The sequence below is a fragment of the uncultured Eubacterium sp. genome (assembly GCF_934525195.1).
In the GTDB taxonomy this organism is placed as follows: domain Bacteria; phylum Bacillota; class Clostridia; order Oscillospirales; family Acutalibacteraceae; genus Eubacterium_R.
Genome location: NZ_CAKSZA010000007.1, coordinates 57,672 through 115,342 on the forward strand (window position 1 = coordinate 57,672; position 57,671 = coordinate 115,342).

Here is a 57,671-nt window from a genome sequence, read left to right on the forward strand (position 1 = left end):
CCCTGTGCATCCTTGAAGCCCTTTTGTTCCAAAGCGGCAAGAATTGCGCTTGCATTTGAAGCATTTGAAATGCCTGTGTAGCTTATGCCGAGCTTTGCTCTGCCCTCAACATAGCCGTTTTTGATAAGGCTGTTTGCAGTCTTTACAGCTGTGTTACTTGGAACTGCAAAGCCCATACCCTCATAATCGGTTGAAGCAATCTTTGATGAGTTAATACCGATAACCTGACCGCTCATATTGAAAAGAGCACCGCCGGAGTTACCCGGATTGATAGCCGCATCTGTTTGGATACATTCGTTATCATAACCGATTGATGAAGAAACAGGACGGTCAAGAGCAGATACAATACCTGTTGTAACGCTGTTCATAAACTTGCTGCCGCCCGGGCAACCGATAACAACTGCCTGCTCGCCGACAACGATATTTGAGCTGTCCGCAAACTCTGCAACCTGAAGTCCGCTTGCCTTGATTGAAAGCACGCCGATATCTGTTTGAGCGTCATATCCGACAAGAGTTGCATCATAGGTTTTGCCGTCATTTGTTGTTACCTTAAATTTTGAGGCATCGGAAATTACATGGGCAGCGGTCATAATATATGTTGTGCCGTTGCTTTCGCTCATAATAACGCCTGAGCCCTCGCCCGAAAGAGTCGGGTCACTTGAATCGCTGCTCTGTCCCGAACCGAAGCTGTAAAAATCATAATATGAATTTTGCTCGCTGTACACGGAAATCAAAACACAGGAATTTATAGTCTTTTTTGCAACGCCGGCAACAGTCAATGTGCCATCGCTGTTTTTGGTTGCAACATCGCCTTTGTTATCGCTGATTGAAGCTCCGCCCTTTGTGCTGTCGGATGATTCGCTTTGAGTTGTACTTTCTTTAAAATTTTCATATGATTTGTTGCCGACAACAGAAGCGACAATGCCAAAGATTGACACCGCAACAACAACTATTGCAACAATGATGACAACCTTGAGCGATTTGTTTTTCGGCTTCTTCGGTGGCTTTGGTGCGTTAGGCTGATTGAACATATTTTGATTGTTCGGATTATAATATGTGCCTGTGTTGGAACGATTGGTATTTTGATAATACTGCTGTCCGCCGTTTCTCGGCTGAGCATATCTGTTCTGCTGTGCACCGTAGTTTGCATTGTTTGGATTTTGCGGTTGTTGATTTTGTCTTGGCGGAACAAAATGATATTCACCATTTGGCGTTTCGTTGCCGCCGTTTACACCGTTACTTTGATCTTTGTTATATTCGTCCATAACGATTCTCCTTTTATTTTGATTTTGGCAAAGTAAACACAAATTCTGCCTCGGACTTGCTGTCCGACCTTGCAAAAATTCTGCCGCCGTGCATCTCTACCATTGTTTTTACTATATAAAGTCCGAGTCCTGCACCCTTTGCATCAAGTGAGCGTGATTTGTCCACCTTATAAAATCTTTCAAACACACGAGAAAGTTCTGAGGCGTCAATGCCCTCACCGCTGTTTTTGATGCTTACCTGAACACTATCGCCGACATCGGCAACATTAATCTCAATATATCCGCCGTCATTTGTAAACTTAACAGCGTTGTCAAAGAGATTGTAGATAACCTGATAAATCATATCCGTATCAGCCGTGATATGATGTGGTTCTAAGTTTTCAAGTCCTCGAATTTCTATATTCTTCTTTTCTATTTTTTGTTCAAAGGTCAAAAGAATATGTATGATTTGGTCAGACAAATTATACGGTTTCGGCTTCATTTCAAAGTCGCCCGATTCAATTTTGCTCATATTGAGCATTGCCACAACAAGCCGTGATAATCGTCTTACCTCATCCGAAACTATCTTTAGATAATAATCTTCTTTTTCCTTTGGAATTGTTCCGTCAAGTATTCCGTCAATGAAGCCTGCAATCGAGGTCATCGGGGTTTTCAACTCGTGCGAAACATTTGCAACAAACGACCGCCTTGAACTTTCGAGTTTGTCAAGAGCATCTGCCATTTCGTTGAAAGCATAGCCCAAATCCGCAAGTTCATCGTTTGTGTTGATGTTAACTCTGTATGAAAAGTCGCCTACCGCAAATCGCTTTGCCGCCGCACTCATTTGCTGAAGCGGAGTGACCATGCGCTTTGTGAGTTGCCACAAAACGATGCACGCAAAGCCGAGACAAACCAAAGCAATAATCAAAAACGACCTAAGCACAAGCGAAACAACGCCCTGCGTGCCTGTCGGAGTGACCGCAAACACCGTGCCGATGATTTGATTGTTGTCGCTCAAATTATTGGCATCAAAAGATGTTTTTATTGCAGAACCCACAACATAATAAGTTTCTCCGTTGATAATAGCTTTTCCTACCGAAGCGCCCTCATACACACGCTGAAGCTGTTTGTCGCCGATTATAAAATTCTTATGATTTTCGCACACCGTTTCGCCCGAAACAAAGCCTTTAAGTCCTGTTTGGTCCTTGCACATAATTATGCTTCCGCCTGCATCACAAACAAAAACATCCGCATCGATACAACCCGAAACCATCGCAAGATTTTCGCAAACGCTCTCTTTGTATGCAGAATAGTCGCTGTTCATATTGTTGACTATCATATTTTGAGAAATAGTGTTTGCAAGTTTTTTTGTGTTTTCGGTCAAAAGATCTGTTTTTTGGCTAAGGGAATATGCGTTTACTATGGTGGTGAGCACAATACCCATCACCACAAGCATAAACAAAAACACGGTGACAAAAAGCAAAAAGTATTTGGTAAACAGGTTTTGTCTTTTACCCTTTCGTAACGCCATAATTCAATTTAGTCCTTTGTTTCAAATTTATATCCAACGCCCCAAACGGTCTTTAAGCACCATTTGTCGGATACACCCTCAAGTTTTTCACGGAGTCTTTTTACATGAACGTCAACTGTACGTGAGTCGCCGTAATAGTCAAAGCCCCACACTTCATCAAGAAGTTGGTCACGAGTGTAAACTCTGTTTGGATTTGAAGCAAAATGATAGATGAGTTCAAGTTCTTTAGGAGGTGTGTCAACCGGCACTCCCTTTACTTTCATCTCATAATTTTGAATGTTGATTTCAAGATTGTCATAAACAACAATCTTTTTCTCGTTCTCTGTCGACTCGCTCTCGCCTGTTGTTCTGCGGAGAACTGCCTTTACTCTTGCCATAACCTCTTTTGCGTCAAACGGTTTTACAACATAGTCGTCTGCGCCAAGTTCCAATCCAAGCACCTTGTCAAAAGTTTCGCCCTTAGCGGTGAGCATAATAATAGGAGCAGATGATGTCTTTCTGATTTCACGGCAAACCTGCCAGCCGTCCTTTTTAGGAAGCATGATATCAAGAAGCACCAAATCAGGGGTTTTGCTTTGGAACATCTCAACAGCCTCCTGACCGTCATTTGCCGTAAACACAACATATCCGTCATTTTCAAGATAAAGTTTGAGAAGTTCGCAGATGTTTAAATCATCGTCAACTACAAGAATTTTGTTAGCCATAATCGTTTTTCCTTTCTTTCTTCTCTTTGCACACATAATATCAAATGATTTTGTTCACAATTTGTATTTTGAGTAAACAAAGAGTTAATATTTTTAACAATTAATTAATTCATATTTATGAAATTTTTACCATTCGATATTTCGCTTTTCACAGCTTTCAACATAATCGATAAACTGACGGGCACATCTCGGAGAACGACCTCCCCTGCGCCTTGCCCATTGTTCCGCGGTGAAAAGTATCTTTTCCATATCAGAGGTAAGTCCTCTGTCGGTTGCAATTTTTTGAACGATATCTTCAAAATCTTTTTTATCGGGATTGATGAATGTGATTGAAAGACCGAATCTGTCGGAAAGTGAGAGTTCCTCCTGCAAAGTATCGGAACGGTTGACATCATTCTCTCGGTCGGAGAAATTCTCCTTGATGAGATGCCGTCTGTTTGACGTTGCATATATCAAGGTATTGTTTTGTCTGCCGGAGAGTGAACCCTCAAGCGCCGCCTTGAGTTCGCCGAACGAATCATCGTGATTGTCAAAACTCAAATCGTCAATAAAGATGATGAATTTCATAGGGCTGTCGGAAATCTTTTCCCTAATCATAGTTAAATCGTTTATGTCGCCCTTTGAAATTTCAATCATTCGCAAGCCTCTGTCCTTATATTCATTGAGGATTGCGTGAACGGTTGAACTTTTGCCCGTGCCTCTGTCGCCATAAAGTAAAACATTATTTGCCGGCAAATCGGAAATGAAAGCAAGTGTGTTGTCAACAACCTTGCCGCGCTGAACTTCATAATTTTTGAGGTCGGTCAATCGGATTGAATCAATCGCAGTTATCGGAACAAATTGCTCATTTCTCCAAGTAAACGCAACAAACTTTGCAAACATACCGTAGCCGTTCGTTCTGTGAAACGACTTCAAATCCTCTATATGTTCTGCCCAATTGTCGGTGAGCGGAAGCATTGCTCTGCCGTTCGGGTTCCACTTTGGCATAGTTTTGAGGACATCAGCAATATCACTGTCCTCCTCTGCCTTGTAAATATCTTCTGCCGAAATTGAGGCAATAACCTCCAGTTTTTGCAAATCAGCTTTTACACCGTCAAGAATAGATGGGTCAAGTTCATCACACAAGCCTCCCGCAGCCGCCTTGGTGAACACATTGTCATCTGTCAAAATAAGTTTTGACACATAGTGCCTGAGCGAATGATGTGACGACAAGAGATTGAAAAATCTGCTCTGCTTTGTCAAAACGGTTTCATCCTCAAGAGAATTAAGCAAATCGTACAATGCATTTATAATCTCATCTTGCTTGAAATCGTAAATACAAAGGGATTCGATATAGTATCTAACCTTTACCGCTTTATTCATTTTTACACCTTCTAATCTCACATATAGTTTATAATTAATTACATTCTATATCATTTGTTCACAATTTACAATAGCTATTGCAAAAATAATTTAAAAATATGATGTCTGACAACCTGTTGACTTGTCCGTTGTTTTGTGGTATTATCATACATAAAGGAGATGATGCTATGTCAAATACAAGCAAATTATCTGATGTCACAGCAAGCAGAATTAAATCTATGATAGAGGACGAGGGACGTTTTTCGGTCGGCGACAAATTGCCAAACGAAAACGATTTTGCCTCTGAACTCGGCGTCAGCCGTTCCACCCTGCGTGAAGCTGTCAGAATTTTAACCCTTGGCGGCATACTCGAAATCAAGCGTGGCAAGGGCACATTCGTCACTTCAAACACAACGATTGAAAGCAACGACCTCGGTGAAATCAGCAGCGGACTTGATGATCTGTTTGAAATGAGGCTTATGTTTGAGCCGGATTGCGCTTATTATGCGGCTCAGCGTGCAACGGACGAGGAAATCGCCATTATTTGTAAGTACGGCGAAGCTGTTGAGCAGAAGATAAAATCAGGCGAGGACAGAACATACGAGGAGCAAAAATTCCACGAAAGTATTGCGAACGCAACACACAACGCCTTTGTAAAACAGTTTATGCCGATTATCTTCAACGCAATCAAAAACGGCGTAATTGTTATGCAAAAGGATGAGAATGTAAACCGTGACAACCTCAATGACGACAGGCTGATTATGGACTTCTTAAAGGCACGCAACGCAGAGGGTGCAAGGACCGCAATGAGGCTTCACATTTTGCACGCAATAGAAGGTCTTTGAAAAAAATAAAAATTTCCTATTGACATAGGACATCATACGATATATAATGTGAATTAAGAAATAAATCAATCGGTTGTCGAACAACTTGTCCGACCGCTGAACAAATCAAAAATAACATTTCTTTGGAGGAAATAAAAATGGCAGAAGCTAGAATGTTTTATGAATCAGATTGTAATTTGAGCGTACTTGACGGCAAAACTGTTGCTATCATCGGCTTTGGTTCTCAGGGTCACGCTCACGCACTTAACCTTCACGAAAGCGGCGTAAACGTAATCGTTGGTCTTTACGAAGGTTCAAAGTCATGGAAGCATGTTGAGGATCTTGGCCTTAAGGTTATGACAACAGCAGAGGCAGTAAAGGCTGCTGATGTAATTATGGTTCTCACCCCTGATGAGAAGCAAGCATCAATCTACAAGAACGATATCGCTCCATACCTCACAGAGGGCAAGGCACTTGCATTTGCACACGGTTTCAACATCCACTTCAAGCAAATCGTTCCACCTGCAAATGTTGATGTATTTATGATTGCTCCAAAAGCACCTGGTCACACAGTAAGATCAGAATACAAAGAGGGCAAAGGTACTCCTTGCCTCGTAGCAGTATATCAAGACGCATCAGGTCATTGCCTCGACACAGCACTTGCTTACGGTGCAGGCATCGGCGGTGCAAGAGCTGCACTCCTTGAAACAACATTTAAGTGCGAAACAGAAACTGACCTCTTTGGTGAGCAGGCTGTACTTTGCGGTGGTGTTACAGCACTTATGAAAGCAGGCTTTGAAACACTCGTTGAAGCAGGCTACGACCCAAGAAACGCTTACTTTGAATGTATCCACGAAATGAAGCTTATCGTTGACCTTATTTATTCAGGTGGTTTCTCAAAGATGAGATACTCAATTTCAAATACTGCCGAGTTCGGTGACTACGAAACAGGTAAGCGTCTTGTAACAGACGAAACTAAGAAGGAAATGAAGCAAATTCTTCGTGAAATCCAAGACGGTACATTCGCTTCTAAGTTCATCACAGAAGCAAACAACGGTTGGGCTCACTTCAAGGCTACAAGAGAGCTTGAAGCTTCTCACCAACTTGAAGAAGTAGGTAAGGGCATCAGAGCTATGTACAGCTGGAACGGTGACGACAAATACGCAGAGAAATAATTAATAAACCCCTTCCTAAAATAAATCAAATCGGTACTGAATTATCAGTACCGATTTTTATTTAGACTAATTAAAGCAAAATGTAGGCTGTTGAGAAAGGTTCTGAATTTCGTTTTCTTGCGAAGGAAGATGTATATAAATACCTCGACTGAGCAAAAAACGAAAAACGCCAAAAGTGCCGTAGGTTCGATACCTACGGCATTTTTAAAACCCCACCGTCAACACTTCGTGTTGCCACCTCCCCTTATAAATAAGAGGAGGCAAATCGGTTAAATATTTTGGCGTGTTTCAGGGGCTTTATCAACAGTCTATAAAAGGCTTCCAAAACGGAAGCCTTTTATATATTATCTTATTCTGAACGAAGTGCGTCAATAGGACTGAGCTGTGCGGCTTTCTTTGCAGGATAAATGCCAAAGAACAAGCCAACGCCCGATGAGAACAGAAGTGCCAAGAGAATAAGCCAAAGGCTTATCTTCGGCGTTATATCTATAATCGAGCAGGCAGCAAACGCACCCGCAACGCCCAAGACGACGCCTATAAATCCACCGATAAGGCACAGAATAACCGATTCTGTCAAGAACTGCATTGTAATCACTCGGGTTTTAGCGCCAAGCGATTTTCTGATACCGATTTCTCTCGTTCGCTCCGTTACCGACACAAGCATAATGTTCATTACGCCGATACCGCCAACAATAAGAGAAATTGCACCTACACCGGCAATGAAAATTGTGAGAACTTTCATAATGATGTCAACAATCTCGATATATGTTGCCATATTTTGAGCCGTATACATACCGTTTGAATAATTGCCGTGAACGGCTTTCAAATAGTTTACTGTTGCATTGCCGACAGCATCGTAGTCCGTGCCCTCCTTTGCAATTACAAAAACATTGGAGAGGTTGGCGCTTGCACCTGTAATCTGTGTAAGCGTTGTACAAGGCATAAACAATGCAATAATCGGTTTGTCGGAATTGGTCTGGAACATTGAACCGATGCTTGTTCCGCCACCGAGCGAGTTAACCATAGAGTCGATATTTGCAACGCCGCAAATCTTGATTTTCATTGATTTACCTGATGAAGAAACGGTCAAACTCTGACCTGTTACATCCTCATATCCAAAACCTGTCTTTGCGGATTCAACACCCATAACGGCAATCGGAGCGTTTGCGGAATATTCCTCATCGGTAAAAAATCGACCGTATTCGCAAGGCTTTGGCATTGCAAACTGAACATCGCTGTTTACACCAACCATCATAACGGTTGCTTCGGTTGCTGTTGCGTCAATAGTTGCATTACCAAAACCCATAAGCATTGGCGAGCAACGCTCAACGCCCGAAACCTTTGTTTTTATGTTGTCTACATCGTCAAGTGTAATATAGTCATTATCGGTTGCCTGAGTTGTATCAACCGACACAAGCACAGCATTTGAACCCATATCCTCGATAAGTCCGACGATATAGTCACGCACGCCTGTACCTGCACCGACAATCATAATTACAGAGGTGATACCGATAATAATTCCAAGCATAGTAAGAACGGAACGCATCCAGTTTGCTTTTATACACTTTACAGCGATTTTTAAGCTTTCTGTTATATTCACCTATATTACCTCTTATTTAGTTTTATTAGTTTTAACTTTTACCTTGAATGAATCTTCCTCATAATCTGTTTGAGGAGTTGCAACGATTTGGTCACCAATTGAGAGTCCTGACTTTATCTCATATGAAGTATCAGAAGTTGCACCTGTTTCAATCTTTGTCTTTGTTACGGTTTCTTCCTCAGGGTCATAAAGATAAACATATGTACCCTCTTTTTCAAGAACAATAGATTCAATAGGAACGCAAGGAACATTTGAATATGTGCCTGTTACGATTTCAACATCGGCGTCAAAACCAACAATGATGTTTTCATCCGGATGGTCAACAACAACCTTGCATTCAACACCCGCACCTGAATTTGTAAGTGATGAAAGGCCGCTGATGCCTGCCATTGAACCTACGCTGTCAAGCATTGAGCCTTGCGAACCGCCTGTTGCAGTCGGAGCGATTGAAGCAACCACACCGTCATACTTGCCGTATGCTGTTTTTACGGTTGCTGTCATTCCCTCTTTAACCTTGTGAACATCATATTCGCCGAGAGAAATTGTGACAACTCTCTTTTTCATATTTTCAAGAGTAAGACCGGTTGAAAGTGCTGTCGTTTGCGCACCTTCTTCAATATCACAAGTTGTGATTACGCCTGAGAACTCTGCTTTCCAACCCTTTGCAAGGTCATCTCTTACAGATTTTGTTACATCATAAGCATTCTTTGCAGCTGATGCAGCCTGCTTTTGAGCATTGACTGTTGATGCAGCGGCAGTAACTGTGTAGACCTCTTTTTGTGCATAAAGAGCTGCAAGTTGAACCTGAGCAGATGCCAAGCCGAAGTTGTCAGTTTCTGCGATTCCTCTGCCGATTGCTTTCCAATTAACAGATTTAACCGCTGTTTCAATCATTTGAACAGCCGCACCGCTGTCAATAAATTCAATCATACCCTGCTTGATAGCGGCAGTTACAGCCTTGCCGACAGCATCGGCAATTTTTTCAGCACTCCAATTGCCTGAAGAAATTTGATACATAATTGCATTTGCTACTATTGTGATTGATCTAGTTAACGAATCAACATCTTTTGCAATGTTGCTGAGGTCTTTTACAAGACTTTGAAGAAGCTCGACAATCTGCTTTGAAGCGTCACCGAGTTGCTTCAATGAATCAAATACAGGCTGAAGTTGCTCAAGAGCAAGTTCAATCATAGCCGAAGTTTCGTTAAAGCCTGAAGTCTTTGTTTCTCCGCACTTACATTTAGTGCCTACTCCGCTTGGAAAATCGTGAACTTCTTTCTTTTCAAAACCACATTTTGTGCACTTATAATAGTGATAGTTTTCTTTATCCTTACCGCTTGCATAAGTCTTTACACCGCCAAATGTATGCTCTTCAAACACCTTTGCACCGCATTTTCTGCACACCTTGTAGTGACCCGAATAATTTGCATCGGCATATCTGCCGTCTGAAAAATCGTGAGCACATGAAGTTGTTGCGGCTGTTGTGGTTGTGTTTGAACCGCCCCAATGATAAGTTGTTGTGGTAGTTGTGGTTGTGGTAGTTGTGGTTGCAGGCTTTTTGGTTGTTGCTTTAGTAGTCTTTTTAGCCTCTTCTTTTTCAAGCTTCTTGAGCTTCTTTTCAGCCTTTGCAATGCTCTTGTTCACGGCAGACAACGATTTTGCAGCCTCTGCCTGATGCTGAACAGCCTCGTGATAAGCTGCGTTTGTGCTTGCATAAGCCGAATTAAGGCTTGCAACCTGAGTGTCAAGATTGCTTGTATCAAAAGTGGCGAGTTGGTCACCCTTTTTAACCTTGTCGCCAACCTTAACATACACCTTTTTTACAGTTGCAACGGAACCGGCTTTGTATTCCTTTTTCACGCCTGAGCTTACAGTACCCGTTGACGAAACTGTTTGTGTGATTGTGTCGGTTGCGATGGTGTTAAGAGTTACCTCTGTTTTTTTGCCGTTTTTGCCAATGATTACCGATGTTACGATAATTGCAACGGCAAGAATAACGGCAATAACCGACCATACAATCTTTTTTGTATTATTCTTTTTGACAGTTGCCATAATCAAACCCCCAAAATATATATTATTTCTCTTTATAATATACCTTAATATATCAAATTTTGCGTACAAGTGACGCACTTATGGCATATCGATATCACGGAATTAGTATAATTCCGTTTTGTATAATTGTCAATAACATTTTGTATTTTATGACAAAATTGACAATTTGTTCATATTTACTGCAAAGCTTTGAGAGCCTTTGCGCCGATATCTTTTCTGTAATGAGCGCCTTCAAACTTGATTTTTTCAACAGCCTCATAAGATTTGTTGAGTGCATCCTGCAAGTCGTTGCCGAGAGCGGTAACGCCGAGAACTCTGCCTCCTGCGGTTACAAGTTTGCCGTCTTGAAGCTTTGTGCCTGCGTGGTAAACGGTTACGCCGTCAAGCTGACCGTCGGTAAGTCCCTCAATTTCAATTCCCTTTGGATAAGATTTCGGATAACCGCCCGAAGCCATAATTACACAAGTGCAAGCTCTTTCGTCCCACTCGATGTCCAAATCTGCAAGAGTGCCGTTGTTGATAGCCTCAAAAATGTCGATAATATCAGTTTTAAGTCTTGGCAAAACAACCTGAGTTTCAGGGTCGCCGAAACGACAGTTATATTCAATAACCTTTGCTCCCTTTGGAGTGAGCATCAAGCCGAAGTAAAGGCAACCCTTAAAGGTTCTGCCCTCGCTGTTCATAGCTTCAATGGTCGGAATAAAGATTTTTTCCATACATTCCTCGGCAATTTCCTCTGTATAATAAGGATTTGGAGAAACAGTGCCCATACCACCTGTGTTAAGACCCTTATCGCCGTCAAGTGCACGCTTGTGATCCATAGAAGTTACCATAGGCTTTACGCACTTGCCGTCTGTAAATGCAAGAACCGAAACTTCAGGACCTGTGAGGAATTCCTCAACAACAACATTGTTGCCCGAATCACCGAAAATCTTATCTTCCATAATTTCCTTTACGCCTGCAACTGCTTCATCAAGTGTTTCAGGAATGATTACGCCCTTGCCGAGTGCAAGACCGTCAGCCTTGATAACGGTAGGAAATTCGTTCTTTTCCTTTATATAGTCGATTACATCCGCAGGGTCGTTGAACACTTTGTATTCAGCAGTAGGAATATTGTACTTTTCCATAAGGTCCTTTGAGAAAACCTTTGAACCTTCGATGATTGCGGCATTTGCCTTTGGACCAAAGGTTGCAAAGCCTGCCTCGTTGAGTGCGTCAACCATACCGAGCACAAGCGGGTCATCGGGAGCAACAACCACAAAATCTGCATTTATTTTCTTTGCAAGTTCAACAACGCCGTCAATATCTGTTGCGCCGACATCAAAACATTCCGCATCATACGAAATACCGCCGTTGCCCGGACAGCAAGCAATATAATCAACTCTGCTTGACTCCTTAATTTTTCTGATAAGAGCGTGTTCTCTACCGCCCGAACCTACTACCAAAACTCTCATAACATCCTCCGAATTTGTAATCACAAATTATATTTACAAGTCATCATATTTGACCTGTGCAGTGCCTCAAAAGGCTTAATCTTATTTATTCTTGTTGATAATTCTTGTTTCCTCTGCGCCTGTTTCAAGGTCGATATAACGAGTGAAAAGAGAAACCTTGTTGTCCTCGTTGAGGTTATCCCAAACCATCTTGGTGAAATCGTCAATATTTTCATCACCGATTTCAACAGGGGTCGGCTCACCCTCAAATGATGGGATTGGGTCACCGTCACACTTATATGTGTGGATAAAGTGACCAAGACCTGCTGTTGCCGGATATTCAAAGAAACATCTTACGCATTGTGGCTCGCCGTTATTTGACTTGAGGATTGACAAATTATAGTCGCCGTTTGACTTAACCACACCTGAAATTCTCGGAGTATAGTTTGGTGCGTCCGGCTCAAACTCACGGGTGCGAAGTGCGTGAATGTAGCACTTGCCATTTGCAAAGCAATCATAAATCGTGTCTGTTTGGTCGCCGTTTGTAACGATTGTTTTGTCCTCAAACTTAAGAACAGGATTGTAGATGATAAGGCTTGGGTCTTCCATCTTGCTTTCGTCAAACGCTTTTGTACGAATACCGCCTCTGTCGTTTTCTTCAAAAATTCTGTTGCGTGAATTCACCGAACGACCCATAATGAAATAAGCAATTACAGCCTTTTTGCCGTCCTTTGATTTGCCGAGAACAATTCCGCGTCCCGGATATGTATTTGTGTTAAGTTCCTTTGCAAGTGATTCTATATTCATATCTAACCTCAAATAATCTCTGTTTTATTTCCGTTGATTTTTATTCTGCCTTCGCAGAAAAGTGATACTGCCTTTGGCAAAATCTCCCATTCAGCCTGACGCATAACACGATACTGAAGAATGTCCTCATTGTCGCCCTGTTCAACAGGAACAGCCTTTTGCAAAATGATTGCACCGCCGTCAGTGATTTCGTTCACAAAATGAGCAGTTGCACCTGTCACCTTTACACCGCTGTTGAGAACCGCCGTGTGAACCTTTTTGCCGTAAAAACCGTCACCGCAGAAAAGCGGAATAAGGCTCGGATGAATGTTAATAATTCTGTTTTTATATTCGTTGACCAAATCTTCGCCGAGGATTGACAAAAATCCCGCAAGAACGATAAGGTCAATATTTTTGCCGTCAAGTGCTTCAAGCACCGCCTTGTCATAATCAGCCTTTGTATCATATGCTTTTCGATTAACAACCGTGCTTTCAATACCCGCTTTTTTTGCACGCTCAAGTGCATAGGCATTTTCATTTGAAGCAAGAACAAAAGTGATTTTTCCGTTTTTGATTTCGCCTCTGTCCTGTGCGTCAATAAGAGCCTGAAGATTTGTTCCGCCTCCCGAAACAAAAACTGCTATGTTTAGCATATTTCTACTCCCTTTTCACCGTCCTTGATTTCGCCGATGATTTTTGCCTGCTCGCCGTTTTCGTTAAGAATTCTTACAGCCTCGTCAGCCTTGTCCGAATCAACTGCAAGCATAAGACCTGTACCCATATTGAATGTGTTGTACATATCGTGCTCAGGAATGTTGCCTGTTTTTTGGATAAGGTCAAAGATAGGAAGCTTGAAGCACTTATCCTTTTCAATAACGGCAAGAGTGTTATCGTTGAGCATTCTCGGAACATTCTCATAAAATCCGCCGCCTGTGATGTGAGAAATAGCGTTTACTCTCACATTGTCCATAAGAGTAAGGAGAGGCTTTACATAAATTCTTGTAGGAGTGAGGAGTGTTTCACCGAGAGTTGTGCCGAGTTCGTCATACTTAACGGCAATAGTTTCGCTGTTGATGTTGAACACCTTGCGAACAAGTGAAAAACCGTTTGAGTGAATACCCGATGAAGCAACACCGATGATAGCGTCGCCTGCCTTGAGGTGTTCGCCTGAAACAAGTTTGTCTTTTTCGCCGATACCAACGGTGAAACCTGCAAGGTCGTATTCCTCATCAGGCATCATACCCGGATGTTCTGCTGTTTCGCCGCCGACAAGCGCACAGCCCGACTGCACACAGCCGTCTGCAACGCCCTTAACGATTTGCTCAATCTTTTCAGGATAGTTCTTGCCACAAGCAATGTAATCGAGGAAGAAAAGCGGCTTTGCACCCGAACAAGCAACGTCGTTTACGCACATTGCAACACAGTCGATACCGATTGTGTCGTGCTTATCCATAAGGAATGCAAGCTTAATTTTTGTTCCTACACCGTCTGTACCTGAAACAAGAACAGGATTTTTGTATTCATTAGCCGCAAGTTCAAACATACCGCCGAAACCGCCGATACCGCCGATTACACCCGGAATGTTTGTTCTTTTAACATGTGATTTGATGAGTTCTACCGATTTGTAACCTGCTGTTACGTCTACGCCTGCTGCTGCATAGCTATCGCTAAAGCTTTTTTCCATAATGTATTCTCCTTATACCCTACTGTAATAATTTATATTTCTTTGATTTTTTCTTGAAGTGCCTTGTCTTTTTCAACAACCTGCTTTGCCATATCCTTACGCATAGCAATAAGTTTTTGCATAAGGTCATCATCGCCGACAGCCAAAATTTCTGCTGCAAGCAATGCCGCATTCTTTGCCGCATTTACGCCGACTGTTGCAACAGGAATTCCCGGAGGCATCATAACAGTTGCAAGCATTGCGTCCATACCGTCAAGAACCTTTGCCGAGCACGGAATTCCGATTACAGGAAGGGTTGTTGAAGCAGCCAATACTCCGCCCAAATGTGCAGCCATACCTGCCGCAGCAATGATTACACCAAAGCCGTTTGCAATGGCATTCTTTGAGAAGTCGTGTGCAGCCTCGGGAGTGCGGTGAGCAGACATAACTCTTACCTCTGACTCGATACCCAAATCTTTAAGTTGTTTGATTGCCGGAGTAACGATTGGCAAATCGCTGTCCGAACCCATAATAATTGCAACCTTTTTCATATACATTCTGTCCTTTCCGTATGCCGAAAACACAAACGACATAATTTTCCATTTTAATACTAACATTATACCTTGTAAACAATTCTTTTTCAATAGTTATATATTATAATATAAAAGAATTATAAAGAGCATAAGTGTGTATTATGCACTAATGCTCTTTATAACTTATCAAAAACTCGTTGCCAAACTGCCAATAGTCATTGCCGAGTTCTTCTTTTCTTTCTTTGTAGAAAATCGCATAGTCTTTTGCATTTACTCTTCCGTCGCCGTTGAGGTCATATCCCACAAGTGCAACCGTGCCAAAATCATAGTTTCCGTTTTTTGAAACCTCAATTTTTTTGACTATGTTTCTGCCATAATAATTTTCAAATGTAATAAAACAATCTTTAAAAGTTTTCACAGCCCAAGTGCCATCCGGATTGACATTATATCTTCTGCCGTCAGCATTGATATAAACATAAGAATATGACACATTATGAGGATGACTGCCAAGAACATCCTCTGCCATAACACATTTTCCGGTGACGATATACGGATTTGTTGCGACAAAATTATCCTTAAAGCTCTCACCACACAAAACGCAGGTATGAAGTGTATATCCGTCATCATCAGGTGTCGGTTCAATATATTTTTCATCATAGCTATGGTCTATGTGAACGGTATAAGCGGCAGTAATTTTTCCAAGCGACAGTTTTGCCTCATTGTCGCCGCAGGCAAAAGGTTCTTCCTCTTGATTATCAAGTGTTTTCAAACGCTCACCCGCAACATATTCGGCATAATAAAGTGTATCCGTCGTGCCGTCTGCAAAGCTCACATCAATCATAAAGTCGGAAATCATATCCTTGGTGATTTTAAAAATTCTGCCGTCGCCGTATTTTTCTCCATCGGATGCCAAAAAACTGATTTTACCGTTATAAATATTTAAGCCGTTAACCTCGGTAGGATAAACACGAACGGAATAATCACCCGTCATCTTAACAGACATAACATACAAATCGTATGTTTTGCCCGCCTCAAGTTTTTGTTTAATTCCAAATCCGTTTATGCTAACATCTATATCATCATTTTCCGCAATAAGTTCCCCGTTACAATAAAGTTTTGCGTAAGTATCGCATTCGCCGAGAGAATAAACAGCATATACCTGAGTTTTATCAGGCGTGAAAGTATAGTGAAAACTGCTGTTGATGTTATCCTTGGTAAAAGTGTTTTTATATTCAACACCGCATTTTATCGGAATACTGTCAAGAAGCACATAATCAAACCCATTGCCTATTGCGTAATTTTGAGCAAGGGTATCCTCATAAACACCCAATGTAAAGCCTTCTGCTTTGTCATTCTTCCCATTATATCCAAGCGATCTCATATTGCATTTTATATTCATAGGGAGGTCAACTCGCTTTAAACTTGTGCAATTCATAAAAGCGCCCTGCAACAAATTCACGCTTTGTGTCATTGATGAAAAATAAACTTCACTGAGGGCAATACAATTATAAAAAGCATTCGTACCCACATAAGTAACAGAGGACGGAATAGTTAAACTTTTAATTCTTTTGCACTGATAAAAAGCCTCTGTTTCTATCCTTTTGAGAGTTGACGGCAATCGGACACTTTCCATAAACATACAGTAATAAAACGCACGATAATCGATTTGCTCAACACCATAAGGAATATCCAAATTTTTAATTGCTGTGTACGAAAAAGTATATGAACCTATTCTTTTAAGAGTTCTCGGCAACGAAAACGAGCTTGCCGCCACTCCGTAAAAAAGATAATTTCCAAGAGAAGTTATACCCTCGCTGACAACAACATTTTTTATACTGTCGTCATCCCAATTACTCCACGGAATGCTCACAGAATCGTTTGACAAATTAGGAACGTCGCCGGTTCCGTTTATATAAAGCGTTTTGGTTGCTCCGTCATATTTGTAATAAGTATCGCTTGTTTCGAGCCTTGTTCCAAGATCGTTTTTTTCATCGGAAGCAAAAACAACAGACTCAAACGAAAAAACAGCAGTAATAATCAAAGCCATTGCAAACATCAAACAAAAAAACTTTTTCATATTACCACCTCACTTAAAATTCTTAAATTAATCGTTTTCTTCAATATGTTCAAGACCCATTGCGATAATCGTACGCACGTGGTCGTCGGCAAGAGAATAAAAAATCGACTTGCCATCTCGTCTGTTTTTGACAAGCTTGTTTTGCTTCAAAATCCTCAACTGATGAGATATTGCGGATTGTGTCATATTGAGTTGTTCAGCCAAATCGCAAACACAAACTTCTTCTTCAAACAAAACAAAAAGTATTCTTATTCTTGTTGAATCGCCAAAGACCTTAAAAAGTTCCGACAAATCATACAATTCTGTTTCGTCAGGCATTTTTGCGCTGACTTTTTCAAGCAATTTTTGATGAACACAAACCGAGTCACAGCACTCAGCCGTGCATTCTTTTTTATCAAGCATTTTATCACTTCCGCAAATTAATCTATTATATATTATACATAAAATACGTTTTGCAGTCAACAACGCACAACAATAAAACTGCGGATTGGGGTGTTCCAATCCGCAGTTTTGATTATACATTTTGTTTGCATTGACAAAATCAATGTCTTGTGTCATCCTCAAAACATTCACAAAATCGAGCGGCAAAAGCAGGTTCTTCTCCGCCTGCATAAAGATGGCTGATATCGCCAAACTGTTGCGTTCTGAAAACCGCCACGCCCTGCTCTCTTTCCTCGGTTATCAAAGTTGTAACCGACGTTGGAAGTGCAACAAAATTGTGCCACAAAACCATAGGTGAGCAACCAAAAATATGCGATAAAATTACACATTCCACACCAAAATGGCAGAACAAAACGATTGTGTCGTGATTTGAATTTTGCACATCAAACACGTTGCCGTTGTGCACATATCCGTGCTCTGCAAGAAGCTTGTCAATGCCCTTGCAAACCTTTTTGTATTTTCGTTCAACATTTCCGCTTTGCATAAGCGGTGTTTTTATCCAATCCTGCGGATTGTAAAATGCGGGATTGTCTGTCCATTCTCTCGGCAGTCTGTCCCAAGCGCCTTTGGTTTCTCCGTTTATTTTTACCTTACCCTCAAACTCCCTTGCCCAATCAAGGGTTTTAGCTTTGCGGTTAAATTTTTTGAGTGTCGACTTGGCAGTGTCCTTTGCTCTGCCGAGCGGTGAACAATAAAAATCTTTCACATCGAGTTTTATAAGTCTTTCGGACAAAAGTTCCGCTTCTTTCCATCCCTTTGAAGTCAGCGAATCTATTGAATAATCAGGGTCGCCGTGACGCACTATAATAAATCTCATAATACCACCTCTGTACAAGGTGATTATATAACATTTTTCATATTATGTAAACATCAAATTGCCTGTGTTTTGTGCATTGAAAGCTTAATTCTGTCGGCAATCATAGCAATGAATTCGCTGTTTGTAGGCTTGCCTCTGTTCGACTGAATTGTATAGCCGAAATATGACGAAAGCACTTCTACATCGCCTCTGTCCCAAGCAACCTCAATGGCGTGTCGGATTGCTCGTTCAACTCTTGAAGAAGTTGTTGAATACATCTTTGCTATTGTCGGATAAAGAAGCTTTGTAACCGATTCGAGCATTTCTTCATCATTGATGCTCAAATCAATCGCAGTGCGCAAATATTGATAGCCCTTGATATGCGCAGGGACGCCGATTTGACGCATAATATCCGAAATTACAACCTCAATATCTCGTTCTACAATTCCGTTTTTCTTCGACTTACTACGCTTCCAATTCGATAGGCTTTGCACCCTCTTTGCAACCGATGACGGATTTACGGGCTTGATGAAATAATAGTCAGCACCGGCATTAATAATCTGCTGTTCAAACTCGGTGCTGTCAACCACAGAGAACACCATCACAAGAGGTGGATTACTAATATTTTCGCGGATATAATCCAAAACGTCCATTCCGTCAAGTCCGCTCAAAAACACATCCATCATCACGGCATCAAAAGTTTGGCTTTGCAAAAGTTCAATAACCTTTCTTCCGTCTTTCTTTGTCAGTGTTGCCTCGAATCCCAATTTTTTCAATTCCATTTGACATTCTTTGCCGAAAGTTTCCGAATCGTCGGCTATGAGGATTTTCGTTGTTTCATTCATTACCATTTACTCCCATTTGAAATATTTTTACAACATTATGTGAATATTATTCACATTTTGTTGCTTCCACATATTACCATAAGAATTAGTAAAATGCAATACTTTTTTGGTTTTTATTGTGAATATTTTTCACAGTCAACATATTCCAATTTAATTCTGTCAAAGTCGACAATATTTGCACAAACAAAAAAACAAACAGCCCAATTCACCGACAAAACCATTCCGTCGCCGACAAATCGAGCCGTCTGAAAGCTCAGTATTTATTTTATTTTATTTTTTAATACCCTCTACGATTTCTCTTTCGGTATTAATATCCTTTGTTTTGTGTTTATAATACTTATAATTTCTGACAACTATCAACACACCTGCAATCAAAACAAGCACTCCGACCGCCATAATAATCTTCAATATATCGTTAAGGGTGTCGGCAAGAGCAAGGTTATACACGGTAACATCCGTAAAATGCAATTCATTTGCATATTTCATTATTATTGCGAAGAAAGGCAAAACCGTCAAAACCTCGCCGGCTGTAATGAAACTGACGCCGATGTATTCGTACTTTTTATGCCTACGCCTTGAAATAAAATCAATCGCAACAACACACAAAACAAACACAATCGCAGAAATAAGCATTGCAATCATCGGACGATTTGTATAAGTGAGCGCAATGATAATAATATTGTTTGTACTCTCGTCACCGAGGGCATTGTTAAACGCATCCACGGCATTGCAAACAAAACGGTTAAGCTGTTCATCGGTAACTGAAATGTCGTTATTTTCACAATATTCCGAAACCGAGTTTTTCAAATAATTATACAAAAACTTTGAATTTGAATAATCGGTTTTATAGCCTTTTACAATATTATTTGACGCAATGTGCAAAACGCTTTCGATATGTTTGCTTGTAATCGCCGAGCTGTATGCTTTTTTGGGAATTCCCGTTTGCTCAGCGACCTTGCCGAATTCATCATAGACGGTTTTCAGAGTTTGGCTGTTGTATTTTTCATATCTGTGTTGAACAAAGGTATTTGTTCGCAAAAGCGAAGCGGCAATACCGACAGAAATGAAAAGTGTGACCGAAGCTGCCATAACAAGAGCAAGAAAATAGCAAACAAACTTTCTGAAACCTGCCGAAGATTTATGAGATTTATTCATTTTCAGCACCTCGCTCTCCAATCAAATCAGCAACATACACGGTATAATAAAAGCTGCCGTTTTCTGCAAAATTCACATAAGGCAAGCACATCACAAGCGAATTTTTCTTCTTAAAATTCTTGATTTCATCGCGCGAAATCATATAATCCACACTGCTGATTTTATATGTATAGGTGCTGTTTTCATAAAATTCAACATCAATCTTATTGCCTATCTTTGACTTGTGAAGATTTCTAAACACTGCGTCGGAATTCTTGCCAACAATCATTACGCAGCCGTCATTCCACGGCTCGGTTGAACCTTTTATAAGCGAAGCAACCTCTGTGCTCTCATCCTCAGAATCATAAGTAATCGCACAGCCGAGAGCCGCATCTTCTGAGCTTAGCCAACCCACAAAGCGATTATGTTTCAACTCGGAAAAGCTGTTATATTTTGTCGGGAACATATCATAGTCCTCAACGTTATACTGCGTAACCGCATGCACCTTATCGGTTGCAACAGGCAACGAAGCAATAAATTTCGGCACAACAATAGTGGCTGTTATTATCAAACCCGCAAGAACAAACAACGGATAAACAACCGCTCTTTTGATATATGACGATTTTAATTTGTTCATTTCATACTCCTAAAAAATATATTTATTTAATTATATATTAAAACCCGACAAAACACAAGAAAAAAGTACCCTCTCCTAAGAAAGGGCACTTTTGTTAATTATTATCGATTATTCTGCGTCAGGAGCATAGTAATCAACAAGCTTTGCAAGCTTATTGTACTTTTCGATAGAATTATCGGCAGCGATAGCAAAGAGTTGTTCTGCCTTGCCAGGGAACGATCTCTTAAGAGCAGAATATCTTGTTTCACCCTCGATGAATTCTACATAGTCAGCTGATGGAGCCTTCGAATCAAGGCTAAATGGATTCTTGCCTTCAGCGATGAGAGCAGGATTGTAACGGAAGAGGTTCCAATAACCTGCTGCAACAGCCTTCTTTTGTTCCATCTGGTTGAATGGCATCTTGATACCGTGGTTGATACAAGGTGCGTAGCAGATAACGATTGATGGACCGTTGTAAGCAGCTGCTTCTTGGAATGCCTTCAAGCACTGGTTAGCATTTGCACCCATAGCAACCTGTGCAACATATACATAACCATAAGACATAGCGATTTGAGCCAAGTCTTTCTTCTTAACAACCTTACCTGATGCTGCGAATTTAGCAACAGCACCTGTCGGAGTTGCCTTTGAAGCCTGTCCGCCTGTGTTTGAGTAAACCTCTGTATCGAATACAACGATATTTACATTTTCGTTTGAAGCGATAACATGGTCAAGACCGCCGAAGCCGATATCGTATGCCCAGCCGTCACCGCCAAAGATGAACTGATACTTCTTAGCTGCATAGTCTGCATCCTTGAGGAAATCTGCTGCTGCGTCTGCTGCTTCGCCTGTAAGGCTTGCTGACTTAAGAGCCGAGATAAGAGCTGCTGCGTCTGCTTCGTTCTTTTCAGCGTCTTCATATGTTGAAAGCCAAGAATCAGCCTCCTTAACGCCTGCCTTTGAAAGAACTTCCGCATCTGCTGCAAGTCTTTCTCTGATTTGCTTTTGAGCAAGGTACATACCGTAACCGAACTCTGCGTTATCCTCAAAGAGTGAGTTTGACCAAGCAGGACCGTGACCGTTCTTGTCAACTGTGTATGGTGTTGATGGAGCAGAACCACCCCAGATTGATGAACAACCTGTTGCGTTTGCAATGTACATCTTGTCACCGTAAAGCTGTGTAACAAGCTTTGCGTAAGGTGTTTCACCACAGCCTGCGCAAGCACCTGAGAACTCAAGATATGGCTTTCTGAACTGAACACCGATTGTATTTGGAGTAAGTACTTCAGGCTTTGCAGGAGTATCTACAAGAGCGTCGAAAGACTTTTGTACATGGAGCTGTGAAGCGATTGGCTTCATTGTGAGTGACTTTGTTGGGCAAACATTTGCACAAGAGCCACATCCTGTACAGTCGAGAGCAGAAATGATGAGTGCATACTGATAATCTGTTCTCTTATGTTTAATCATTGTTGTGCCTTCAGGAGCTGCCTTTGCCTCATCTTCATTCATAACGATTGGTCTGATAACAGCGTGAGGACAAACCATTGAACAAAGGTTACATTGAGCACACTTTGTCGGATCCCATTCAGGAACAGAGATAGCGATACCTCTCTTTTCGAATGCAGCAGAACCCTGAGGATATACACCGTCTGCGCTGTCAACAAATGCTGATACAGGGAGGTCGTCACCGTGGAGTCTGCCGACAGGGTCAAGAATGTTCTTAACAAACTTCTTCATTTCAGGTCTGTCTGTTGCAACATGCATTTCTGCCTTTTCGTCAACAGCATCCTTCCAAGAAGCAGGAACGTCAATCTTAACAACTTCCTTGGAACCTCTGTCGATACCGTTGCAGTTAGCGTTTACAACAGCTTCGCCCTTCTTTGAGAACTTTGCAACAACCTTTTCTTTCATATAGCCGATTGCTTCATCAACAGGAAGAATTCCGCTGATTGTAAAGAATGCCGACTGAAGAATTGTTGAAGCTCTGCCCGGAAGTCCGACTTCCTCTGCAATCTTGATACCGTTGATTGTGTAGAGGTTGATGTCATTCTCTGCAATATATCTCTTCATAGAAGCAGGGAGTTCCTTGTCGAGTTCTTCAGGAGTCCAGATACAGTTGAGGAGGAATGTACCGCCCGGTACGAGGTCCTGAACCATATCATACTTTGTTACGTATGAAGGATTGTGGCAAGCAACGAAGTTTGCCTTATTAATCAAATAAGTTGATGTAATTGGTGATGAACCAAAACGAAGGTGAGATACAGTGATACCGCCTGACTTCTTTGAGTCATAGAAGAAATAACCCTGTGCGTACATATCTGTGTGGTCACCGATAATCTTGATAGAGTCCTTATTAGCACCTACTGTACCGTCTGAACCAAGACCCCAGAACTTACAAGAAGTTGTGCCTGCAGGAGTTGTGTCAGGTGTTTCTGTGATAGGCAATGAAAGATTTGTAACGTCATCGTCGATTGAAAGTACGAACTGCTTCTTTGGTTCAGGAGCGTTCATATTTGCAAATACAGCGATAATGTGAGCAGGAAGAGTATCCTTTGAGCCCAAGCCGTAACGACCGCCGTATACAGGAACTGAATCAAACTTTGAATCCTTGAGTGCTGCCACAACATCAAGATAAAGTGGTTCGCCGAGTGAACCCGGCTCTTTAGTTCTGTCGATAACAGAAATGTGCTTTACAGTTTCAGGCAATGCGCCGATGAGGTGCTTTGCAGAGAACGGTCTGTAAAGGTGAACACATACCATACCAACCTTTTCGCCTCTTGCGTTGAGGAAGTCAACTGTTTCTTTGATAGTGTCACAAACTGAACCCATAGCGATGATTACACGCTCTGCGTCAGGTGCACCGTAGTAGTTAAAGAGTTGATAGTTTGTGCCGATTTTCTCATTAACCTTTGCCATATATGCTTCTGTTGCAGAAACAGCATCAGCATAGTACTTGTTACAAGCTTCTCTGTGCTGGAAGAAGATATCTGAGTTTTCTGCAGAACCACGAAGAACAGGGCGTTCCGGATTCAATGCTCTTGCTCTGAAATCTGCAACATCCTGTGGGTCAAGCATATCTCTTAGATCTTCATAATCCCAAGTTTCAATCTTCTGAACTTCGTGAGAAGTACGGAAACCGTCAAAGAAATGAAGATATGGAACACGGCTCTTGAGAGTTGCAAGGTGAGCAACCGCACCAAGGTCCATAACCTCTTGAACATTTGCCGAGCAAAGCATAGCATAGCCTGTTTGACGGCATGCCATAACGTCTGAGTGGTCACCGAAAATGTTGAGTGCGTGAGTTGATACGCAACGAGCAGAAACGTGAATTACGCTTGGAATAAGCTCGCCGGCAATCTTGTACATATTTGGGATCATCAAAAGAAGACCCTGTGATGCTGTGTAAGTAGTTGTCAATGCACCTGCTGAAAGTGAGCCGTGAACAGCACCTGCCGCACCTGCTTCAGATTCAAGCTCGGCAACCTTTACGGTTTGACCGAATAAATTTTTTACACCCTTTGCTGCCATAGCATCTGTTTCTTCTGCCATTGGTGAAGAAGGTGTAATAGGATAGATAGCCGCAACTTCAGTAAACGCATAGCTTACATGAGCAGCTGCGCTGTTACCATCCATGGTTTTTTTAGCTCTTGCCATTGGAAATTCCCTCCATATAAAAAATTCAAAATAGCAATTGGGCATAATTTGCCCAAGTTATCAATGTAATTATAGCACTCTGTGTAGTCAAATTCAACATAATAAAATAAAAATTTTATTATATTGATTATTTTTTTGTAAAAAATTAACAAATGCAAAAAAGTTCTCCTGAAATCAAGGAGAACTTCGACAAATTATATTCACTTAATTCGAGCCTTGAATTCGTCATCAATGGCTTTGAGCGTGTGCTTTGTGGTCAGTCCAAGCTCAACAGTCACCACGCTGTCGTCATCAAGAAAAATAATGATGTGCGAATAGCGGTCAACAAAATTCTTTTTTAAGCTCGCCTTAGTATCTCTGGCGGTTTGCACCTTGACAATATGAGAATATTCAAACACATTGTTTTCATCAACGCCTGTAAATTCCACCTTGTCGGATGTAAAACGTACACCTGTTTTCAGCACTTCTTTAGCCATAAGCACAACGATTACGGCTGCAACGATTTCCACAAGAACATAGACTCCGACTTTCCAATCGAAACCCTCGGCAACCTTTTCACCGCAAAAATACGCATTGACCGCAACTGCAACAGCCATAGCAAGCGTCACCGCCGCCGTAATCGGCGACAAGCACATAACAAATCTGTCTTTCATCAATAAACCCTTTTCCTGAATTTTTCCAAAATCGGACAATCGGACGATTCAAATTCTCTGCCGTTGAGATATTCCAAAATCCCCGAATCGGTAGTGAAATTAAACCTCAACTTATACGAATAAAGTTCCTGCTTAAATCTGCCGTGATGAGAACCGTACTTGCCGTCATTGAGGAGCGGATGACCGATTGAAGCAAGGTGCGCCCTGATTTGGTGTGTTCTGCCAGTGAGGAGTTCAACCTCAACAAGCGACAAATCATTGTAACTGTCAAGCACCGTGTATTTCGTTCTGCACAGCTTACTGTCAGGCACTTCTTTCGTTGTGATTTTCACCATATTTTTCTTGGTGTCTTTGGTAAGATATCCAACCAAAACATCGCTTTTTTTATCGAAAACACCCTCTGTAACGGTCAAATAAAGCTTGTCAATTTCTCTGTCCTTAATCTTTTGATTGAGGATTTTGAGCGATTGATAGTTCTTTGCGCCGATAACAATACCGCCCGTGTTTCGGTCAATTCTGTTGGCAAGTGACGGAGTGAAACTATTTTCTTCTTCAGGCTTATACTCGCCCTTGTCGTACAAATAGCGTTTCATAGACGCAACAAGGGTGTTGACATATTCCTTGCCGTCGGGATGACAAAGTTCGCCCTGCTTTTTATCCATAAGAATGATATTTTCATCTTCGTAGATAATCGACAACTCCTTTGGAGCAGAAAGAAAATCATAATGTTTTTTCTTTTCCGCAAGCATATCGTCGGGCAAATAAAGGTCAATCACATCACCGTCACACAACACCTGTTCGGGCGTGCAACGCTTACGATTAACCTTGATATTCTTTTTTCTGATTTGCTTGAACATCATAGATTTGGGAAGTGAAGCAAAATGTTTTTGCAAAAACTTGTCCACTCTCTGTCCCGCATCATTTGAATTTATAGTTACACTTTTCATAGGTGTATTATATTCTATTTACAAACTATAGTCAAATACGAATTTAGATTTGATTTACTCCAACTCTATTTTGAAGCAAAGGGGCATTGAATAATCCGCATTGCCTTTTGCTTTGAATTCCATATACCGTTTATTTCTTTCAAACGAAAGTTCCTCGCCCGTTGAAACAAGAGTTACACGGCGGACTATAACATCATGGTCAACCTTTTTGAACGCTTTTATTCTTACAGGCTTTGACACATTGGGTTTCATCCAAAAGGCATACACCGAGCCGTTTTTGTATGTAAAGCGAAAATCTCTGCTCTTGTACGGCTTTATTTTATTGTCTTGGAAGAATCCTTCCTTGGCATTAACCTTGCCCTCACCAAACATTTCCCAAGCGACTGTGTCATAAATTCCGTCGCCGTTTTTTTGCAACCATTTGCCGATTGAACGGAGTATTTTTGTTTCTTCCTTTGTAATCGTTCCGTCGGGCTTAGGGCCGACATTAAGAAGCATATTGCCGTTTTTGCTGACAATATCAATGAGGTCGGTAACAATATGATACGGCGTTTTGAAGTTATTTGTTTTTGTATATCCCCACGAATTTTTGCCTATTGCCGTGCAGGTTTGCCAATGCTCGGGAGAAATATCGGTGAGTGCTCCACGCTCAACATCTCGAGTTGCAATTCCCGGTGCAAATGCGTTGCACTTGTAATTAATAGAAACATCTTTGCCCCACTCCAAAGCACGATTGTAATAATAAGCGGCAAATTTTTTAAGGTACGGCTTGAACGCTTTGTTATGAATCCACCAATCAAAATATACAACCGACGGTTGATATTTATCCACAAACTCACAGTTTCGCACCAACCAATCCTGCAAAAACTCCTCGGTAGGTGCGATGCCTCTTACATCATTTGTGGTTTGACCCATTTTTACCGCACCAAGTTCATCACAATAATAAGCCGGACCGTAAAAATCGGCGTAATTTTCATCGTTTACATCACTGTCAATTGTTCTGCCCATATTCATAAAAAAGAAATGCTCTGCCCTGTGATTTGAAGCACAAAAAGTCAAACCCTGCTGTTCACAAGCTGCTTTTATTTCACCGACAACATCACGCTTAACGCCCATATCAACAGCGTTCCACCTGTTGAAATCGGTGCCGTACATTGCAAATCCGTCGTGATGTTCCGCAACAGGCATAACATATTTCGCACCGCTTTCTTTAAAGAGGCTCACCCATTCGTCGGCAGAAAAGTTTTCGCCCTTAAACATCGGAATAAAATCCTTATAGCCAAAATCTTTTTGATTGCCGTATGTTTTTATGTGATAGCGATAAGCAGGCTTTGTTTTGTCGTACATTTCCCTGCTGTACCATTCGTTTGAATATCCGGGAACGCTGTAAACTCCCCAATGAATGAAGATGCCAAGCTTTGCATTCTTGTACCATTCGGGCGGTGTGTGAGTGTAAAGAGAAGCGTTGTTATCCTTGAATTTTCCGTTTGAAATAACAGAATCAATTTGAAGCAAATACTCGTTTTTTGTCATCATTCTCTCCTAAAAAAACAAGCCGCGGAATTAACCACGGCTTATTGATTTTTATTTAAAACAATTATGCCATAAGTTTGCGAATAACAGCTTCGCAATCCTTTGCGTCCATAATCTTTGGAACAGGATAAAGCGGATTACCTTCCTTAAGCGCACGCTTAACGAGAATAGGCATATCCTCCTCCTTAATCATATCGAACTTTTCAGGGATATTCATAGCAGCATTCATTCTGCGGATTTCAGCAATAAATGCCTTGCCCTTTTCGTCCACTGACATTGACGGAGTTGTGATTCCGATAATATCCGCAAGCTTTGCGAGCTGTGGATATGCGGTTTCTCCATAATAGTCGAGAACATAAGGCAAAATAACAGCGTTTGCCAAACCGTGAGGTGTGCCGTACAAACCGCCAATGTTATGTGCAATAGCGTGAACATAGCCAACATAAGCGTGAGTGAAAGCACGACCTGCATAATAAGAGCCCTTGAGCATATTTCCTCTTGCCTCAAGATCCTTACCGTCATTATAAGCCTTTTCAAGATTCTCATGAATGAGTTTGGTAGCAATCTCTGCCTCTCTGATAGTGTCCTTTGTGTTGCTGTGGCCGATATATGCCTCAACAGCATGAGTCAACGCATCCATACCTGTTGTCGAAGTGATGTGTGGTGGCAGACCTACGGTAAGTTCCGGGTCAAGCACAGCATACTTTGGACGAAGACAAGTATCATTGATTGCGTTTTTCTCATGAGTTTCGGGATCGGTTACAACAGCAGCAACTGTTGTTTCTGAGCCTGAACCTGCAGTAGTCGGTACTGCAAAAAACGGTGGAAGCTTTTTGTGTACTTTAAGCTGGCCACGCATATCTCTAACTGATTGATTTGGCTTTACAACTCTTGCACCGGCAGCCTTTGCACAGTCCATAGCTGAACCGCCGCCGAATGCAATAATGCCTTGACAACCGTTTTGGATATAAACATCCTTGCATTCCTCAATGCTAGGGATTGTTGGGTTTGGCTGAACACCGTCATAAATAGCATATTCAACGCCAACTTCATCAAGCTTTGCAAAAAGCGGATCAAGCATTTGGCGCTTCATAAATCCCTTACCTGTAACGACAAGAACCTTTTTAAGTCCTTTGTTCTTGATAAGCTCAGGCAATTTAAGAACAGAGCCTGCACCTTCAAGAAGTTCCGGTTCGGACCAATCCATAAAGCACATAGCAACCTTAAATACGTTTTGGTAAATTCTGTACCAAATTTTCTTTAAAGTCCAGATCATTTCTTTTCCTCCTTATAAAAAAATCAATTATATTCTACAAAAAAACTTTCAAAATTGCAATAGTAAATGTTAATTTTATCCAAATAAATTAATCGATTTCAATGCCTCTGCGTTTTCTTTGCTCCGCAAGTTGTTTTTCCATATTTTCACGGTACTCACCTGTGAGGTTGTAGAATAACATCGGAATTATGCAAATGAAAAGCGAAACCGCCGGAATGATTGAAATTATGCTGAAAATGCCGTTGCGCACGCCGTGGGTCATTTCAAGCGGATTTGCGGTAATTGATGCCGAAATGCTTGAAACATCAAGGTCCGCAATGATGTACATCAAAATGATAAACGAAGTTGCAATAGCGTTGCCGAACTTTGTAACAAAACTCTGAATAGCCGAGCCCATACCTGTAAGGCGGACACCTGTTTTAAGTTCCATATAATCAAGGCAGTCGCCAACCATTGCAAAAGCGCAAACATTGATTGTTCCGCAAGGAATTGCACTGATAACAAGAAGCGGAACACACGCCCAGAAATGCTCGTATCCGATAAACCACATAGCAAGTGACGAAGTTGCGCCGAGAAGCGCAGACACGATAACAATTTGCTTGTAGCTGAATTTTTTAATAAGCGGAGTTACAGCAATCATAGCGCCGAACATACCTATTGCGGAAGCGGCAGCCATAACAGTTGACACCTTTGAAATATTAGCCTGAAGCGCACTTTCAAGTTCCGCACCCGAAAGACCCGACAAGTCCTTGCCGATATAGAAAGAATATCTTGCAACATGAACAGCGCCTGCTTGGAACATATATCTTGCAGCAGACAAAACGCCCATAAGTGCCGTGAGCATAAGCGGTTTGCAGGTGAAAATGAGTTTGAGCGCATTAGGCTGATTTTTGTCTTTCTTCTCAGGAACAGGAATATTTACACGCTCTTTTGTTTTAAAGTAAACTCTTACAAACAAAACATTACCGATAATCGAGCAAATAAGAGCCATAACAACATACTTTGTTTTTTCAAGTTCTGTGCCCGAAAGGTTGAACTTTGGCAAAATAAAGCCCAAAATCATAAACAAACCCATTGGCACGGCAGAGCCGACGCCGTTGAAAGTTCTTGCCTTTGAGATAATCGAGCCACGCTCATCGGCATTTGCTGTAAGTGCATTCGGCAAGCTCCAAAACGGAACATCACTGCTTGTGTAAATCATACCCCATGCAACATAAGTTACCGAGGCATAAATCATCTTTTGACTGTCCGCCAAATTCGGCGCATAGAAAAGAAGCATTGTAAGAATCGCAACAGGAATAGGCGTGTACAAAAGATACGGACGCATTTTGCCGTTTTTGAAACTGTGGCGGTCAACGATATATCCCATAATCGGGTCGTTGATGGCATCCCAAATTCTTGCGATAAACATCAAAAGCAACACAAAAATCGGAGTAACTTTCAATACATTAAGGTAAAAGTCAGAGATATACGAGCTCATAATCGCATACACCATACCTTGACCGAGTGCGCCCACACAGTAGGCAAGCCATTCCTTTTTAGGAACATACATTTTTGCTTCCATAATAATTCCCCTTTTATCCGCAAAAAAATATTAACCCGTCCTGTAAATATAAAATAACATATCGCTATGGCGTAAGTCAAATATTTATGTTATAATTGTTACAATAATTTTTAGTTGGTGAATTTTATGAAAACAAAACTTCTTGTTTCCGCCTGCCTGCTTGGCGAAAATTGCAAATACAGCGGCGGCAACAATAGAAATGACGAAGTAATTGCATTGGCAGACAGTTTTGAGTTGATTCCCGTTTGCCCCGAATGTTTCGGAGGATTGACAATTCCGAGATTGCCGAGTGAAATCAGAAACGGCAGAGTTTATGCAAAAGACGGCGAAGATGTGACCGATGCTTTTATGTCGGGCGCAGAGCAAACTCTGTACATTGCAAAAGAAACAAACACGCCGTGTGCCGTGCTGAAAGAGAATTCTCCGTCGTGCGGTTTCGGCAAAATCTATGACGGCACATTTTCCGGCAACAAAATTGACGGAAACGGAATAACCGCACAATTACTTTTTGACAACGAAATACAGATTTTCGGCGAAAACCAAATCAAAAAACTGAGGTATCTATATGAATAAAAAAGTCAGAAAATCCATAGCAGTCGTTCTCGGCGTTTGCACAATTTGCGGTACACTCACATTCACCGCTTGCTCAAAGCAAGACGCAACGGAAAAAGAATCTGTTGTTGCAACGGAAAAAGCAAAAATCAAAGATGCAGACGCAATCAACTATATTGAAAGTTATTCAAGCAAACAGCTCGGATTGACCGACGAAGAGAAAAAAGCCTGCTCATTTATGGTGGCATCCGACGGTGAAGAAATCGACGGAAAGAAGTACATCAAAATTATTGCCGCAATAAAGAACAAACAAAAAGGTGACGACGGAAAGACAACCTACACCTTTGACACCAAGGGCGAATACTTCATTTCGTTCAACGGTGACGAAGTGCTCAAAAAAAGCGGTGACACATACAGCAAATTGGAACTGATAACAACGACCGAAACGGAGGACACAGAATGACCGAAACAGAAAGAATGAACGCAGGATTGATATACGACTGCACGCAAGATGAAATTATGGGCACTCAAACGCAGTATGTTCGGCATATGCAAGAATACAATACGCTTGGTTTGGGTCACGAAAAGCGAATGGAAGAATTGCTAAAACTCATGTTTGCGGAAGTCGGCGAAGAAACATACATTCAACCTCCGTTTTATGCAAACTGGGGCGGTCACCATGTTCACCTTGGCAAATGTATTTATGCAAACTTCGGCACGACTTTTGTTGATGACGGCAACATCTACATTGACGATTATGTTATGATTGCACCGAATGTCACCATTGCAACGGCAGGACATCCAATTTATCCTCCGCTCCGTGAACAACTCCTCCAATACAATGCTGATGTGCACATTGGCAGAAATGTTTGGATTGGCGCAGGTTCGGTTATCTGTCCCGGAGTTACAATCGGCGAAAACACGGTTATCGGCGCAGGCTCGATTGTTGTGAACGACATCCCGTCAAACGTTGTTGCCGTGGGAAATCCGTGCAGAGTTATGCGAAAAATTGACGAGCGTGACAAGGAAGTTTACTTCAAGGGCAAGAAAATTGACTTTGACCCTGACGCAAAATACAGCGAAATCGAAAAATAAAAAACGAAAGAGTTTAACCCTTCCGCCTCATTACATTCGCACCTCCCCTAACAATTAGGGGAGGCAGACTGTCGATAAAGTTCCTGAAACACGCCTAAATATAATCGACCGAATTATGCCTCCTCTTTTACTAAAAGGGGAGGTGGCAACACGAAGTGTTGACGGTGGGGTTTTAAAAATGCTGTAAGTATTGAACTTACAGCATTTTTGGCGTTTTTCGTTTTTTGCTCAGTCGAGGTACCATCGTACATCTTCCTTTGCAAGAAAACGAAATTCAGAAACTTTCTCAACAGCCTACAGCGTGTCGAAAACACTTTTTAGACACGCTCACCTCCCCTAACAATTAGGGGAGGCTTTTTATTATTTATATCAATCCGTATTTTTTGCTTATTCGTTCGATTTTGGTGATGAACGGCATGCCGAAAAGAAAAAGGAACACCGCAGTTGCCCCGCCAAAAACAAGGCTAAATACCGCCCCGCTTGCATAAATCGAGAGTGTGCCTTTGAGCGTGACGTTATTTCCGTAAGCCGAAAGCACGGTAGACATATCAACGATTGCACCGTAAACAACGGTTGCGAGCACAAATCCGACAATCGACAACGTATATCGATTGACCTTTAACCATTGAAAAATCAAGCCTGCAAGCAAACCGACAGTTCCAAGAGCCACCATTTGAAACGGAGTCCACATTCCCTGCCCAAAAATGAAATTTGAAACAAAGGCGGAAAACGCACCGACAATATAGCCCTTATGCGTTCCAAGACAAACGGCAGAAACAATGACAACCGCCGCAATCGGTTTGACCTGCGGAATAAGATAAAATGCCGCACGGCTGACAACCGCAAGGGCAATCAAGGTTGCCGTGAGAGTTATATCTCTTGCGGTAACCTTTTTTTGCTCATACGAAACAAAAAACGGAAGCATTGACGCAATCAAAATCACAACCGACACGATGTAATAATTCACGCTGTCGGCAAACAAAAACTGCCACAGCACAATGAACGCAAGGCTGAGTGCAACGGTGATATACAAAAACGCTTTTTTCATATCATTCCCCCGTCGTTCAAATCCTGCTCACCGACATAACCGACTGCAATACCGTTTGTGATTTTTGCGGTGCAAGTTGTGTAGAAATTCAGCGAGGTGAAAAACTCTCGCCTTGGCATAGTTGTAACAATTTCACCGTTTGACAAAAACGAAATATAGTCGCCGTATTCGCCTGCAAAATCTATATCGTGAGTTGCAAGCACAACAGTTTTTCCCTCGTCACAAAGGCGGTAGAGTACATCTGCAAGTTTGACTTTTAGTTCATAATCAAGTGCCTTGGTCGGTTCATCAAGCAGAATAATGTCGGTGTTTTTTTGCAAGACCTTGGCAAGTGCAAGCCTTTGTGCCTGACCGCCCGAAATATCATAAGGATGTTGCTCCTTTATATCATCAATCTGCAAAAAATCGGTAATTCTGCCGAATTCGACCTCATCACCACAACGCTCCTTGGTGAACAAATCAAACGGATTTTGGCAAAGCATAGACACGCTTCGTTCTGTTTTCACCTTTCCGTGATGCGGTTTTAAAACATTCGCCATAACCTTGAGCACGGTTGATTTTCCGCTTGAATTCGCACCCAAAAGCACATTGATTTTTCCACGATACAGTTTTAAATCAAGACCTTTGAGCACATCATTGTTCTTGGTGTAGGCAAACGAAATATTTTTCAATTTCATATCAACCGACGGCTCATCATTTTCGGACGAAAGCGGCGGCAATTTCTTTTCCTTGAGAATTTCTCTGCACTTAAAAACCGTGTCCGCACCGTCAAACAATCTCATAAACAGCGGAAGTTCACCCAAAAGCGGAGAATTGTTTTTCTTCATAAACTCAACTGTTTTTTGAGGCGTATCTTTCAAAACCGCATTGCCGTTTTCTATCACAAGAACGCTGTCGGCATAAGGGAAAAGTTCCTCGGTGAGATGCTCGGAAATCACAACGGTTGTGCCGAAATCACGGTTGAGTTTTCTGACCACTGCAACAAATCGTTGAGCGGACACAGGGTCAAGCTGGCAGGCAGGCTCATCAAGGACCAAAATATCCGGCTTCATTATCATCACGGAAGCAAGATTCAAAAGCTGTTTTTCGCCGCCCGAAAGAGTTGAAATATCATTGTCGAGTTTGTTGGAAAGATTGAAATAGCTTGCTGTTTCAGCGACCAAAAGTTCTATCGTGCTCCGATTCAACCCCACATTCGTTAATCCAAACGACAACTCGCTTCTCACCTTGTCGGTGACAATGTTTTCCTCAACATTTTGTGCAACGTAACCAACATTGCCGTTTATTTTTAGACTGCCGGTCAAAGTGCCGTTCGGAGCAATTTCTTTTTTCATCAGCTTTAAAAGAGTTGATTTGCCTGCACCCGAGCAACCCAAAACAAGGCAAAGTTCTCCACCCGAAACACTGAAGCACACATCTTTAAGCACGGAGGATGAACTTGTCGGATAAGAAAAACTCAATTTTTCGCATATGATATTTTCCATAAAATTTCCTCCGTCAAATCAATAATCACAGGCAACAGCGACAACAGCATAAACAGCACAAACGCTATCATATCAAAGGATTTTGAATAAATCCTCGGATCGAAAACAAATGTGATTTTTCCGCCTGCTTTTGCACAAATCACATATATCAAAGCAAACGCAGACAGAGTAATAACCACTCCGTCAATCGCCTTGAATTTGTATCGTGAATATCTAACCGCCTTCGGATTGTAACCTCGCGCGGTCATAGAATCAGCTGTAACAATGCTGCTTTCAAGGCTGTAAGTCACAAGTGCAGACAAATTGTTAAGTGCCGATTTCATTTTATTTATCGGCTTTTTTCCGCCGTTGAGTGCCATTGAAGCCGTTTCTATATCCTTTAATTTTTTCGTAAATCGCGGAATAAATCCAAGCACCATAGAAAAAAGCAATGCGGTTTTCGGTGCGAATCTAAAGGCGTAAATCACTTTTTCGCTGTCAACCACACGCCCGAATATGCCAAACCACAGCACCATTGAAGTCACTACAAAACCCTGATTCAAGCCATAAAACAGCGCTTCAAGCGTAAATTCGGTGTCGCCGATTTTGAACAGTACCGTCATTCCGTAATGTGCAAAAAGCATATTGAACAACCCGATAACCAATATCATCACCACGGAAAATTTGAGTGATGACAACGCTTCCCTACCCCTGCTTTTCACCTCATAAAGCAACGCTCCGAGGAGCGACGCCAAAATAAAAAAAGGGTTATATACCGACACAACCAGCGCAAACATTCCGATAAAATACAAAAAATGAAATATCGGATGCAATTTGCTGAATCTGTCCATATATAATCCTCTCTAATATTCTATGCCTCGTCTTGCGGAAACTCCACGGTCGTATGGGTGCTTTTCTTTTTGAAAAAACGTCACATAATCGGCAAGTTCACAAAGTTCATCAACCTTGTTGTGACCCGTTATGATGTATTCCCTGTCGGTCAAAAGCAATTTTTTCATATCATCAACGCTCAAAAATTTTGGAATTAAATCCGAAAATTCGTCAAGCACAACCACATCTGCGGTTGATTTTTTGACGTACTCAACTGCCTTGTCAACCCATTCTTGATATTCGTCACTCGGATTAAATCCCAAATTATGCGGTGACGGATAAACCTCAAACGGCAAGGCCGACAATTCGCTGCTTTGGTCATTCTTAAAAAATTGAACAAGCAAAACGCTCATTCCTGCACCGTAGGCACGCATAGACGCACCGACAGCCGAACAGGTTTTGCCCTTGCCGTAGCCGTAATAATAATGAATCATTTTATTCTAACTTCTTCTTTTGTCTTGTATCTGTATCCGTAATTGTCGAGAATGTGCATATTGTTGAGTGCAACCGTTGCACCCTTGCCAACGCACAAATCAGGCATCGGATAAACCTCAACATCAAGTCCGAGTGCTTTTTTGAACAACTCGTCCATACCGTAAAGTTGTGCCGAACCGCCCGTCAAAATCACCTTTGACACGGTTATATCGGCAATAAGCTGTGGCGATGTGCGTTCAAACATAATTTGAGCAGCTGCCGTGATTTCCGCAAGCAACGGCTTCAAGCATTCATAAATTTCTGTGCTTGTAATCTCAACGGTTCTCGGAAGTCCTGTAACCGAACTTCTGCCGTTGACATTCATAGTCACCTCAGTTTCACGAGGGACAGCGCTGCCGATTTGCTTTTTAACCTCCTCTGCGGTGCGAACACCGATTAAAACAGAGTGTTTATCCTTAAGGTGCTTCACAATTTCATCATCAAACGCATTGCCTGCGAGTTTGACGGTTTCGCACTGACTCATTGAGCCTTGGCTGACAACCGCCATATCCGTTGTGCCTCCGCCGATATTAATTACAAACGCACCGTTTGGCTGTTGAGGGTCTACTCCTGCGCCGAAAGCGGCACAAAGCGGTTCTTCAACAAGGCACACCGACCTTGCACCTGCGGAGATGATAACAGAAATAATCGTTCTTTTTTCAACATCCGTTGCAAGTGCCGGAACAGACGCAACAACTCTCGGTCTGAATATACTCTTTTTGATAACTCTGCCGATAAAGTATTTTATCATCTGAGCAGTCATATTATACGAACCGATTACACCATTTTTAAGCGGTTGCAACACGGTTATACCGTTCGGCTCTCTGCCCTCAAGATAATAAGCCCGTCTGCCTGCATATAAAATTTTCTCTGTTTCGGTATCATAAGCAACATAGCTCGGTTCGTTGATAACCACGCCCTTGCCCGGCACGGTTATAACGATATTGCTTGTGCCCATATCTATACCAAGGTCATAACCAAACATCTGTTTTCCTCGTTTATTTCATAGCAAGATTTATTTTATATCAATTAACTATTGTACAATAGCGACTCTAAAAAGTCAACAAATCATCGTTATCATCACTCTCAATAAAATATTTAAGAGCGCTGAAACGGCGTGATTTTTTATCATTATCAACCATCTGTTTTATGCCCTGCTCGTTTCCGACAAGAACAAGCAATCTTTTTGCTCTTGTGAGTGCGGTGTAAAACAGATTTCTGTATGCAAGTTTTTGCGGAACAGCAAGTACCGGCATAACAACTGCATTGAATTCACTGCCTTGTGATTTGTGCACTGTCATTGCATATGCAAGTTCAAGTTCCTTGACATTTTCAACGCTGTACATAGCCTCTTTGTCATCATATCTGACATTGATAATGTCGTTCGCCTTGTCAATTCGGGTGAGAATTCCAATATCTCCGTTGAAAACTCCCGTGCCCGTTTCACCGATTTTAAACCACGGAACATCGTAGTTGTTTTTAATCTGCATAACACGGTCGCCCTCACGCAAGGTGTAACCCTTATAGCGGATTTCCTGCTTTTCCTTTGACGGCGGATTGATTTTCGCCTGCAAAATCGCATTGATATTTTGCGTTCCGACTTCACCCATTCTGCTCGGACAAAGCACCTGAATATCACCCATCGGGTCAAAGCCGTAACCCGCAGGAAGTCGTGCGGTAACAAGGTCAAGGATTTTTTTCTGTGCGATATATTTAGAATTTTCTTTCAACAGGAAAAAGTCGCTTTCAGCCGAATTGTCAAACTCAGGCATTTCGCCTTTAACAACTCGGTGAGCATTTGTAACAATCCTGCTTTTCATAGCCTGACGGAACACCTTGTCAAGAGTTACCACAGGCAACGCACCGCTGTCAATCATATCACGGAGCACATTTCCTGCGCCGACAGGCGGAAGCTGGTCTTGGTCACCAACCATAATCAATCGGCAATGAAGTGGCAAAGCGTCAAGCAAAGCCGAAAAAAGTGTAACATCCACCATTGACAGCTCATCAACGATTACAGCATCATAATCAAGCGGATTTTTCAAATCGTGAACAAAACTCTGTGTGTTTTCGCCCTCTTTATACTCAACCTCAAGCAAGCGATGAATGGTTTTTGCCTCGCTTCCCGTAAGTTCCTCCATTCGCTGCGCCGCCCTCCCTGTCGGAGCGGCAAGCGCAACCTTGAGATTTCTGTTTTTCATAAGTTGAATTATGCCCTTGACCGTGGTGGTTTTACCCGTACCCGGACCGCCCGTAAGTATAAGCAAACCCTTAGAAACCGCATATTCAATAGCCGTTCTCTGCTTATCGTCAAATTTGATTTTACTGCTTTCCTCAAAGGCGTAAATCTCGCTTTGGTGAATTTCGTTCTGCCTTGGAGGGAATTCAACCATAATTTTAATACGGTCGGCAATGCCTCTTTCGGCGTGATAAATTTCAGGCAAAAAGAGAAAATCTCTGTCATAAACTTTTCGCTGAATTATCGCCTTAGATTCAATTGCATTATCAATCGAAATTTCAACTGCGTCATCGTCACAAATCAACAGTTCTTTTGCAGGTTCAATAATTTTATCTCGTGGAATACAAGTGTGGCCGTTGCCCAAATTATGATGCAAAATATAGCAAATTCCTGCCTGAGCACGATAGGTAAACGGCGGTCGTTCCTGCAAATTATCTGCAATTTGCTCCGCTTTGTCAAAGGTTATGCCCGTTTCCGCACCGATAAGAGCATAGGGATTTGTCGTGATAAAATCCATAGCCTCGGCTTTGAGCAAATTATAAGTTTTGATTGCCTCATTTTGCGAAAGTCCCAAATTGGTAAGCCCCATCAAAGTTTCCCTTGCAGAAAACTGCGACTTAAAGTTTTTGCACATTTCACGGGCTTTTGCGCTTGAAATACCTTTGATTGTCGCAAGTCGGGCAGGGTCGTTTTCAAGAACATCAAAGGTTTGAGTGCCGAAATTTTCTACAATTTTTGTTGCTGTTGCAGGGCCGATACCTCTCACAATACCTGACGAAAGATATTTCAAAATCCCGCCTACATCCGCAGGCAAAGTTTGAACGGCGGTTTCCGCCTTGAACTGTCTGCCAAAAGACGGATGAAAACTCCACACGCCTCTGCATTCAATTTCAGCCCCGACAGCAAGTTCACCTACAGTACCTACAACGGTTACACCCTCATCGCCTGTGTTCACTTCGGCAACACAGAAGCCGGTGGTATCATTGTAAAACGAAATATCCTCGACCGTTCCTATTAAAATGTCCTGAACTTCATTTTCCATATCAGCACCTCAAAAATCTACACATATTATACCACAGTTAAGCCTTTCAAACAATAGAAAAAGAGCAGGACATAAGTCCTGCTCATAATTGTTAGTAAATCAGGGATTACTCGTTGATCTTTGTAACAACGCCTGAACCTACTGTTCTACCGCCTTCACGGATAGCGAAACGAAGACCTTCTTCGATAGCGATAGGAGTGATGAGTTCAACGTTCATATCAACGTTATCGCCAGGCATACACATCTCAACACCTTCAGGAAGTGTGATAACACCTGTTACGTCAGTTGTTCTGAAGTAGAACTGTGGACGATAGTTGTTGAAGAATGGAGTATGACGGCCACCTTCGTCCTTTGAAAGAACGTAAACTTGACCTGTGAACTTTGTGTGTGGGTGAATAGAACCAGGAGCTGCAAGTACTTGACCTCTCTTGATGTCTGTTCTCTGAACACCACGAAGGAGACAACCGATGTTGTCACCAGCCTCAGCATAATCGAGGATCTTACGGAACATCTCGATACCTGTGCAAACTGTTGACTTGATTTCGTCCTCAAGACCAACCATTTCTACTGTATCGTTTGTCTTAAGCTGACCTCTTTCAACTCTACCTGTTGCAACTGTACCACGACCTGTGATTGTGAATACGTCCTCTACAGGCATAAGGAAAGGAAGGTCTGCCTTACGGTCAGGAGTTGGAATATAGTCATCAACTGCATCCATGAGTTCCTGAATACAAGCACAAGCCGGATCATCATTTGATGTAGCCTCAAGAGCCTTAAGAGCTGAACCCTTAATGATTGGGCACTCATCGTCAAAGTCATACTCAGCAAGTGTTTCTCTGATTTCCATCTCTACGAGTTCAAGAAGTTCAGGGTCATCAACTTGGTCAGTCTTGTTCATGAATACAACGATTGCTGGAACGCCTACCTGACGAGCAAGAAGCAAGTGCTCCTTAGTCTGAGCCATAGGACCGTCTGTTGAAGCGATTACAAGGATAGCGCCGTCCATCTGAGCAGCACCTGTGATCATGTTCTTAATATAGTCAGCGTGTCCCGGGCAGTCAACGTGAGCGTAGTGACGCTTTTCTGTTTCATACTCAACGTGAGCTGTGTTGATTGTGATACCACGTTCTCTCTCTTCCGGAGCCTTATCGATATCAGCATAGTCCTCGAACTTAGCGAAGCCCTTGTTTGCAAGATACTTTGTGATAGCAGCTGTAAGAGTTGTCTTACCGTGGTCAACGTGACCGATTGTACCAATGTTTACGTGTGGCTTGGTACGATTAAAATGTTCTTTTGCCATTGGAATTTCCTCCCTAAAAAATTTTTAAAAAATTTGTTACTAATATTCTACCAAAAAGGGTGGTAAATATCAAGTGTTTTTTTATATTAGTCTTTCTTTGAACGTTCGCTGATGATTGACTCAGAAATTGACTTTGGAACTTGGTCGTAACCGTCAGGTTCCATAGTGTACTGACCACGACCCTGTGTCTTTGAACGGAGGTCGTTTACATAACCGAACATCTCTGAAAGTGGTACTCTTGCATTGATTTGCTTTGCACCTGTTCTGTCTTCCATACCCTGAATCTGGCCACGACGAGAGTTAAGGTCGCCGATAACATCGCCCATGTATTCCTCAGGAACGATAACAGTTACCTTCATCATAGGTTCAAGAATTACAGGATGAGCCTTCTTTGCAGCATCTTTGAATGCCATAGAACCGGCAATCTTAAATGCCATTTCAGAAGAGTCGACTTCATGGTAAGAACCATCATAAAGTTCTACACGAACATCAACAACAGGATAGCCTGCCAAGATACCGCTCTTCATAGCAGCCTGGATACCTGCGTCAACTGCAGGGATGTATTCCTTAGGAATAGCACCGCCGACAATCTGATTGTCGAATTCATAGCCCTTACCTACGCCGTTTTCGTCAAGGTTAGGGAACATACGAATCTTACAGTGACCGTACTGACCGCTACCACCGGATTGCTTCTTATACTTTGTATCAGACATAGAGTCCTGAGTAATTGTTTCTTTGTATGCAACCTGAGGTGCACCGACATTTGCCTCTACCTTAAATTCACGGAGCAAACGGTCAACGATGATTTCAAGGTGAAGTTCACCCATACCTGCGATGATGGTTTGTCCTGTTTCTTCATCGGTGTAAGCCTTGAATGTTGGGTCTTCTTCTGCAAGTTTTGCAAGAGCAATACCCATCTTTTCCTGACCTGCCTTAGTCTTTGGCTCGATAGCTACACGAATTACAGGGTCAGGGAAGTTCATTGACTCAAGAATAATTGGGTGGTTTTCATCACAAAGTGTGTCACCTGTTGTTGTATTCTTAAGACCAACTGCAGCAGCGATATCACCTGCATAACATACAGGAATATCCTCTCTGTGGTTTGCGTGCATCTGAAGAATTCTACCCATTCTTTCCTTGCTGCCCTTTACAGAGTTGTAGCAAGGTGTGCCTGCTTCGATTGTACCTGAGTAAACTCTGAAGTAGCAAATCTTACCTACAAATGGGTCTGTTGCAATCTTAAATGCAAGAGCTGCAAACGGTTCGTCATCTGATGAGTGACGGAACTCTTCTTCTTCTGTTTCAGGGTTGATACCCTTGATTGACTCGATGTCAGTAGGAGCCGGCATAAAGTCAACGATAGCATCGAGAAGTGGCTGAACGCCCATATCTCTGTAAGCTGTACCGCAGCAAACAGGAACCATCTCGCCTGCGATTGTGCACTTACGGATGTACTTCTTCATTGTGTCAACGCTGATTGCGTCTTCACCCTCTTCAAAATACTTCTCCATAAGTTCTTCGTCCTGCTCTGCGATGAACTCAACAAGTTTAGTTCTGTACTCAGCAGCCTTTTCCTGAAGTTCAGGACGAATTTCTCTTTCCTCGAATACAGTACCCATATTCTTTGCAGGGTCAATGTATACGATTTCTTTGTTATTAATAAGGTCAACAATACCTTCAAATGTGTCCTCGCTGCCGATAGGAAGCTGGATTGGAAGTGCGTTACATTTGAAACGCTCCAATACCATATTGAGAACATTGTAGAAATCCGCACCCATGATATCCATCTTGTTTACGAAAATCATACGAGGTACATTGTAGTCATCAGCCTGACGCCATACGGTTTCAGACTGTGGCTCAACACCGCCCTTTGCGCAAAGAACGGTAACAGAACCGTCGAGTACACGGAGTGAACGCTGTACTTCTACTGTAAAGTCAACGTGACCCGGTGTATCGATGATATTAATTCTGTGGCCTTTCCAGAAGCAAGTTGTAGCAGCAGAGGTGATTGTGATACCTCTTTCCTGCTCCTGCTCCATCCAGTCCATTGTAGCGCCACCCTCATGGGTTTCACCAATCTTATGATTGATACCGGTGTAGTAAAGAATACGCTCTGTTGTTGTAGTCTTACCGGCGTCGATATGCGCCATGATACCAATATTTCTTGTTTCTTCAAGAGCAACTTTTCTTGGCATAATATCCTCCTGTCCGGCTGATTAGTATCTGAAATGAGCAAAAGCCTTGTTTGCTTCTGCCATCTTGTGTGTATCTTCACACTTCTTAACAGCACCGCCTGTTTTGTTTGCAGCGTCCATAAGCTCTGCTGCAAGGCGCTCCTTCATTGTTCTTTCACTTCTCTGACGAGCATAAAGTGTAATCCATCTAAGACCTAAAGTCTGTCTTCTTTCAGGACGAACCTCCAAAGGAACTTGATATGTTGCACCGCCGACACGGCGAGCCTTAACTTCGAGAACCGGCATAACATTTTCCATTGCAGCTTCAAAAGTTTCCAATGGGTCGTTGCCTGTCTTTTCTTGGATGATGTCGAACGCACCGTAAACGATTTTCTGTGCGACACCCTTCTTTCCATCAAGCATGATGTTATTGATAAGTCTTGTTACAACCTTTGAGTTGTACATTGGATCTGGAAGTACATCACGCTTAGCGATCTGGCCTCTTCTTGGCATCTTCGCTTCCCTCCTTCATTAAATTATAATATGAGTTCATAGGTACTCGGTTTTTCCGTGGAGCCAACAATAAGCACTTTATATGAATAAATAAACTATTGTCGGGTTTCCTCGTTAATGTTTAGCTAAAATTACTTCTTAGCCTTTGGCTTCTTTGCACCGTACTTTGAACGGCTCTGCATTCTGCCTGTAACACCCTGTGTATCGAGTGTGCCGCGGATGATGTGGTAACGAACACCAGGTAAATCCTTAACACGGCCGCCACGAACCATAACAACAGAGTGCTCTTGAAGGTTATGACCTACACCTGGGATGTAAGCTGAAACTTCCATACCGTTTGTAAGACGAACTCTGGCAATCTTACGGAGAGCTGAGTTAGGCTTCTTAGGTGTTGCTGTCTTAACCGCTGTACAAACGCCGCGCTTTTGTGGAGACGCATTGTTTGTCATAACATTCTTCTTTGTATTAAGACCCTTAATAAGAGCAGGAGTCTTTGACTTCTTCTCAAGTGACTTACGACCGGTCTTAACTAATTGGTTAAAGGTAGGCAATAGTTTATTCTCCTTTCTGATTATTTGTGCACATACTGCAACGAATTGCAATATACACATTGCATACCTTACTTATTCATAAGATATCGGGTGTATATACTGCACTGTCTACCGAGGCATAAGAGTTTATGCCTCGGTAGACGATTTTAACAAATTAAAGCGATAAAACTTGGTAACATTGCACAAGTTTACCTGCACACAGATAAGTATTATAACTTAGTTGTTGCTATTTGTCAATAGTTGTTGTAATTGTTCTAAATCTTTTATTTCCATTCCGCTGTCGGATGAAAAATAGCTTGGAACAACATCAACATCTCTGAACACACTCATACCTGTACCTGCCGGAACAAGCTTACCGATAAGAACATTCTCTTTAAGACCGATAAGTGGGTCTGACTTGCCACGGATTGCGGCGTCGGTAAGAACTCTTGTTGTTTCCTGGAATGATGCTGCCGACAAGAACGAATCTGTTGCAAGAGAAGCCTTTGTGATACCCAAAAGAAGCGGGATATATGTTGCTTTCTTGAGATTTGTTTCACCTGCTGCAATTCTTGCATCAATCTTGTCGTTTGCTTCTGCTACTGCCGAAACATCAACATTTGTACCGGAAATGAGGTCGGTATCACCTGCGTCATCAACAATGCACTTCTTGAGCATCTGACGAACGATAACCTCGATGTGCTTATCGTTGATATCAACACCCTGTGTACGGTATGCGTACTGAACTTCCTTGATAAGGTAGTTATAAACTGCTTCCTCGCCGAGAATAGCAAGTACATCGTGTGGATTCTTTGAACCGAGAGTAAGCTCTGTACCCTTTTCGATATATGCACCCTCAACGATATTCTCGCAAAGTCTGTAACCATAAGGGATGAGATACTTTCTTTCCTCGCCTGACTCTTGGTCATAAACAATAACGTGACGAGTCTTTTTGATTTCCTCAAATCTAACCTTACCGCTGATTTCAGAAAGGATAGCAAGCTGCTTTGGCTTTCTTGCCTCAAACAATTCCTCGACTCTCGGAAGACCCTGTGTAATATCTTCACCACCTGCAACACCACCGGTGTGGAAGGTTCTCATTGTAAGCTGTGTACCAGGCTCGCCGATTGACTGAGCTGCAATAATACCAACTGCTTCACCAACCTGAACAGGCTCGTTGAATGCAAGGTTTGAACCGTAGCACTTACGGCAAACACCGTGACGTGACTTACAAGTGATGAGTGAGCGAATCTTAACCTTAGTGATGCCTGCGGCTGTAATTCTCTCTGCATCCTCTTCGTTCATAATTCTGTCGGTATCCATAAGAACCTCACCTGTTTCAGGATGAACGATAGGTTCTGCTGCAAATCTGCCGACAAGTCTTTCTTCAAGTGATTCAAGAACACGGTTGCCGTCCATAATAGCGTAAACCTCGATACCATCGTGACATCCGCAGTCGTCATCACGTATGATAACATCCTGAGATACATCAACAAGACGTCTTGTAAGGTAACCTGAGTCGGCTGTACGAAGCGCTGTATCGGTAAGACCTTTACGAGCACCACGAGAAGAAATGAAGTATTCCAAAATGTTAAGACCTTCACGATAGTTAGCACGAATAGGAATTTCGATTGTAGCACCCGATGTATTGGCGATAAGACCTCTCATGCCGGCAAGCTGACGAAGCTGTGATGTACTACCACGAGCACCTGAGTCTACCATCATATGAATTGGGTTGTGTGTACCGTCAAAGTTGTTTGTAAGTTCATCAGATACCTTGTTTGTACAAGCTTCCCAAGTCTTGACTACCTGTGAATAACGTTCTTCATTTGTAATCAAACCATAGTTATAATTTGTTGTGATTTCATCAACCTTTGCCTCGGCTTCGGCAAGGAATTCCTTTTTCTTTTCAGGGATAAGTGCGTCAATAACGGCAACTGTTGTACCTGAAACTGTTGAATACTTGTAGCCCTGGTTCTTGATATCATCAAGCACCTTTGAAGCAATAGCAACGCCGTGAGTGCGGATACAAGCATCGGCAATCTTACCGAGTCCGCCTTTCTTAACAACGAAGCTTACTTCAGGAACAAACTCATTGCCGGGGATTGTTCTGTCAACAAAACCAAGGTCCTGAGGTACAGGCTTGTTAAAGATTACACGGCCGATAGTTGTGGTAACGATACCCGACTTCATTTCGCCGTTTACTTCGCCTGTAAATCTAATCTTACATTCCGAGTGAAGACCGAGTGAGCCCTCTTGATAAGCCATCATAGCTTCATCAACATCACGGAAAATTCTATACTTTGTTACTTCCTCGCCGTCGATAACTTCCTTATAAGGACATCCCGGCTCGCCCTCTTTAATCATTGTGAGATAGTAAGAACCGATAACCATATCCTGTGAAGGAACAGCAACAGGCTTACCGTCTGATGGCTTGAGGAGGTTGTTTGATGCAAGCATAAGCATTCTTGCTTCTGCCTGAGCCTCTGCCGAAAGAGGAACGTGAACAGCCATTTGGTCACCGTCGAAGTCGGCGTTAAACGCTGTACAAGCAAGTGGGTGAAGTTTGATTGCTCTACCCTCAACAAGCACAGGCTCAAATGCCTGAATACCAAGTCTGTGGAGTGTAGGAGCACGGTTAAGCATAACAGGGTGATCCTTGATTACAACTTCAAGAGCATCCCAAACTTCCGAACGGTTTGCTTTTTCTACCATCTTACGAGCCTGCTTGATGTTTGAAGCAACATTTGTTTGAACCAAACGCTTCATAACAAAAGGCTTGAAAAGTTCAATAGCCATTTCCTTTGGAAGACCGCACTGGTACATCTTAAGTTCAGGGCCAACAACGATAACCGAACGACCTGAATAGTCAACACGCTTACCGAGGAGGTTCTGACGGAAACGACCTTGCTTACCCTTAAGCATATCCGAAAGTGACTTGAGAGGTCTGTTGTTAGGACCTGTTACCGGTCTGCCTCTTCTACCATTATCAATAAGGGCATCTACAGACTCTTGGAGCATTCTCTTTTCGTTTCTGATAATAATATCAGGTGCGTGAAGTTCCATAAGTCTTTTAAGACGATTGTTTCTGTTGATTACTCTTCTGTACAAATCGTTAAGGTCAGATGTTGCGAATCTGCCGCCGTCAAGCTGAACCATAGGACGAATATCCGGAGGAATAACAGGAATAACGTCAAGAATCATCCATTCAAGCTTGTTGCCGCTGTTAACAAAAGCATCAACAACATCAAGTCTTTTGAGAAGCTTTGCTCTCTTCTGACCTGTTGCGCCCTCAAGCTCTGCAGTAAGTTCATCACGAAGTTCCTTGGCATCGATTTCTGCAAGAAGCTCTTTGATAGCTTCTGCACCCATACCTGCCTTAAAGTCATCCTCGTATCTCTCACGCATATCCTGATACTCTTTTTCTGTAAGAGTTTGTTTCTTAGTAAGTGGAGTATCACCCGGATCAATAACGATATAAAGTGCAAAATAAAGCACCTTTTCAAGATTCCTTTGGTTGATGTCGAGAACCTGGCCGATACGGCTTGGAATACCCTTGAAGTACCAAATGTGTGATACAGGGGCAGCAAGCTCGATATGACCCATACGCTCTCTACGAACCTTTGCACGAGTAATTTCTACTCCGCAACGTTCGCAAACCTTACCCTTATAGCGAACTCTCTTGTACTTTCCGCAATGACATTCCCAGTCCTTCATAGGGCCAAAAATTCTTTCGCAGAACAAGCCACCGGTTTCCGGCTTCAGAGTTCTGTAATTTATAGTTTCAGGCTTTGTTACTTCACCGAAAGACCATTCACGAATGGCCTCCGGAGAAGCGAGCCCAATTTTAATTGAACTGAATTCATTTGTTGAATTAGCTGTATTATCCATATGGAAGCACTCCTTTTCTGTAATATATCTGAAAGTTAATCAAAATCTTTGAGTTTTAATTATTATAATAATTATTCTTCATCATCATAATAACTGTCGCTGTCTTCCATATCGGCAAACTCTGCGAACAAGTCAACTTCGTCATCATTTTGATTTGCTTCCTCGATTTCCTCACCGTTTTCATCAAGCATTCCATAGCCTTCTTGACCTTCAAAGTCGTTAACCTCTGTAAATGCCTGCTCATCCGAAACGGTTGGAATTCCGTCATCGTCAAGGTCTTGTTTAAGGATAACCTCGTTACCGTCCTTGTCATAAAGTCTTGTATCGAGAGCAAGTGCTTGAAGTTCCTTATAAAGAACCTTAAATGCCTCAGGTGTGCCTGCCGGCGGAATATTCTCACCCTTAACAATAGCCTCATAAGTCTTAACACGACCAACAACATCGTCCGACTTAACAGTGATGATTTCCTGCAAGGTGTAAGCTGCACCGTAAGCTTCAAGTGCCCAAACTTCCATCTCACCGAATCTCTGACCACCAAACTGTGCCTTACCACCCAACGGCTGTTGAGTTACAAGGCTGTAAGGACCTGTTGAACGAGCGTGAATCTTATCATCTACAAGGTGGTGGAGCTTGAGGTAGTACATATAACCTACGGTTACACGGTTGTCAAACTTCTCACCTGTTCTGCCGTCTGTAAGCTGAACCTTACCGTCATAAATCTTGTTGCCGTTTTCATCAACATAATAGCCGATGTCTGCAAGCTTGAGACATTCTCTGATGTCATCTTCGTGAGCACCGTCAAATACAGGAGTCATCATCTTCCAGCCAAGTGCCATAGCGGCATAGCCGAGATGAACCTCAAGAACCTGACCGATGTTCATACGAGAAGGTACGCCCAACGGGTTAAGCACGATATCAAGCGGACGACCGTCAGGAAGGAATGGCATATCCTCTTGTGGAAGTACACGGGAAACAACACCCTTGTTACCGTGACGACCGGCCATCTTGTCACCGGCTTGAATCTTTCTCTTTTGTGCGATATAAACACGAACAACCTTGTTTACACCCGGATTGAGTTCATCGTGGTTTGCTCTTGTAAATACCTTTACATCAACTACGATGCCGTATTCGCCGTGAGGCACTTTCATAGAAGTATCACGAACTTCTCTTGCCTTTTCGCCGAAGATAGCACGCAAAAGTCTTTCTTCACTTGTAAGCTCGGTTTCACCCTTTGGTGTTACCTTGCCGACAAGAATATCGCCCGAGTGAACCTCTGCACCGACACGGATGATACCGTCCTCGTCCAAATCCTTAAGAGCATCTTCACCGACATTAGGAATATCTCTTGTAATATCCTCAGGACCGAGTTTTGTATCACGGGATTCTACCTCGTGCTCAACAATATGAATAGATGTGTAAACATCATCACGAACAATTTTTTCATTGATAAGAACGGCATCCTCGTAGTTATAACCTTCCCAAGTCATAAAGCCGATGAGAGCATTCTTACCGATTGAGATTTCACCATTGCATGTTGCAGGACCGTCTGCGATAACCTGACCGTCCTCAATCTCCTGATGAAGAGATACTATAGGTCTTTGGTTGATGCAAGTGCCTTGGTTTGAGCCGGCAAACTTTGTAAGTTCATACTTATCGATACTGCCGTCCTTGGTTTTAATCTCGATTGTGCGTGCGTCAAGCGAAACAACTGTACCGCCACGCTTTGCGATAACAACAACGCCTGAGTCGTACGCAGCCTTGTATTCCATACCTGTGCCGACAACCGGAGCTTCTGTTTTAAGAAGCGGAACTGCCTGACGCTGCATGTTAGCACCCATAAGAGCACGGTTTGCGTCGTCGTTTTCAAGGAACGGAATCATAGCAGTCGCAACAGAAACTACCATTTTTGGAGAAACGTCCATATAGTCAACCTTTTCAGGAGGAACTGTAATGAACTCGTCTCTGCAACGGCATGTAACTCTTGTATTTGTAAATCTGCCGTTTTCATCAAGCGGTTCGTTTGCCTGTGCAACAACATAGTTATCTTCAACATCTGCTGTCATATATTCAACTTCGGCTGTAACAACGCCTGTCTCTTTGTCCACCTTACGGTACGGAGCTTCGATAAATCCGTATTCATTAAGACGGCTGTAGCAAGCAAGATATGAAATCAAACCGATGTTTGGACCTTCAGGAGTTTCGATAGGACACATACGACCGTAGTGAGTGTAGTGTACGTCACGAACCTCGAAGCCTGCACGGTCTCTTGACAAACCGCCCGGACCGAGTGCCGAAAGTCTTCTCTTGTGAGTGAGTTCCGCAAGAGGGTTGTTCTGGTCCATAAACTGTGACAACGGTGAAGAACCGAAGAACTCACGGATTGCCGCATTTACAGGACGGGTATTGATAATAGCCTGTGGAGTGATAGCGTCGCTGTCGTCCTGAGACTGAACATTCATACGCTCTCTGATAACCCTTTCCATACGGGTGAAACCGATACGGAACTGATTTTGGAGCAACTCGCCTACCGCACGAATACGACGGTTGCCGAGGTGGTCAATATCATCAACAGATCCTACACCGTTTGCAAGGTTGAGCAAATATGAAACTGTTGCAAAAATATCATCAATGATAATGTGATTAGGAATAAGGTCATCGTGGCGAAGCTTGATTTCAGCCTCAAGAGCCTCTTGGTCATCGCCAACCTTTTCAATAATTTCCGAAAGTACACGGTATGATACCTTTTCGTTGATGGCAAGTGCCTTCTTGTCGACAGTCACATACTTGTCGATATCAACCATACCGTTTGAAATAACCTTGATTACTTTGCCAGACTCAAGCTTAACGAAAACAGACATAACACCCGCATTTTCGATTTCGAGAGCCTTTTCTTTGGTAATCTTTTCGTCAGCGTCTGCAAGGAACTCGCCCATAGGAGAGATAACAGGCTCAGCCAAAATCTGGTCTGTAATTCTGTCAACCAAACCAAGTTTCTTGTTGTACTTGTATCTGCCGACTCTTGAAAGGTCGTATCTTCTTGAATCAAAGAACAAGCCGTCAAGATGTGCTCTTGCAGTATCAACTGTCGGCGGTTCGCCCGGACGAAGTTTCTTGTAAACTTCAAGGAGAGCTTCTTCCTCGTTCTTTGTAGCGTCCTTTTCAATAGTTGCTTCCAATCTTTCATCTTCGCCGAAATACTCACGGAGCTGCTCGTCCGAGCCGAGACCGAGAGAACGAAGGAAAGTTGTGATATAAATCTTTCTGTTCTTGTCTATACGAACATAGAACAAATCGTTGGCATCTGTTTCGTACTCAAGCCAAGCACCACGGTTAGGAATAACTGTATTTGTGAACAATTCCTTACCTGTCTTGTCGTGGTCCATATTGTAGTACACACCCGGTGAACGAACCAACTGAGATACGATACATCTTTCGGCACCGTTGATTACAAAAGTGCCCGAATCCGTCATAAGAGGAAGGTCGCCGCAATAGATAACGCTGTCCTTAACCTCGCCTGTTTCAGTATTTCTCAAGCGTGCCTGCACTTTAAGAGCTTTTGAGTAGGTGGTATCTCTTGCCTTACATTCTGCAATGCTGTACTTAGGTTCATCATCCATACTGTAGTCGATAAAATCGAGAACAAGCTTTTCTGAATTATCGGTGATTGAACCGATATCCCTAAATACCTCCTTGAGACCTTCGTCAAGGAACCATTGGTAAGATTTCTTTTGCACTTCAATCAAATTAGGCATTTGCATAACTTCATTGATTTTCGCAAAGCTCTTTCGTGTAGTTGTACCGAGCTGTACATCCTTCACATTTACCATAAAGGTATTCACTCCATTCGTTTCTTATTTGCAATACATAAACCGGCGATGCTTGACAAAAATCTGCCGTTTGTCTTTAATATATAGCTTATATAATAGCCGGACATAAAGACGCATACTGCCAGTATATAATCGTGATGACATTCTACACTAATAAATAATTAAAGTCAAGAAAAAATTAAAAATATTACAAAAAATTTGCAAATTCAGTAATCAAGCGGGTTTCAATATACAGTACACATTTTCTTCCAACTGTGCCACGTGTTTTGTAGTATTGTCCAAAATATTTTATCAAAAATAGTCAGTATTGCCCAAAGAAAAAATATTGCGTTGACAACAATTTCTATATTGAAATAATGTAATTAATCTGCTATAATGTAACTATTCTTTTAAGGAATTATATTTATAATGAAAAAGATTTTATCTATATTAATATCATTATTGCTTGTGATTTCCCTGTTTTCAGGTTGCAAAAACAAGCAAGAAGCAATAGATTTTATTTATCCGTTTGGTGCAAATGTCAACAGCTACGACCCTCAGGTTGCTTCGACCGCCGATGAATTCTTGATTATTGAAAATACTTTTGAGGGATTAATCAGAATCAACGACGACGGAATGGTTATTCCCGGTATGGCTGAAAAATGGGAAATCAGCGATGACGGTTTAACCTATGTGTTCCACATTCGCAAAGGTATGAAGTGGAACATCAGCACCGACAAATATGAAAAAGGCGAAAACAAGGGCAAATTCATTGACTCTCGCCTACAAATGCTCGGATATGAATTCAATCCCGACATTACGGCTCACGACTTTGTGTTTGCGTTGAGGAGAGCGGTTTATTACTACACCGATTGCCCGCAGTTTGCATCGGTTTCGTGCATAAAAAACGCAAACAAAATCCACACAGGTGCGGTGCTCCCTACCGAACTCGGTGCGGTTGCAAACGATGACTACACCCTGACTATTACGCTTGAACACAGGGACGACACCTTTATGCAAACCCTTGCATCGGCTGTTGCAATGCCGTGCAACGAGCAATTCTTTGTTGCCACAAAAGGCAGATACGGTTTGGAGGGCAAATACACGCTGTTCAACGGTCAGTTTTATGTCAGCCAAATTCTTGACGCCTCATATCTTTTGAAAAAAAACAAAGAATACACGGGTCCGTCACCTGCAACGGCAACAGAACTTACACTCAAAATCCCCGACAAAAACGACGAGGACAACAACGACCTTGTTTCAAAACTTGAAAGCGGATACTATGACGCTGCTTTCATCACGGGCAAGGACAACGACAAAGTCAAGAAAAACAGCGGCGTCACCTACACCGCTTATCAAGACACCACTTGGGGCTTTGTGTTCAACACAAATGACGAGGTATTCCAATCAAAAACTATGCGCAAGGCGTTTTGTGAGGGATTCAGCAAACCAAAAAATTTTGACAAGGATTATCTGACAACCGCAACAAACCTCACGCCGTCCTCATGCGTTATCAACGGCAACAACGCCGTCAAAGCTATGGGCAACACAGTTGCACCTCAAAATCAAAAAAAGAGCGTTGCCGACTGGAAAAAAGCACTTGATATACTTGAAACAACGGATATATCCGTTACCGTGCTGACTCCCGACTATATGGAAAATTACGTCAAAATGCTTTTGCAAGGAATTCAGGCAGGTCTCGGTGCTTATTTAACAAATTCAAAGGGCAACGCCGTCACCTTAACCCTCAAAGTTAAGACTATGACCGAAGAAGAGATAAGAAGCGAAATTGCCAAGAACACCTATGATGTTGCATTTTTGCCATTCACCGCAACGGGCAACAGCGCATTGTCGTTCATCAGCCAAATTTCAAGCGACGGCATAACGGACATCAATTCAAAAAAAGTTGACTCACTCATCAAAAAAGCGCAAAGTCAAAGCACTCTTGCCTCTGCATCAAAATATTTGAAGCAAGCGGAGCAAACAATTCTTGACACATATGCTCTTTATCCTATGATATATGAGAGCAGTTACTATGCCGCAGCAAACGGAGTTAAAAACATTCAGTTCCACCCCGGAACAGGAAGGGTGAGCTTTGTAAATGCAACAAGAGAATAATCGAAGCAAAACAGTTGCCGTTATATTTTGGATATTAACGGCAATTTGTATGGCAACGATATTTTACTTTTCGTCAAGACCGGCAAATCAGTCGGCAGGTCAAAGTTCCGTTGTGACTCTGTTTTTGCAACGGCTGTTTCACACCGAAGCAATAACCGAACATATGGTTAGAAAATTTGCTCATTTTACAGAATTTGCAGGGCTTGGATTTTTAACAAACACCGCCTTGTATTTTACAAACGGCAAGCAAAATTTTCCGCTTGGAGCAGGCATAGGCTCGGCATATGCGGGAACTGACGAAATTCATCAGATATTCGTTGACGGCAGGAGCTGTCAATTCAGCGACTGGGCACTCGACACCGCAGGCGTCATCACGGGTGCTTTAATATTGTCAATTTTGATTTTGATTATCGGCAAGATAATTGAGCATAAAAAACAAAAAAATGAAGATAAAAAGTTTTAAGGAGATATTCAAAAATGAATGTACTTACATTTGACACAGAAGAACAAATAGGAATCGCCGCAGGATACTATATGTGCGGTCAAGTTTTGCAAAAGCCTGACAGTGTATTGGGACTTGCAACAGGCTCAACACCACTCAAACCATATGCGCATATGATTAAGCTTTATCAAGACGGTGCGGTTGATTTTTCAAAGGTAACAACCTTTAATCTTGATGAATATTGCAACCTTGATGTAAAAGACAAGAACAGCTACCACAGCTTTATGTACGAAAATCTTTTTGACCACATCAACATTCCTGATGAAAACATCAACTTCCTCAACGGCAACGCCGAGGATATGGATGCAGAATGTAAGGCTTACGAAGAAAGAATCAAGAAGTGCGGCGGAATCGACATTCAGCTTCTCGGCATCGGTTCAAACGGTCACATTGCATTCAACGAGCCTGCCGATTCTTTCCAAAGATGGAGCCATGTTGTTGCTCTTAAAGAAAGCACAATCAAGGACAATTCAAGATTTTTCAATTCAATAGAGGAAGTTCCTACCCACGCCGCAACAATGGGTATCGGTTCAATTATGCAGGCGAAGCGTATCCTTATCATCGCAATCGGCGAGAACAAGGCAAAGGCAATCAAGCAACTTATTGACGGAAATGTTACTCCTCAGTGCCCTGCATCGGTGCTTCAGTTCCACAAAGATGTAACACTTATGCTCGACAAGGGTGCAGCATCCTTGATTTGAGATAAAGCACTTTGAGCACAATTGTTATTCAAATTAAAGCAAAGCAAATCATCGTTATATAGCACAATTCTATTCAAGGTGATAAAAATGAAAAACAAAACAAAAGCAATCATCTCTCTTGCACTTGCTTCAACAATAACCATCACTGTTGCAGGCTGTTCTTCTAAAGACAAAAAGCCTGACGGTGAATATGTCAATCCGTCATCACAGGAGCAGACGGTAACAAATTCAAACGGAGAAGTTGTTACTGCAAACAGAAGCGAAGCAACAGGTGATGTTGCAGTCGCAACCACAGCCAAGAAAAGCAAGAAAGCAAAGAAGGTAAAAGAAAAGCCGACAAAGCCTTACTATGTTACAAACATCAACGGCAAAAAAATCGAAACGACAGCCGCATATGAAAAAGTTACAAACAAAAAGGGTGAAACCGTAACCGACAAAAAAGGCCACGATGTCACCGAAAAGGTAACCGAAACCACAAAAAAAGGCGAAACAACCACCAAGCATTACGAGGGTACAACAACTTATACAACAGCTTCCTCGTCAGGAGCAACTGTTTTACCCGAAGATTCATTTGATGATTATGCTTTAACAGAATCTATGGCACTCAGAAATCTTCAAGCCAATTACCCTGAAAAGTGGATTAACTATTTTTACGACTACAACCCTAACAACAACGGCGACATTGCTTACTTTTCGGTTTTCACAAATCCGGACAAGCACACAATCACATCTGTTATCACCGTTGATTTGAAAACGGGCAGAGCAAACGAAAAGAATTTGAAAACAGGCGTAATTTCAAATATTAAAGTTTTATAAAATAACTGTTAAACAGGAGAAAATATAATGGCAAACAAAGGAAAATTTTACATTACAACAGCCATAGCATACACATCTCGCAAGCCCCACATCGGCAACAGCTACGAAATCGTGCTGACCGATGCAATCGCAAGATACAAGCGACTTCAAGGCTATGATGTGTTTATGCTCACCGGCACAGACGAGCACGGTCAAAAAATCGAAGAATACGCAGAAACCGCAGGCGTAACACCAAAGGAATACGTTGACAAGGTGTCAAGCGAAATCCGTGACATTTGCGACCTTTTGAACACAAGCTATGACCGTTTCATCCGCACAACAGATGAACAGCACGAAAGAATCGTGCAAAAGATATTCAAAAAGCTCTACGAACAGGGCGACATTTACAAAGGCCACTACGAGGGCTTATACTGCACACCGTGCGAAAGCTTCTGGACAGAAAGTCAGCTTGTTGACGGCAAATGCCCTGACTGCGGCAGAGAAGTAAAACCTGCCAAAGAAGAAGCATACTTCCTCAAACTTTCAAAATATCAAAAGCGTCTTGAAGATTTCATTGAGCAAAACGAAAACTTCATTTATCCCGAAGCAAGAAAGAAAGAAATGCTCAACAACTTCATCAAACCGGGCTTGCAGGATCTTTGCGTTTCAAGAACAAGCTTCAAATGGGGCATCCCTGTTGACTTTGACCCTGACCATGTTGTTTATGTTTGGATTGACGCACTTTCAAACTATATCACGGCTATCGGCTACGACCCTGACGGTTCGTCAGACGAATACAAAAAGTATTGGCCTGCCGATGTTCACATCATCGGCAAGGATATTGTTCGATTCCACACAATTTATTGGCCTATTATGCTTATGGCTCTCGGTGAGCCACTTCCGAAGCAGGTTTTCGGTCATCCTTGGCTTCTCTTTGGTGAGGATAAAATGAGCAAATCAAGAGGCAATGTTATCTATGCGGACGACCTTGTTGAACTTCTCGGCGTTGATGCTGTAAGATACTACCTTGTGTCCGAAATGCCTTACGCTTCTGACGGTTCTATCACTTACGAAACAATTATCGAGCGCTATAATTCTGACCTTGCCAACACCTTTGGCAATCTTGTTAACAGAACTATTGCAATGCAGAACAAGTATTTTGACGGCGTTATTCAACCGGGCGATGTTGCAGAACCTGTTGATGACGAGCTGAAAACATTTGCACTCGACACCGTTAAAAAGATTGAAAAATGCTTTGAAACCTACCGTGTTGCAGATGCGGTTGAGGCTGTTCTCAACCTTGCAAAGCGCTCTAACAAATATATTGACGAAACAACTCCGTGGGCACTTGCAAAAGACGAAGCATCGCTTCCTCGCCTCGGCACAGTGCTTTACAATCTCCTTGAAGCAATAAGATATATCGCTGTTCTTCTCAGTCCGTTTATGCCTGAAACCGGCGAAAAAATCTTCGCTCAAATGAACTGCGACATCAAGGATTACGATTCGCTTGCAAACTTCGGTGCACTCAAAGTAGGCGAAAAAGTCGGCAAGGCTGAAGCTCTTTTTGCAAGAATCGACGCCGAAAAAATGCTTGCTGAAATCGCAGAAAAGCAAGAAGCCGCAGCAAAAGCGGAAGAAGCCGCAAAGCCAAAAGAAATCGAGGGACTTGCACAAATCGAATTTGACGATTTTGCAAAAGTTGAGCTTCGTGTGGCAACTATCACCGAATGTGAACCAATCAAAAAGGCAAAGAAACTTCTCAAACTTATCGTCAATGACGGCACACACGAGCCTCGCCAAATCGTATCTGGCATCGCTCCATGGTACAAGCCTGAGGAACTTATCGGCAAGAATGTAATCATTGTTGCAAACCTCAAGCCTGCAAAACTCTGCGGAGAAATAAGCAACGGTATGCTCCTTGCCGGTGATGTAAGCGACAACGATGTTAAGGTTGTCTTTGTTGACCTCCCTGCCGGAACACAGCTCAGATAATGAATAAAGCAGGACTGACAGCGGTTTCCCTCGGCGCTGTATTCAATCTATTATTGTTTCTCGCAAAATTCTATGTGGGAATCAGCACAAACAGTCTTTCCATTTACTGTGATGCAATCAACAATC

46 protein-coding genes (2 of these 46 cut by a window edge) are annotated in these 57,671 nt (G+C 42.3%); 11 read left to right on the forward strand and 35 right to left on the reverse strand.

Features of this window, described 5'->3' with window-relative positions:
* The 4 genes from Q0E03_RS07815 to Q0E03_RS07830 form a co-directional block, all read right to left on the reverse strand.
* Positions 1-1,265, reverse strand: the 5' portion of a protein-coding gene (locus tag Q0E03_RS07815) for a S1C family serine protease (protein ID WP_297131298.1). Its footprint begins 235 nt before the window's first position; the window shows 1,265 of its 1,500 coding nt (coding positions 1-1,265); it begins with the start codon at positions 1,263-1,265; the stop codon falls past the left edge of the window.
* A 13-nt stretch (positions 1,266-1,278) separates the two neighbouring features.
* Positions 1,279-2,775, reverse strand: coding sequence for a HAMP domain-containing sensor histidine kinase (locus Q0E03_RS07820; protein ID WP_297131301.1), 1,497 nt, complete (start codon positions 2,773-2,775; stop codon positions 1,279-1,281).
* Positions 2,776-2,783: 8 nt separating this feature from the next.
* Positions 2,784-3,479 (reverse strand): response regulator transcription factor, encoded by a 696-nt coding sequence (locus Q0E03_RS07825; protein ID WP_297131303.1) that lies wholly within the window; start codon positions 3,477-3,479, stop codon positions 2,784-2,786.
* 126 nt (positions 3,480-3,605) lie between these two features.
* A complete protein-coding gene (locus Q0E03_RS07830) occupies positions 3,606-4,841 on the reverse strand; it encodes an ATP-binding protein (protein ID WP_297131306.1) in 1,236 nt (411 codons plus the stop codon).
* A gap of 167 nt (positions 4,842-5,008) precedes the next feature.
* On the opposite strand from Q0E03_RS07830, the gene Q0E03_RS07835 reads away from it, so the two are divergent.
* Positions 5,009-5,665, forward strand: coding sequence for a FadR/GntR family transcriptional regulator (locus Q0E03_RS07835; RefSeq protein ID WP_294836587.1), 657 nt, complete (start codon positions 5,009-5,011; stop codon positions 5,663-5,665).
* Between the two features lie 137 nt (positions 5,666-5,802).
* On the forward strand, positions 5,803-6,819 hold the full coding sequence (gene ilvC, locus Q0E03_RS07840) for a ketol-acid reductoisomerase (RefSeq protein WP_294836589.1): 1,017 nt from the start codon (positions 5,803-5,805) through the stop codon (positions 6,817-6,819).
* 349 nt (positions 6,820-7,168) lie between these two features.
* On the opposite strand, the gene Q0E03_RS07845 is transcribed toward ilvC, so the two are convergent.
* The 19 genes from Q0E03_RS07845 to Q0E03_RS07935 all read right to left on the reverse strand — a co-directional run bounded on the left by Q0E03_RS07845 (position 7,169) and on the right by Q0E03_RS07935 (position 30,419).
* A complete protein-coding gene (locus Q0E03_RS07845; protein WP_297131311.1) occupies positions 7,169-8,419 on the reverse strand; it encodes an ABC transporter permease in 1,251 nt (416 codons plus the stop codon).
* 12 nt (positions 8,420-8,431) lie between these two features.
* The gene (locus Q0E03_RS07850) at positions 8,432-10,471 is read right to left on the reverse strand and encodes a biotin/lipoyl-binding protein (RefSeq protein WP_297131314.1); all 2,040 of its coding nucleotides are present in this window, start codon (positions 10,469-10,471) and stop codon (positions 8,432-8,434) included.
* Positions 10,472-10,647: 176 nt separating this feature from the next.
* A complete protein-coding gene (gene purD, locus Q0E03_RS07855) occupies positions 10,648-11,925 on the reverse strand; it encodes a phosphoribosylamine--glycine ligase (RefSeq protein ID WP_297131316.1) in 1,278 nt (425 codons plus the stop codon).
* 81 nt (positions 11,926-12,006) lie between these two features.
* Complete coding sequence (locus Q0E03_RS07860) at positions 12,007-12,711, reverse strand: IMP cyclohydrolase (protein ID WP_297131319.1); 705 nt, start codon at positions 12,709-12,711, stop codon at positions 12,007-12,009.
* A gap of 8 nt (positions 12,712-12,719) precedes the next feature.
* Positions 12,720-13,343 carry a phosphoribosylglycinamide formyltransferase gene (gene purN / locus Q0E03_RS07865; protein WP_273430759.1) on the reverse strand — a complete coding sequence of 208 codons (624 nt, stop codon included), beginning with the start codon at positions 13,341-13,343 and terminating at the stop codon, positions 12,720-12,722.
* Positions 13,337-14,374 (reverse strand): phosphoribosylformylglycinamidine cyclo-ligase, encoded by a 1,038-nt coding sequence (gene purM / locus Q0E03_RS07870; protein WP_297131327.1) that lies wholly within the window; start codon positions 14,372-14,374, stop codon positions 13,337-13,339. Before purM ends, purN begins: the two co-directional genes overlap by 7 nt.
* A gap of 32 nt (positions 14,375-14,406) precedes the next feature.
* Complete coding sequence (purE, locus tag Q0E03_RS07875) at positions 14,407-14,904, reverse strand: 5-(carboxyamino)imidazole ribonucleotide mutase (RefSeq protein ID WP_297131445.1); 498 nt, start codon at positions 14,902-14,904, stop codon at positions 14,407-14,409.
* Between the two features lie 148 nt (positions 14,905-15,052).
* The gene (locus Q0E03_RS07880) at positions 15,053-16,963 is read right to left on the reverse strand and encodes a leucine-rich repeat domain-containing protein (RefSeq protein ID WP_297131330.1); all 1,911 of its coding nucleotides are present in this window, start codon (positions 16,961-16,963) and stop codon (positions 15,053-15,055) included.
* Positions 16,964-16,990: 27 nt separating this feature from the next.
* A complete protein-coding gene (locus tag Q0E03_RS07885) occupies positions 16,991-17,365 on the reverse strand; it encodes a helix-turn-helix transcriptional regulator (protein WP_297131332.1) in 375 nt (124 codons plus the stop codon).
* Between the two features lie 139 nt (positions 17,366-17,504).
* Complete coding sequence (locus Q0E03_RS07890) at positions 17,505-18,221, reverse strand: histidine phosphatase family protein (protein ID WP_297131335.1); 717 nt, start codon at positions 18,219-18,221, stop codon at positions 17,505-17,507.
* A 53-nt stretch (positions 18,222-18,274) separates the two neighbouring features.
* Positions 18,275-19,045: a sporulation transcription factor Spo0A gene (gene spo0A / locus Q0E03_RS07895; RefSeq protein WP_297131338.1), complete on the reverse strand. Its 771-nt coding sequence runs from the start codon at positions 19,043-19,045 to the stop codon at positions 18,275-18,277.
* A 270-nt stretch (positions 19,046-19,315) separates the two neighbouring features.
* Positions 19,316-20,200, reverse strand: coding sequence for a hypothetical protein (locus Q0E03_RS07900; RefSeq protein ID WP_297131341.1), 885 nt, complete (start codon positions 20,198-20,200; stop codon positions 19,316-19,318).
* Positions 20,193-20,816: a sortase domain-bontaining protein gene (locus Q0E03_RS07905; protein ID WP_297131344.1), complete on the reverse strand. Its 624-nt coding sequence runs from the start codon at positions 20,814-20,816 to the stop codon at positions 20,193-20,195. The genes Q0E03_RS07900 and Q0E03_RS07905 overlap by 8 nt, the downstream gene beginning before the upstream one ends.
* A 108-nt stretch (positions 20,817-20,924) precedes the next feature.
* The gene (gene nifJ, locus Q0E03_RS07910; protein ID WP_297131347.1) at positions 20,925-24,446 is read right to left on the reverse strand and encodes a pyruvate:ferredoxin (flavodoxin) oxidoreductase; all 3,522 of its coding nucleotides are present in this window, start codon (positions 24,444-24,446) and stop codon (positions 20,925-20,927) included.
* A gap of 200 nt (positions 24,447-24,646) precedes the next feature.
* A complete protein-coding gene (locus Q0E03_RS07915; protein ID WP_294836620.1) occupies positions 24,647-25,099 on the reverse strand; it encodes a hypothetical protein in 453 nt (150 codons plus the stop codon).
* Complete coding sequence (locus Q0E03_RS07920) at positions 25,099-26,046, reverse strand: RluA family pseudouridine synthase (protein WP_297131350.1); 948 nt, start codon at positions 26,044-26,046, stop codon at positions 25,099-25,101. The genes Q0E03_RS07915 and Q0E03_RS07920 overlap by 1 nt, the downstream gene beginning before the upstream one ends.
* A 54-nt stretch (positions 26,047-26,100) precedes the next feature.
* On the reverse strand, positions 26,101-27,579 hold the full coding sequence (locus Q0E03_RS07925; protein ID WP_297131353.1) for an alpha-L-fucosidase: 1,479 nt from the start codon (positions 27,577-27,579) through the stop codon (positions 26,101-26,103).
* Positions 27,580-27,643: 64 nt separating this feature from the next.
* Positions 27,644-28,855 (reverse strand): iron-containing alcohol dehydrogenase, encoded by a 1,212-nt coding sequence (locus Q0E03_RS07930; RefSeq protein WP_297131355.1) that lies wholly within the window; start codon positions 28,853-28,855, stop codon positions 27,644-27,646.
* An 88-nt stretch (positions 28,856-28,943) separates the two neighbouring features.
* Positions 28,944-30,419, reverse strand: coding sequence for an MFS transporter (locus Q0E03_RS07935; RefSeq protein ID WP_297131358.1), 1,476 nt, complete (start codon positions 30,417-30,419; stop codon positions 28,944-28,946).
* A 126-nt stretch (positions 30,420-30,545) separates the two neighbouring features.
* On the opposite strand from Q0E03_RS07935, the gene Q0E03_RS07940 reads away from it, so the two are divergent.
* Genes Q0E03_RS07940 through Q0E03_RS07950 form a run of 3 tightly spaced genes read left to right on the forward strand, consistent with a single transcriptional unit; the run spans position 30,546 to position 32,066 of the window.
* Positions 30,546-30,992: a DUF523 domain-containing protein gene (locus tag Q0E03_RS07940; protein WP_297131361.1), complete on the forward strand. Its 447-nt coding sequence runs from the start codon at positions 30,546-30,548 to the stop codon at positions 30,990-30,992.
* Positions 30,985-31,434 (forward strand): hypothetical protein, encoded by a 450-nt coding sequence (locus Q0E03_RS07945; RefSeq protein WP_297131363.1) that lies wholly within the window; start codon positions 30,985-30,987, stop codon positions 31,432-31,434. Before Q0E03_RS07940 ends, Q0E03_RS07945 begins: the two co-directional genes overlap by 8 nt.
* Positions 31,431-32,066 carry a sugar O-acetyltransferase gene (locus tag Q0E03_RS07950; RefSeq protein WP_297131367.1) on the forward strand — a complete coding sequence of 212 codons (636 nt, stop codon included), beginning with the start codon at positions 31,431-31,433 and terminating at the stop codon, positions 32,064-32,066. Before Q0E03_RS07945 ends, Q0E03_RS07950 begins: the two co-directional genes overlap by 4 nt.
* A gap of 364 nt (positions 32,067-32,430) precedes the next feature.
* On the opposite strand, the gene Q0E03_RS07955 is transcribed toward Q0E03_RS07950, so the two are convergent.
* From Q0E03_RS07955 to rpoB, 12 genes are all read right to left on the reverse strand, one after another.
* Positions 32,431-33,114: an ECF transporter S component gene (locus Q0E03_RS07955; RefSeq protein WP_297131370.1), complete on the reverse strand. Its 684-nt coding sequence runs from the start codon at positions 33,112-33,114 to the stop codon at positions 32,431-32,433.
* The gene (locus Q0E03_RS07960; protein ID WP_297131374.1) at positions 33,111-34,598 is read right to left on the reverse strand and encodes an ABC transporter ATP-binding protein; all 1,488 of its coding nucleotides are present in this window, start codon (positions 34,596-34,598) and stop codon (positions 33,111-33,113) included. Before Q0E03_RS07960 ends, Q0E03_RS07955 begins: the two co-directional genes overlap by 4 nt.
* On the reverse strand, positions 34,571-35,428 hold the full coding sequence (locus Q0E03_RS07965; RefSeq protein ID WP_297131378.1) for an energy-coupling factor transporter transmembrane component T: 858 nt from the start codon (positions 35,426-35,428) through the stop codon (positions 34,571-34,573). The genes Q0E03_RS07960 and Q0E03_RS07965 overlap by 28 nt, the downstream gene beginning before the upstream one ends.
* Positions 35,429-35,440: 12 nt before the next feature.
* Positions 35,441-35,902 (reverse strand): cob(I)yrinic acid a,c-diamide adenosyltransferase, encoded by a 462-nt coding sequence (locus Q0E03_RS07970; RefSeq protein ID WP_297131380.1) that lies wholly within the window; start codon positions 35,900-35,902, stop codon positions 35,441-35,443.
* Positions 35,899-36,927, reverse strand: a complete 1,029-nt coding sequence (locus tag Q0E03_RS07975) for a rod shape-determining protein (protein ID WP_297131383.1) — start codon at positions 36,925-36,927, stop codon at positions 35,899-35,901. Before Q0E03_RS07975 ends, Q0E03_RS07970 begins: the two co-directional genes overlap by 4 nt.
* Before the next feature lie 67 nt (positions 36,928-36,994).
* Positions 36,995-39,223 carry an ATP-dependent RecD-like DNA helicase gene (locus tag Q0E03_RS07980; protein ID WP_297131386.1) on the reverse strand — a complete coding sequence of 743 codons (2,229 nt, stop codon included), beginning with the start codon at positions 39,221-39,223 and terminating at the stop codon, positions 36,995-36,997.
* 106 nt (positions 39,224-39,329) lie between these two features.
* The gene (gene tuf / locus Q0E03_RS07985; protein ID WP_297131388.1) at positions 39,330-40,523 is read right to left on the reverse strand and encodes an elongation factor Tu; all 1,194 of its coding nucleotides are present in this window, start codon (positions 40,521-40,523) and stop codon (positions 39,330-39,332) included.
* A gap of 86 nt (positions 40,524-40,609) precedes the next feature.
* On the reverse strand, positions 40,610-42,718 hold the full coding sequence (fusA, locus tag Q0E03_RS07990) for an elongation factor G (protein ID WP_297131390.1): 2,109 nt from the start codon (positions 42,716-42,718) through the stop codon (positions 40,610-40,612).
* A gap of 21 nt (positions 42,719-42,739) precedes the next feature.
* Entirely contained in the window at positions 42,740-43,210 is a 471-nt protein-coding gene (gene rpsG, locus Q0E03_RS07995) for a 30S ribosomal protein S7 (protein ID WP_294836646.1), read from the reverse strand.
* Between the two features lie 131 nt (positions 43,211-43,341).
* Complete coding sequence (rpsL, locus tag Q0E03_RS08000; protein ID WP_078768318.1) at positions 43,342-43,761, reverse strand: 30S ribosomal protein S12; 420 nt, start codon at positions 43,759-43,761, stop codon at positions 43,342-43,344.
* Between the two features lie 216 nt (positions 43,762-43,977).
* Positions 43,978-47,631 (reverse strand): DNA-directed RNA polymerase subunit beta', encoded by a 3,654-nt coding sequence (gene rpoC / locus Q0E03_RS08005; RefSeq protein WP_297131395.1) that lies wholly within the window; start codon positions 47,629-47,631, stop codon positions 43,978-43,980.
* 71 nt (positions 47,632-47,702) lie between these two features.
* The gene (rpoB, locus tag Q0E03_RS08010; protein ID WP_297131397.1) at positions 47,703-51,458 is read right to left on the reverse strand and encodes a DNA-directed RNA polymerase subunit beta; all 3,756 of its coding nucleotides are present in this window, start codon (positions 51,456-51,458) and stop codon (positions 47,703-47,705) included.
* Positions 51,459-51,866: 408 nt separating this feature from the next.
* Here rpoB and Q0E03_RS08015 point away from each other — a divergent pair, with 408 nt between their 5' ends.
* From Q0E03_RS08015 to Q0E03_RS08040, 6 genes are all read left to right on the forward strand, one after another.
* The gene (locus Q0E03_RS08015) at positions 51,867-53,555 is read left to right on the forward strand and encodes an ABC transporter substrate-binding protein (protein WP_297131401.1); all 1,689 of its coding nucleotides are present in this window, start codon (positions 51,867-51,869) and stop codon (positions 53,553-53,555) included.
* Positions 53,539-54,018 carry a VanZ family protein gene (locus Q0E03_RS08020; protein ID WP_297131404.1) on the forward strand — a complete coding sequence of 160 codons (480 nt, stop codon included), beginning with the start codon at positions 53,539-53,541 and terminating at the stop codon, positions 54,016-54,018. Before Q0E03_RS08015 ends, Q0E03_RS08020 begins: the two co-directional genes overlap by 17 nt.
* A 14-nt stretch (positions 54,019-54,032) precedes the next feature.
* Positions 54,033-54,758: a glucosamine-6-phosphate deaminase gene (gene nagB / locus Q0E03_RS08025; protein ID WP_297131408.1), complete on the forward strand. Its 726-nt coding sequence runs from the start codon at positions 54,033-54,035 to the stop codon at positions 54,756-54,758.
* A gap of 87 nt (positions 54,759-54,845) precedes the next feature.
* Positions 54,846-55,574, forward strand: a complete 729-nt coding sequence (locus Q0E03_RS08030; protein ID WP_297131411.1) for a hypothetical protein — start codon at positions 54,846-54,848, stop codon at positions 55,572-55,574.
* A gap of 27 nt (positions 55,575-55,601) precedes the next feature.
* Positions 55,602-57,545, forward strand: a complete 1,944-nt coding sequence (gene metG / locus Q0E03_RS08035) for a methionine--tRNA ligase (protein WP_297131414.1) — start codon at positions 55,602-55,604, stop codon at positions 57,543-57,545.
* Positions 57,545-57,671: the 5' portion of a cation diffusion facilitator family transporter gene (locus Q0E03_RS08040; RefSeq protein WP_297131416.1), read on the forward strand. Its footprint extends 476 nt past the window's final position; the window shows 127 of its 603 coding nt (coding positions 1-127); the start codon lies at positions 57,545-57,547; its stop codon lies beyond the right edge, outside the window. Before metG ends, Q0E03_RS08040 begins: the two co-directional genes overlap by 1 nt.

Coding starts and splice junctions, on each gene's coding strand:
- Q0E03_RS07925 (WP_297131353.1), bottom strand. CDS start 27,579: ATGACAAAAAACGAGTATTTGCTTCAAATTGATTCTGTTATTTCAAAC.
- Q0E03_RS07930 (WP_297131355.1), bottom strand. CDS start 28,855: ATGATCTGGACTTTAAAGAAAATTTGGTACAGAATTTACCAAAACGTA.
- Q0E03_RS07940 (WP_297131361.1), top strand. CDS start 30,546: ATGAAAACAAAACTTCTTGTTTCCGCCTGCCTGCTTGGCGAAAATTGC.
- Q0E03_RS07950 (WP_297131367.1), top strand. CDS start 31,431: ATGACCGAAACAGAAAGAATGAACGCAGGATTGATATACGACTGCACG.
- Q0E03_RS07945 (WP_297131363.1), top strand. CDS start 30,985: ATGAATAAAAAAGTCAGAAAATCCATAGCAGTCGTTCTCGGCGTTTGC.
- Q0E03_RS07920 (WP_297131350.1), bottom strand. CDS start 26,046: ATGAAAAGTGTAACTATAAATTCAAATGATGCGGGACAGAGAGTGGAC.
- Q0E03_RS07830 (WP_297131306.1), bottom strand. CDS start 4,841: ATGAATAAAGCGGTAAAGGTTAGATACTATATCGAATCCCTTTGTATT.
- purN (WP_273430759.1), bottom strand. CDS start 13,343: ATGCTAAACATAGCAGTTTTTGTTTCGGGAGGCGGAACAAATCTTCAG.
- Q0E03_RS07975 (WP_297131383.1), bottom strand. CDS start 36,927: ATGTTTGGTTATGACCTTGGTATAGATATGGGCACAAGCAATATCGTT.
- ilvC (WP_294836589.1), top strand. CDS start 5,803: ATGGCAGAAGCTAGAATGTTTTATGAATCAGATTGTAATTTGAGCGTA.
- fusA (WP_297131390.1), bottom strand. CDS start 42,718: ATGCCAAGAAAAGTTGCTCTTGAAGAAACAAGAAATATTGGTATCATG.
- tuf (WP_297131388.1), bottom strand. CDS start 40,523: ATGGCAAAAGAACATTTTAATCGTACCAAGCCACACGTAAACATTGGT.
- Q0E03_RS07955 (WP_297131370.1), bottom strand. CDS start 33,114: ATGAAAAAAGCGTTTTTGTATATCACCGTTGCACTCAGCCTTGCGTTC.
- Q0E03_RS07970 (WP_297131380.1), bottom strand. CDS start 35,902: ATGATTCATTATTATTACGGCTACGGCAAGGGCAAAACCTGTTCGGCT.
- purE (WP_297131445.1), bottom strand. CDS start 14,904: ATGAAAAAGGTTGCAATTATTATGGGTTCGGACAGCGATTTGCCAATC.
- Q0E03_RS07850 (WP_297131314.1), bottom strand. CDS start 10,471: ATGGCAACTGTCAAAAAGAATAATACAAAAAAGATTGTATGGTCGGTT.
- Q0E03_RS07885 (WP_297131332.1), bottom strand. CDS start 17,365: ATGCTTGATAAAAAAGAATGCACGGCTGAGTGCTGTGACTCGGTTTGT.
- Q0E03_RS07965 (WP_297131378.1), bottom strand. CDS start 35,428: ATGGACAGATTCAGCAAATTGCATCCGATATTTCATTTTTTGTATTTT.
- Q0E03_RS07825 (WP_297131303.1), bottom strand. CDS start 3,479: ATGGCTAACAAAATTCTTGTAGTTGACGATGATTTAAACATCTGCGAA.
- spo0A (WP_297131338.1), bottom strand. CDS start 19,045: ATGAATGAAACAACGAAAATCCTCATAGCCGACGATTCGGAAACTTTC.
- Q0E03_RS07960 (WP_297131374.1), bottom strand. CDS start 34,598: ATGGAAAATATCATATGCGAAAAATTGAGTTTTTCTTATCCGACAAGT.
- Q0E03_RS07915 (WP_294836620.1), bottom strand. CDS start 25,099: ATGAAAGACAGATTTGTTATGTGCTTGTCGCCGATTACGGCGGCGGTG.
- rpoC (WP_297131395.1), bottom strand. CDS start 47,631: ATGGATAATACAGCTAATTCAACAAATGAATTCAGTTCAATTAAAATT.
- Q0E03_RS08015 (WP_297131401.1), top strand. CDS start 51,867: ATGAAAAAGATTTTATCTATATTAATATCATTATTGCTTGTGATTTCC.
- metG (WP_297131414.1), top strand. CDS start 55,602: ATGGCAAACAAAGGAAAATTTTACATTACAACAGCCATAGCATACACA.
- rpsG (WP_294836646.1), bottom strand. CDS start 43,210: ATGCCAAGAAGAGGCCAGATCGCTAAGCGTGATGTACTTCCAGATCCA.
- Q0E03_RS07900 (WP_297131341.1), bottom strand. CDS start 20,200: ATGAATAAATCTCATAAATCTTCGGCAGGTTTCAGAAAGTTTGTTTGC.
- Q0E03_RS07835 (WP_294836587.1), top strand. CDS start 5,009: ATGTCAAATACAAGCAAATTATCTGATGTCACAGCAAGCAGAATTAAA.
- purM (WP_297131327.1), bottom strand. CDS start 14,374: ATGGAAAAAAGCTTTAGCGATAGCTATGCAGCAGCAGGCGTAGACGTA.
- Q0E03_RS07935 (WP_297131358.1), bottom strand. CDS start 30,419: ATGGAAGCAAAAATGTATGTTCCTAAAAAGGAATGGCTTGCCTACTGT.
- purD (WP_297131316.1), bottom strand. CDS start 11,925: ATGAGAGTTTTGGTAGTAGGTTCGGGCGGTAGAGAACACGCTCTTATC.
- Q0E03_RS07890 (WP_297131335.1), bottom strand. CDS start 18,221: ATGAGATTTATTATAGTGCGTCACGGCGACCCTGATTATTCAATAGAT.
- rpoB (WP_297131397.1), bottom strand. CDS start 51,458: ATGGTAAATGTGAAGGATGTACAGCTCGGTACAACTACACGAAAGAGC.
- Q0E03_RS08030 (WP_297131411.1), top strand. CDS start 54,846: ATGAAAAACAAAACAAAAGCAATCATCTCTCTTGCACTTGCTTCAACA.
- Q0E03_RS07880 (WP_297131330.1), bottom strand. CDS start 16,963: ATGAAAAAGTTTTTTTGTTTGATGTTTGCAATGGCTTTGATTATTACT.
- Q0E03_RS07860 (WP_297131319.1), bottom strand. CDS start 12,711: ATGAATATAGAATCACTTGCAAAGGAACTTAACACAAATACATATCCG.
- Q0E03_RS07820 (WP_297131301.1), bottom strand. CDS start 2,775: ATGGCGTTACGAAAGGGTAAAAGACAAAACCTGTTTACCAAATACTTT.
- nagB (WP_297131408.1), top strand. CDS start 54,033: ATGAATGTACTTACATTTGACACAGAAGAACAAATAGGAATCGCCGCA.
- Q0E03_RS08020 (WP_297131404.1), top strand. CDS start 53,539: ATGCAACAAGAGAATAATCGAAGCAAAACAGTTGCCGTTATATTTTGG.
- Q0E03_RS07980 (WP_297131386.1), bottom strand. CDS start 39,223: ATGGAAAATGAAGTTCAGGACATTTTAATAGGAACGGTCGAGGATATT.
- nifJ (WP_297131347.1), bottom strand. CDS start 24,446: ATGGCAAGAGCTAAAAAAACCATGGATGGTAACAGCGCAGCTGCTCAT.
- Q0E03_RS07905 (WP_297131344.1), bottom strand. CDS start 20,816: ATGAACAAATTAAAATCGTCATATATCAAAAGAGCGGTTGTTTATCCG.